The following is a 56047-nucleotide window of genomic DNA, read 5'->3' as shown; positions in this document are numbered from 1 at the left end:
CATTGGGCCTGGCCGATGTACGAGCCAGCCGGCGCGGCGGAATTGGCGCGGAGCTTCGTTTATTTCGCGTTGGTCGGCGTGGTCATCACGATCAACATCGTCGCGTTCCGCCGTGCCGCCGAAGGCCGGACCATATTCCCGGCGGGGCTCGCGCGCGCGATCCGCTGGTTGGCAGGCGCGAGCTTCACGCTCTACCTTGTCCACCAGCCATTCCTGATCATGCTCACGTCGGTGTTTCCCGGTCTGCGTACCCATCTGCTTGGTGGGCCGGTGGCGATCGGCGGGTCGGTCGTGCTGGCCCTCCTGATCGCCGAGGTTTCCGAGCGCCGCAAGCGCGTGTTCCAGCGGATCGTCGGCGGACTGATCGGCGCCGCAGCCCCAACCGGTCAGCCCAAATCGATCGGGCCGCGAAACTAATGTCGGTTAATACCGGAGTAACGATACAAAAGTAGGATTTCGTCAATCCATGCCACCTAGATCGGCCGATGGGTCGGGGGTTTGTCCGAACTAGGGAACGCATGGTGGCAACTGCTCATAATTTAGTTTCGCTTGCCGACACGATCGAGCGGCGAGCAGACACGCGCGTTTCGTTGGCGCGGACGGGTACGTTGCGGCTCGCCGATGCGCCCTCTTCCCGCGAAGTACGCATCGCCGACCTCAACCGTGACGGCTGCCGGGTCGAATCGATCCTGCCGCTGTCGATCGACCAAGCCGTTACGATCGGCATCCCCGGTATCGGCCAGAACGCGGCGAGGATCACCTGGGTTGGCCAGTGGGATTATGGGTGTCAGTTCGATACCCCCCTGCCCGCGGGCAGCGTCACCGCGGCAATGACCGACAACGTCCATGACCTCGGCTATGCCGCGTTACGCGCGCCGGCGACGTTCAAATGGGCACCGCGCGGCCGCCTGGTTCTCCTCGGCGCGATCAGCCTAGCAGGATGGACGGCAATCGCGGTTACGGCAGGCCGCCTGCTCGGCTGATCGCCGACGGCGGGTGATCGACAGGACGGCCAGACGCGCCGTTGCCAGCCCGCTCTATCACATCATCCGATACCGGATCGGCGTGCCCTTGTCAGCCAGCGAGACCACGACTGGTCGCGATCCGATCGGAATGTTCGTGTCGCGCGGTCCGTCGGGTGCGCAGACCGTGCGATAGGGCGTCGGTGCGCCACCAAGCACCAGTTGCGCCGTCCGCGAGGGCCGGTCGGTCCAGGCGATCAGCTTGCGCGACTGACCATCGTCCATCCGGACCACGGTAAGCCCGGGCCGCGGCTGGTCGACCCGCCAGCTCTTGGCGCGCGCGATCAGGTGCGTGACGTCGCGGACCATGCACGCGGCAGGCTTGGGCTTATAATCGTAGGTGAACAGCCCGAAATTATCCTCGATATCATCGGGACGCTGGCCCTGATCCTTCAGCTGATAGATCCAGACGCCGCGCATCCAGGGGGTCGCCGCGGACCAGAGCAGGAACTGTGCGATATTGTCGCCCGAATCGTTGCGCGCGATATCGCAGGACCCGCCGCGCGTCGTCGGCCAGCCAATCTCGGTGACGTAGATTGGCATCGCGCGCCCGCCCCGGGTCGGCATCGCACTATGCAACGCCTGCATTTTGTCGATTGCCTCGTCCGCCGTACGGTTTTCCGGGCGCTCGCAATGATTGTAGTAATGCACCGACAGGCCGTCTGCACCGCGCAGGCCGCCACCGCCAGCGACCGAGCGAACCCATTGCCAGCCAGTGTCGGTGCCCGCCGCTCCGGCGAGAATGGTCGCGCCGGGCTGAGCAGCGCGTATTGATGCCGTAGCTTGCGCCGCCAGTCGGGCATAGGCATCGCCACCGCGAGGATCGCCAGGTCCGGCGCGTCCGACAAGCTTGCCCATCGCCGGGGCGGCGTTGAGGTTCCACTCGTTCCAGATTTCGTAGATTGGACGCCGCGCGGCGGTCTGCTGCGCGGCATCGCGCGCGAAACCTGCAAACGCGGCGCGGCCCGCGTCGGTTACGGGAATGCCATCGCCGCCGATCGCGGGATTGGGATGATCGAGGATAAACAACGGGCGCGCGCGCGTTGCCGCGAGGAAGGCAGCCTGCCCCGGCCGCATCGTGCCGGGGGCATTCATCCCTGCCCCCTTGAAACCCGACCAAGTCAGGTCGTCACGGAACGAGGACGCGCCCATGGTCTCCATCGCCTGCGCGGTGCGCGCCGGATCATAGCCATAGTCGCCGCCGATTCCGAAATGCACGCCGACACCGACGATCAGCGGCACCGGTCGAGCGCTCAATGGCCCGTCGGGCAGCAACTTCAGCTGATCGGGCGTCGACGTCATCGGCGCCATCGAGGCGAGTGCAATAGCGCCCCCGACCAACCCGGAAACCGCGATCACGGTTCGGCCAAGAATTTTCCAAGGTGCGCGCGGCGACGTGAGGGATCGGTTGGACGGCATAGACTTCTCCTCGACCCCCGAATTTTGCGTTTAGCTTCGCCGGAATACCGGCTCAATAGGCGTTGCTGTGGACGAGCACGTTCATCGTCCGGAACAGGATCGTCACGTCGCGCATAAGGCTCCAGTCGTGGAGATATTCGAGATCGGCTTGGAGCCGGTTCTTGAGATCGACGTCGCGGTGCGTCGCGCCGCGGAAACCGCGGACCTGCGCCAGTCCGGTAATGCCGGGCTTCAACGCGTGACGATGCCAGTATTCGCGGTCGATTTCCCAGAACAGCTGGTTGCCCGCTAGCGATCCCAGCGCATGCGGACGTGGGCCGACCAGGCTCATGTCACCCATCAATACGTTGATGAACTGAGGTATTTCATCGAGACTGGTCTTGCGGATGAACGCACCGACGCGGGTGATCCGCTTGTCGTCGCGCTGGGTCGAGGTGGACCCGCGCGAATCTGAATTCTCGACCCGCATCGACCGGAACTTCAGGATGTGGAAGATGCGGTTGCCGCGCCCGATCCGCTCCTGCCGAAACAGCACCGGTCCCGGCGAGTCGAGCTTTACCGCGAGCGCGATCAGGATGAGCGCCGGCGAGATCGCGATCAGCACGACCAGCGTCACGATAATATCGAGCGCGCGCTTCTTGGCCATGTCGGTGTAGCTCAGCGGCCCGCGCGCCACGAGCAGCGTCTGCCGCCCCTTGAAGTTCTGCAACCCGAGCACGCCGAGCTTGCCGAAGCCGGGCGACAGGATTTCGCCGTCGACATTGGCGCCACGCAACAGCAGCGACCAGTCGAGCTGGCGATCCGCCGGGCACTGCACGACGACGCGCTCGTATTTGCTGACCATCTGGCCGAAGCGGTTGAGCATGTGCGGGTTGCCCATGTCAGGCTCGATCCCGGCCTCCGCCGCGAAGATCGTGTCGCAGACCTGACGCTCGTTCCACTCGGCGCGCGGGACATCGTCGACGATCAGCAATTCGGCCACCAACTTGGGCGCAGCCGTGCGACGCACGACGATCACGATCGCCATCCTGAACCCCGCCATCAGGATCATCGTGCCACCGAAACCGATCGCGAACGCGACCCGCGAAATCTCGTTGCCCGCCTGAACGAAGAAGATCAGCGTCAGCAGCGCGAAACCGGTAATCGCCAACGGCACGATCGCACGCAGGATCGACTCCGACCCGCTGGTGATCGCGGGCCGCGAATACGCCTTATTGTTGAAGGCGATCAGCAGGTAGATCGGCAGGACCGGATAGGCGAGATCGATCCCGCTCAGCGACAGCCAATTGTCACCGCGGACGAAACTGCCGATCGCGAAACCGATCGAAATCGCCAGCAGATCCGTAAAGATCAGCAGGCAATACAGCCGCAACCGCAAATTGCGTCGGTGGAGTGCACCGGCCAACGAAATCTCGCCGACATGCCCCATGGCTACTTCCATCGCGTGACTAAATCCCTAGAAATCGGCCACTGGTCTACCGACCGGTTTTCGCTGCGACGCAACAATGATAGCGGTTGGACCATTGTGGATCAATCGCTCGTTATAGCCGGGGAAGACCGCATAAAAGCTGAACGAAGTCCCCCAATCGGCGTATGTGACGCACCATGACGTCGCACGGCCAACCGGCAACCACATGGCGTCGCGCCGTGCCTATCCACGGACGGAATTGGGAAAGATAGCTAATGATCGGGGTTAACGGGCGTTTTCTGGGTCGTACGGTTACGGGTGTCGAGCGGTTTGCCAGAATGCTGCTGAGCGAGGTGCACGACCGCATCGTACGAGGGGAAGAGCCTCCACGCTGGACAATATTGCTGCCGCCGGGCGTTGCCATGCCGGACGAATGGCCCCATTTTTCAGCCCGGACGATTGGTAAGGGCGGCGGCCATGGCTGGGAGCAGTTCCACCTGCCCCGCGCGGTGCACGGATCGACGTTGTTGAACCTCTGCAACTCCGGGCCGGTGCTGCCGCGGCGATCGCTGACGGTCATCCATGATGCGCTCGTCTACGACCTTCCCGGCAACTTTTCATGGCCGTATCGGACCATGCACCGCACCCTAGGACGCCTCATCGCGCGTCGCGTGCGGATCGCGACCGTGTCGGGTTTTTCGCGCGATCGTCTCGCCGCAGTGCTGGCTCTCGACCCCGCGACGATCCCGGTCATCCCCAATGCCGCGGATCATGTCGATGCGATCGTGCCGGACACGGCGATCGTCGACCAACTCGGGTTGACGCCAGGCCGCTTCCTGCTGTTCGTGGGATCGTTCGCGCCGAACAAGAATTTGCCTCGCGCACTCGAGGCGTTTGCGCGCGTCGCGCAACCCAATGATCGGCTGGTGCTGGTTGGCGCCGCGGTCAAATCCTTCGCGCAGAACGGCATGGACACCGTTCCGCCGGGCGTGATCCTGCCCGGCCGGATCAGCGACGCCGCGCTGATGGGGCTGTACCGCGGCGCGCGCGCGCTCGTTTTCCCAAGCCTGTACGAAGGGTTCGGGATTCCGCCGCTAGAGATGATGCGCTTCGGCCGACCGGTGCTGGCGGGCGACATCCCGCCGGTGCGCGAAGTGTGCGGCGACGCGGCGCTGTACGTCGACCCGATGTCGGTCGACGCGATCGCCGCGGGGATGGAGCGGATGCTGCGTGACGACACGCTGGTCGAAACGCTCGCAGCGCGCACCGTCGCGCGCGCGCACGCCTACACCTGGGCGGCGAGTGCGGACGATCTGATTGCCGCGCTCGCGACGGTCTGAAGCCGCACCGACCAGCGCGGCCCGGCACGTCTGATCAGTTGCCCGTGTCGGCGTCGCCGCCCGAATAGAGCGCGATATACCGCCCAGCGACCGCGGCCTCGGAGAATTGCTCGAGCAAGTCGGGGTCGGCGGATCGCCGTGCGCGCCATGCGACCGGATCGACCAGCGCGCGACGTATCTGCGTGGCCAGCGCCTCCGGATCATCCTTGGCATACATCTCGGCGAGCGGCGCCATCGGGCCGATCTCGGGCGTGCCACCGGCGTCCGAATATAGCGTCGGTGTACCCCGCGCGAGGCTCTCGATCATCGTGCGGGGCAGCGGTTCGGGCCAGGTCGAACCGATGATCAGCACGTCGATGCTGTCGTAGAAGGCATCCGCCTTGACGAACCCCATCCAGTCGATCCGTGGATCGGGATGGCGCGCCTTGAGCCCTTCGATATAGTCGGTCTGGCCGCCGCCCGCGATCCGCAGTCGCCAGTCGCCTTCGACGCCGGTGATCGCGGCGAGCACGATCTCGATGCCCTTTTCGGGTTCGACTCGGCCGATCACGCCGAACACCAGGCCGGGCGAATCCTCGCGTCCCGGCCGTTCCGCACTCGACACCACCGACGTGACGTCGGCGATGTTGAAGATCACCTGGCTCGGCGTATCGCGGAAGAAGCCGTGGCGCTCATGCGTGTCGATCACGTAGCGGCTGTTGGAGGCGACCGCGTCGACCAGCGGCGTGTTGCGCTTCTTGCGGTCGGTCAGCAGACGGCAATCGCCACAGCGCTCGACGCAATCCTTGCGATCGCGATACAGCGCCGCGCGCGCGCACATCAGGCTGTAATCGCGCAGCGTGTGCACGATCCGGATGTCGTTCGCGCGTGCCCAGTGCCAGATTTCGGTCGAGAAGCCCTGCAGGTTGTTGGTATGGAGGACATCAGGCCTGATCCGCTTGGCAAGCGCGATCAGGTCGCGCGTCGCCTTGCGGTTGCGCCGGTCGCGCAGATGCCACAGCAGCCGCGCGGGCTTTGACGGGCGATGATCGGGGTGGAACGGCCAATAGATATTGCGCAGCGGCAGACGGTGGACCGTCACCAGCCCGTCCTGCTCCTCGATCGTCGCGTCGCTGTCATGCAGCGACGCGACGTGAACGTCGTGGCCTCGGGCCGCCACCGCCCGGCCGAGCAGCGCGACCGAACGCTCCGCTCCGCCCACGGAGGACGGGGGATACAACGTATTTACGATCAGAATGCGCATGCTACCCTTCGGATCGTTCCATGCGGCCCGCCGCCGTGCATATAGCGCGGCGATTCCGCTGTTTGACATTCCAGGCGGACTATCATCGTCCTGGACGATCATGGCCGCCATGGATCGCAGTTCGCACGTGCGGTATCGCGTCCTCACCGCTTCCTGCAACACCGAAGTGGCACAGGCTGCCAGCTACCGAGACCGCTCCTGCCCGATTCTTACAAAAAACGCTACACGTTCATCGGCATGGTCTTGCAGGGTTGGTTAATTGCCGCAATGCATCAAAATATCTCCACCGCCTGGAAGTGCTGGTGAGCAACAAGGGTATCGTCCGTTCATGACCACCGAGGGCAAAGGCGCGGCAGTCGGTTTTCGTGCCGCGGTCCGGCGAGATCTGGCGCTGTTCGCGCATCATGAATCGACCCCCCTCACCCTAGCGTTCGCGATGCGGATGGTGCTGTTGACGCAAGGATTCCAGTTCGTGCTGGCCCGACGGATCCAGGACGCACTCGCACGTATTCCGATCGTCGGCCGCCCGCTGCGGCGCATCTGGTGGTGGTGGACCTGCCGTACATTCGGGTCGGAGATCGCGATCGGCTGTTCCGTCGCAGCCGGGCTCTATATCCCCCATCCGTACGGCATCGTCGTCGGTGTTTGCACGATCGACGAGAATGTCGTTATTTTGCAGAACGTAACGATCGGCTCCAGACATTCGCATAGTCCTGGCCATGCGCGGATAGGTCGGGATGCCTATCTGTCGGCAGGGGCCGCGATCATCGGAGCGGTTACAATCGGAGAGGGAGCCATGATCGGCGCCAATGCAGTCGTGTTGCGCGACGTGCCCGTCGGCGCGGTCGCGGTGGGCGTGCCGGCCCGGATCGTCGGCGCGTCATGACCTGTGGCGCGGTAACGTCGCAGCCCCGCAAAGGGAGGACGCGATGCGCATTCTGAGCATCTCCGCCTTCTATCCGCCGTACGTGATCGGCGGTGCCGAACTCTGCGCGCACAGCCTGACCTATTGGTTCGCGGCCAATGGTCACGAAGCCGCGGTGCTGACCGCGGCGCCGATGGTCGAGCATGAAAGCTGGGCCACGCCGCAGGATGGCTACACGCTGTACCGCGTCAACACGCCGCATATCTATCCGGTGTTCAAGGCCAGTCAGGCCCCCGGCTGGAAGAAGCCGATCTGGCACGCCCAGGATCACTATGATCCGCGCAACGAGGCGATGTTCGAGAAGGTCATCGACGACTTCAAGCCGGACTTCATCCACATCCACTGGATTTCGGGACTCGGCTATAATGGCCTGAAGGTGATCGGCCGCCACGATATCCCGACCGCGATCACGCTGCACGATCTCGCTTATGCCTGCCTGCGGACGACGATGTTCCGCGACAGCGACGAATGCGTCGGGCAATGCACCAATTGTCGCCTGAGTTCGAAGGTGAAGATGGGCTTTCTGCGCGAGATCCCACGGCTGGGCTTCATCTCGCCGTCGCAGTCCAACCTCGACACGATCTCGTCGCTGCTGCCGATCGAGGACTATCCGCGCTTTCACATCCTCAACCCGAATCGCTACCCGGCACCGCGCGTCGAACATGCGCCGGTCGACACGGTGCGACTGTTGTTCGTTGGCCGGCTCGAGCAGACCAAGGGCATCAACTTCCTTCTCGAACTGCTAGACCAGCTTTCGGCCACCTACGACTTCCATCTCACCGTGCTCGGCAAGGGGCCGGAGGATCACGCGTTGCGCGCGACCTATGGCGAACGGCCGTGGCTGACGATGCAGGGCCATGTCCCACAACAGATCGTCGCCGACATCATGGCGGAGAGCGACCTTCTGGTCGTGCCGTCGCTCTGGGCCGAGAATTCACCCGGCGTCGTGTTCCAGGCCCTCGTTCAGGCGCTGCCGGTCATGGGTAGCGACAAGGGCGGCCTTCCCGAACTGATCGAACCCGGCGTCAACGGAATGCTCGTGCCGCCCGGCGATGCAGAGCAATGGCGCGCGGCGATCGTCGATGTGCTCGAACGCCCCGAACAATTGCTCGTGCTACGCGAACAGGCGGCGAACCAGACCGAGCGTTACGATTACGACGCACTGGCCAAGCAGATGCTCGGCGCCTTCGAACAGATCGCAGCGAGCAAGCGCTAACATCGCTTGCGTCGGACGAGCCCCCTCATAGCAGGCGGGCGTTGACTCCCAGCCGGCTGACGTTGGGGACGTCGATGATCACCGGCATCTCGCCAACCGTGACGCTGCGATCGGCAGAGGCTGCGCCCGACGCCTGGCACAGCGTCCGGCTGGTATAGGCGGCGGTGCCGCCGACGGTGACCCGCCCCTGGCGACCCGACACCGCGCTCCACGCGACGATCGCCAGCCCGCGCGGCGTCGCGACCCGGATAACCGTGAGCCCGCCATCGACGGTCTGTACCGCCATCGCCTTGGCCTCGGCGATCAGCGCGCTGGCGTCGGCGAACGCGCATTGCGCGGCTTTGGCGGCGTAATTGGCGTCGTAGAGCCCGAAATTATACTGGATGTTGGCGGGATCGGCGCCCGAATCCTTGGTTTCGTAATACCAGCTGCCCGCCACCCACGGCAGCGCGGCGGTATGCAGCAGGAATTGCGGTACGTTGGTCGCGATCTTGGCGCTGCTCACCGAACAGGACGCCGTGCCCGAGGGCCAGCCCCACTCGGTCACGTAGACCGGTAGGTCGCGCCCGCTATTCGCGCTGGCGACCTTGTCATGGAGCGCTCCGAGGCGTCCGATCGCCTCGGTCGCGGTGCGGTTGGCGGTGTTGGCGCAGTGATTGTAGATATGCGCCGACACGCCGTCGGCCTGCGCCGCGCCGCCGCGCGCCAGTACGTCGAGCGTCCACTGCCAGCCCGGATCGTCGCCGGCCGCGCCGACCAGGACCTTCGCACCAGGCGCCACCTGCTTGATCGCATTGGTCGCCCGCGCGGCGAGCGGCGCGTAATATAGCGAGGCGCGATAGTCCAAGGCATCGCCGGGGCCGACCAGAACCGGCTTGTCGCGCACCGCGTTGCGGTTCCACTCGTTCCAGATCTCATACAGCGCATCGCGACCGGCGGTCGCCGCCACCGCATGCTGCGCGTAGGTGGCGAACGCGGCCTGCCCGACATCCCCCGCCGGTGGCGATGCACCGAGGATCCAGGGATTGCCGTTGTTGACGATATAAAGCGGGCGGGCGCTGGTCTTGCCGAGGAACGTCACCAATGGCGTCGGCAGATGGGCGCCATCGACGTCCCAGTCGGGCGCCAGCGCGTTCCAGAAGAGATCCTCGCGGAACGCGCGAATGCCGGTCTCGGTAAAGCGTTGCGCGACGCTGTCGGGATCGTAACCGGCCGATGCCGCATAGGAGAAATGGGTAGCCGCGCCGACGATATAGGCCGTGGTGCGGACGGGAAGATCGGCGCTAGCAAAGACGATCGCGGTTGCCCCGGACTCGACCGGCAGCGCGCTGGCGTCGGCCGCGCCTGGAGACGGAGTCGCCGTCGGCGCGGGGGTCGGTGTAGGGGTCGGGGCAGCGATGGGGACCGTCACGACAGCTTCGGTAGACGCATCGGAGCCGCCACCACACGATGCCAATAATACTCCCAACAGCGGCACAAAACGGCGAGCCATATCTTTCCCTCACTGATGGCTACGCGCTAATTCCCAAGATTTTAGATGCGGTTAATGGCCCGGACATAATCGAACCTTTATGCGGCGGTGCAGCGTGATCCGAGGCGATGGTCACGACGGCATAAATCCGTGCGTCTTGACGCCGCGAATGCGAGAAGGCACGCAGACTCCATGTTCGGTCGCTTACCTGCTCATCGGTTCATGCTGCATTGCGGCAAGGAAAACGCCGGACTCGCGCGCAATGCCAAGCTGTTCGGTGTCGTCGCGCAAACGCTGGGGGCGACGATACTCGCCGTGCCAAATGCAGCCGTCGCACAGACCGAACGCTTGGGCATGCCGTTGATCCCGATCCCGTTGTTGAGCAAGTCGGGCGTCAGCCAGCCTGGGTTGAGCGTGACGCCGGCAGCCGATGTTGCGTATGACGACAACATCTTTCGTACCAGCGACGATCGTGCGGCACCGGTCGACGACATTATCGTCACGCCCGCGCTCCGGGCCTCGTATCAGCGTCAACTTGGACAGAACGACCTGCGAGTCGATGGCGACATCGGGTATAGTTTCTATACCCAGAACACCGATCGCAGCCGGGTGCGCGCCGATATCAAGGGCAGCGGGACGATCCGGATCGCTGGCATCTGCCAGATCCAGCCCGATCTCCGTTTTACCCGCCAACAGGCGGATTATGGCGACATCAACGGCCCGATCGACAATTTCCAGACCTTCTCGACGCTGGCGGTGAAGGCCAGCTGCCCGCGCGCGGTCGGATTCTTTCCGCTCGCCGAGCTGTCGCGTCGGACGACCCGCAACGACACGCTGTTCGACTTTGCCGACCAGACGCTCGTATCGGCGGCGGGCGGCATCGGCTATGCGCGCCCCAGCCTGGGCCAGGCAGCGCTCTTCTATCGCTATTCGCGCGCCGACCGCCCGACCATCGGCGTCGTCAACCGGATCGACGAGGCCGGCGTGACCTTCAACCGCGCGGTCGTCAGCCGGGTCGAGCTGTCGGTCGATCTGCATTACCTGCAGGCGCGCAGCAAGGGTGCCAACGTCCGCCCCTATCACGGTGCGGGCTGGGACCTCGACCTGGTGTTCCGTCCGATCCCGCGGATCATGTTCAAGGGCGAGGCGGGACGACGGATCGTCAACGATTCACTCGTGCCGGCGGGGTTCACCGTACAGACCGATTATGCGCTCGGCACCGAATGGCGGTTTGCGGAGCGGACGCTGCTGCGCGGTGGCGCGGTTCTCGGGCGGCGCCAGTTTCGTGGCGATCCTCTCGTCATTGCAGCCCCTTTTGCGAGCGACCGCTTTACGAGCCTGACGTTGGGCCTGACCCGCGCGATTGGCGAGCGGCTCAATCTGACCCTGGACGCGCAGCGCACGTCGCGCCGGACCAATACCGGGCTCAACAACTATGATGCCAACCGCGCTGCGGCGGGCGTATCGTACAGGTTCTGATATAATGACGAGGCACATCATGACAGGTAGCTGGCACTCCGTACGCCTGGCTGGCGCGTTTGCGCTGTCGGCGGTTCTGCTCGCCCAGACTGTACACGCTCAGACTCCCGTCCCTGCACAGGGGCAGACGGCGCCGAATTCGACCTCGCCAGGTGCGACCGGCGCGGCGGCGGGATCCTACGTTCTGGGCGCGAACGACGAGATAGCCGTGACCGTCTTCGGGCAGGAAGCGATGTCGTCGAAGACCCGGATCCGCGCCGACGGCACGATCACCGCGCCGTATCTCGGCGTCGTCCAGGCGGCAGGCAAGACGACCGCACAGCTCGGCACCGAACTCTCGCAGGCTTATGTCCGCGGCGGCTATCTGAGCAAGCCGTCGATCAACGTCGAAATCACGGCGTACAGCAGCAAGACGGCGACCGTGCTGGGTGCAGTCCCCAATTCGGGGCTGTACCCGATCGATCGCCCCTACACCGTCTCGGCGATGGTCGCGCGCGCCGGCGGACCGCGGATCGATGGCGCCAATACGGTGATCCTGACCCCGGCGGGTGGCCAGCCGCAGCGCATCTCGCTCGCCGATCTCAGCGGCGGCGCGTCGCGGATGGTCCAGCCCGGCGACACGCTGTTCGTGCCGACCGCCGAGACGATCTACGTCTATGGCGAAGTGAACAAGGGCGGTGCGTTCCCGGTCCAGCCGGGCATGACCTTCCGCCAGGCACTGGCACTCGCAGGCGGCCCGACGCTCGCCGGTTCGGTCAAGCGGATCGAAGTACGGCGCGGCGGGCAGAAGCTCGACAAGCCCGACCTCGACATGCCGGTCCAGCCCGAGGATGTGCTGGTCATCAAGGAAAAGTGGTTCTGATCGCGATGCCCCCTTTTGCCATGACCTCGATCGTTCCGGCGCCGTTCAATCCGACGGCGCGGGGAGGCAACCGATGAGTTTCTTCACACGCCTCGGCAACTGGCTGTCGGGTGTGCTCGATCCCGAGCCGCCCCTGTCCAGCCTGCCAGACCTGCGAGCAGCCCCTGGTCGCGCGTCGGCCGCACCTACACATCCGGGGCCGATGGTAGCAGCGATCCCGGCACGCCCTACCCTCGCGCCCGCAGCCTCGCCATCGCGGGCGCTGAGTTCTGGGCGGACGCGGATCCACAGCGCGTTCGATGCCGGCATGCCGGTCGAGAACCGCGCCGGTCTGGCCGGCCGCGCGCGCGAACTGGACCGGCTCGTCGAGGCGGTGCTCGAACATGGCAAGCACGGTATCGTGTTCGGCGCACGTGGCTCGGGCAAGACGTCGCTGGCACGCGTGTTCGGCGACCTGGCGGATGAGGCCGGTGCGACCGTGCTCTACAATCTGGCCGGCGGCGATATCGACTTTTCCGAGCTTTGCCGTCCCTATCTCGTCGAACTTCTGTCGATCCCCGGCGAAGGCATACGGCGGATCGACGTCCAGCCTTTGCTGACCGCGGCGTTCGATGCGCGCCAGATGGCGACTATCCTCGCGGAGACGGTGCGTCGCCCGACGATCTTCGTGCTCGACGAGTTCGATCGGATCGAGACGCACGCGACCAAGACCGAGATGGCGGCGCTCATGAAGCTGTTGTCGGACATGCGCTCGCCGGTCAGGATCGTCGCGGTCGGCATCGCCGCCAATCTCGAGGACCTGATCGAGGGGCATCCCTCGCTGCGTCGGCATATCGTGTCGGTGCCGATCGGCGGGATCGAGACCGACCAGTTGAAGGCGCTGCTGGTCCGCTGCTGTGACACAGCAGGGCTGACGATCGACGACGATGCGGCGATGAAGATCGCCCGTTCGGCGGTCGGGTCGCCGTATCACCTGCGTCTGTTCGGCGCGAATTGCGCGATCGCGGCAAGCCGTGCGGGTCGCGACCACATCGACGATACGCTCGTCCAGCAGGGTCTGCTCGATGCGTATGGCGAATGGGGTGCGCTCAGTCCGCGCGCCGCGGCGCTGGTGGTCGATCTCCAGCGCCTGCCCAAGCCGACGACGATGGCGATCGCGGTGATCTGCCTTGCCGCGGCGATGCGGACGCGGATCGAGCGGGGCGAGGTGACGTTGGTGCTCAACGAGGATGGTCATGACGACGCGACCATCGCCGCGGCGTTCGCGGCACTGAGCCCGATCCTCCATGCCAGCGCGATCGAGGGCAGCTATTATTTCGACGATACGCTGGCGCCGCAATTCTATCTGCTGGTCTATAATCGCAGGATCGATCCTGCCCGGATCCAGCCGACCGGGTTCGACGACCTGCGTAATGTCTTGGAACGAGGAGTGCGTGACCAGTGATCAGTTTCGCTGACTTGATTAGCGCGATCCGGCATCGGATCCGCCTTGTCCTGCTGGTCGGCGGGGTGGTATTTCTCGCCATCGCCGCACTCGGCTTCACTCGCCCGCGCGCCTATACCGCGACGTCGTCGATCCTGGTCGATCTGACCGAGCGCGATCCGGTCAGCGCGAACAGCGCTAACGGCTCGGACAACAGCTCGGTGCTCGAGTCGGTGATCGGCACGCAGCAGGATATCATCCGCAGCGACGCCGTGCTGAGCGACGTCGTGCAGCGCAGCCCGCAGTTCCAGAGTGCGGCGCTGGGCGACACACCGACTGCGCGCAACCAGAACGGCCTCACGATGCTGCGCCGCGACTTGGCGATCAGTAGCGAGAAGGGCAGCAATGTCATCCGGCTCAGCCTGACCGGCAAGTCGCCCGACGAGGTGGCGAAAACGCTCAACCTGATCGTCGACACGTTCCTCACCAAGCAGGTGACGCTGCGCAGCGGTAACGCGCGCGGCAACGCCAAATGGTACGACGCCCGCACCCGCGACGTCCGCGATCGGCTTGAGGCCGCGCAGTCGCGCTTGTCCGACTTCCAGCGCCAGCACGGCATCGTCGGCATGAACCGGATGGACGTCGAGGCCGACCGCGTCCGCAACCTGTCGACCGAACTGGTAGCCGCACAGGCCGCCGCCGCGGTTGCGCAGTCGAAGTCGGGCTCGACCGCCCAGCCCGAGGTGGCGCAGTCGACGATCGTCCAGGACCTTCAACGCGAAAGCGGCTTGCAGGCCGGCAAGGTCGCCGAGCTGTCGAAGACGCTCGGGCCGAACCATCCCGACATGCTCGCCGCCAACGCACAGCTTGCGGCGCTGCGTGGCCAGCTTTCATCCGCGCGCTCGGTCCAGGCACAGGCTTTGACCGCCGCCAGTTCGGCCGCGGGCCGCCGCGAGTCGAGCATTCGTGCCGACCTCGCCGCGCAGCAGACGCGGATGCTCGCGCTGTCCGGCGTGCAGGATCAGCTGAACGTGTTGCAGCGGGATGTCGACGCCGCGCGGGCAACGTACGACACGGTACGCCAGCGCTATAACGAGGCGACTCTTCAGTCCGAGGTGTCGCAGGCCAACGCGAGCCGGCTCGATCGTGCGGTACCGCCGACCTTGCCGTCCAAGCCGAACCTGATCCTGTGGATCATCGCGGCGATCGTGATGGGTGCCGGCGCCGGGCTGGCAGCCGCGATTGGCCAGGAAATGCTGGCGCCACGACTGCGGACGCCATCGGGCACCGCCCGCGCGCTCGATCTCGACGTGATCGCCGACATGACCGATATCAAGAGCGGCACCACGGGCTGGCGAGCCCCCCGCAAGGAGGCAATGGCGTGAGGCTTCGTTCGACCACAGGTCCGGCAACGTCCGGTTTCGACCGCGATACGCACATCGACTCGGCGCATGTCGTCGCACCCGGCAGCGTCGACCCGCTGGTCGTGGCGGCCTATGAGACCGACACGCCCTATGTCGTCGCAGCACGCGCGATCCGCAGCTCGATCGTCCAGAGCTACGCCGACAGCGATCGCCGATCACACGCCTGCGCGCTGGTCGGGATCGATTGTGACGAAGCGCTGGCGGTGCTCGCCGCCAATCTTGGTGTGGTGATGGCGCAAGCTGGATCGCAGACCGTTGTCGTCGACGCGAACCGCGCGCATCCACGCATCGCCAGCCTGTTCCAGCTTGCCGATCATGCCGAGCATCAGGTGACCGCGATCCCGGGGTTACTGGTTTCGGGCACCGGCGCCGATATCCATGGCGGTAATGAACCGATCGAGCGCCGCTCGTTGATCGAGCAGCACGACGCGATCGCGACTTCGGCCAGCCAGATGATTGCGGCCACGGTCGTCAGCGCAACCAATGGCGCTACCAGCATCGCCGATGCGCTGAGGGGCTTCGACTCCGCAGTGATCGTCATCCGCAAGCATTTTACCAAGCGGAACGTGGTGCGCGGATTGATCGAAGTGCTGGACAAGCACGGCATCCCGATCACCGGCACCGTCCTGGTCTGATCGCATGGCGGTAGCGAGGCAAACGCGCGCCGAGGGTAGCCCACCCCGCGTACTGCACGTGTGCGACAGCATCATCGGCGGCACGGGAAGTTTTCTCGCCGAGTTGCTGACGCCGCAGGCCGAGCGCTACGGGCCGAACGCGCTGACGCTGTTGATGCCCGAACAGCACCGCGATCATATCGAGCCGCGGCTGCTCGACAGCGGTATCCGGTTCGAATATTTCGATCGACCGAACCGACTGCTCGGCATGGCGAAGCTGTTCTCCAGCTATCGCCGCGTACGCCGCCAGATACAGCCGGAAATCGTCCACGCGCATTCGTTCGGCGCTGGCGTGATCACGCGCATCCTGCGATTCGGTAAGCGTCCGCGGCTGATCTTCTGCCCGCACGGCTGGGCGTTCAGCATGCAGGTGTCGCCGTTTGCCAAGCGGGTTATCATCGCGGTGGAACGCTATCTCGCGCGGAAGGCCGACCGGATCATTTTGATCTCGCCGCATGAAGGCGACGTTGCACGTGGTGTGGGTTTGCCCGACGAAAAGCTCGTGGTGATCAACAATGCGATCAGCAAAGCGCCCCCCCCGGTACCTCCGGCCCGTTGGGACGACGATCGGATCAAGCTGCTGTTCGTGGGCAGGTTCGACCGACAAAAGGGTCTCGACCTGCTGCTCGAAGCGATTGCGGAGCTCGGCGATCGTTATGCCTTGCGCGTCGTTGGTCAACCCGTCGTGGCGCCGCAGATTGGCCAGATCACGCCCGAATTCGTCGAGTATGTCGGCTGGCGTGATCGCAATGGCGTGGTGTCCGAGATGATGGCGGCAGATGCCATCATCGTTCCGTCGCGCTGGGAAGGCTTCGGCCTTGTCGCGATCGAGGCGATGCGTGTGCGCCGAGCCGTGATCGCGTCCGATGCCGGGGGCTTGAACGATACGCTGGATGCCGGACGCTTCGGCCTGACGTTTCCTTCGAACAACGTGGGCGCCCTGCGCCACCTCCTCGAAACGCTCGATCCTGCAGACTTGCCGGAATGGGGGGAGCGGGGTCATGCACGATTTATCGACAAATACACGAGCGAGACGATGGTCGAGGCGGTCGACGCCACCTATCGCGATCTGCTGGGTACGCGCTGACGGAGCCCGGGCCTAGCGGGCTAGAAAAATCGGCGAAATTCGGCTAGAGGCCGCGCATGCAGACCGCCGCGAACCTCATGCCCATCCCCGGGCACATCGACCCCGTGCCCGTTCCCCGCAGCTTCGTGCCGCGCAGCGATGGGCGGATCGACCTGCTCGGGCTATCGCTCGCCGATTTGCGGATGGCGCTGGAAACGTCGCAGCTCGAGGAGAAGCAGGCCAAGCTGCGTGCCAAGCAGCTGTGGCACTGGATCTACAATCGGGGCGCGACCGAGTTCTCGGCGATGACCGATATCTCGAAGACGATGCACCCCTGGCTCGAGCAGCGCTTCGTGATCAGCCGGCCCAACGTGGTCGAGGCGCAGGTGTCGACCGACGGCACGCGGAAGTGGCTGCTGCGCTCCGACGACGCGCAGGATTACGAGATGGTGTTCATCCCCGACGCCGATCGCGGTACGTTGTGCGTGTCGAGCCAAGTCGGCTGCACGCTCAACTGCACCTTCTGCCACACCGGCACGATGCGGCTGGTGCGCAATTTGACGCCCGCCGAGATCGTCGGCCAAGTGATGCTCGCGCGTGACTCGTTGGGCGAATGGCCGAGCCAGCCCGAGGGCCGCATGCTCACCAACATCGTGATGATGGGGATGGGCGAGCCGCTGTATAATTTCGAGAACGTCCGCGATGCGTTGAAGCTGGTGATGGACGGCGCTGGCCTCGCGCTCAGCCGCCGCCGGATCACATTGTCGACGTCGGGCGTGGTGCCGATGATGGCACGCGCGGGGGCCGAGATCGGCGTGAACCTCGCGGTGTCGTTGCACGCGGTTACCAAGGAAGTGCGCGACGAGATCGTCCCGCTCAACCGGAAGTACGGCATCGAAGAGCTGCTCCAGGCATGCGCGGACTATCCGGGCACGAACAACGCGCGGCGCATCACGTTCGAATATGTGATGCTGAAGGACAAGAACGACTCCGACGATGACGCGCGCGAACTCGTGCGGTTGCTGCGGAAGTATGAGCTGCCCGCGAAGGTGAATCTCATTCCGTTCAACCCTTGGCCGGGTGCGGAATACGAGTGTTCGACGCCCGAGCGGATCAAGTCGTTCTCCAGCATCGTGTTCGGCGCGGGGATCTCGGCGCCGGTGCGGACGCCGCGCGGGCGCGATATCGATGCGGCGTGCGGCCAGTTGAAGACCGCGTCGGAGAAGAAGAGTCGCGCGCAGATCGATCGCGAGGCCGCTGCCGAGGCTGATTCCGCCTTTGTCTGATCTCGGTTCGCTGGGATTGGCGGCGGGGGCGGGAATGCTGGGCGGCGCGATGAACGCGCTGGCGGGCGGCGGCAGCTTCGCGACGATGCCGTCGCTGATCGCGCTCGGCCTGCCCTCGCCGATCGCCAACGCGACCAGCAACGTCGCGGTGCAGCCCGCGGCGATGGCGAGCGCATGGGCGTATCGCGCCGATCTGGGGCCTGTCGGCGGCGTCGGTATCCGGACGCTGGCGGGGATCACGTTCGTTGGTGGTCTCGTCGGAAGCCTGCTGTTGTTCTTTACCCCGGCGACCGCATTCGACGTGATTGTACCGTGGCTATTGCTGATGGCGACGCTCGCGATCGCGTTCGGCAAGCCCGCCTCGACCTGGCTGCATGCGCGCCTTGCGATCGGATCGCGCTCGCTGATCGCCGCGCAGACTTTGCTGGGGATCTACGGCGGCTATTTCGGGGGCGGCGTCGGGATGATGCTGACCGCTGCTTGGGGACTGTTGGCCGGCGCCTCGCCTGCCAAGCTCGCCGCGCCCCGCACGCTGATGCTGGCGACGGCCAATGCCGCGGCGACGATCGTGTTCGCAACGACGGGTATGGTGGCATGGACGCTCTGCCTGCCGATGATGGCGGGCGGCGTGGTCGGCGGCTATTTCGGCGCAAGGTTCGGGCGCAAGCTACCCGACGGCGTGATCCGCGCCTGGACGCTGCTGGTGACCGCGACAACGACCATCGTCTTCTTCTACCGCGCTTATTCCTGAACGCCTTCGCGCGAAGCGGGGCGGATCGCGGGTAATCCCGTTCGTCTGGGGCGCTTTGGTGGTCCCGGTGCGACTGACGTCGGGTACCTGTCATTCAACGAAAAGGCCGGTACCGCGCGAAGCAGTACCGGCCTTTGATCACCTAACTCCGGAATGGACCCGGGACATGGCGGATCAGCTTGCCTGAACCTCGTCGGGCACCGCGCGCACACGGCGGCGGCGGGGCTTTTCCTCAACCGTAGCGTCGGCGACAGGCGTTGCTTCGACTGCCGGCGTCGGCACGAGTGCAACGGTAGCCGAGATGCCCAGCGACGGCGGCAGGCGATCCGCGTCGAACGCGGTTGGTGCATGCTCGTCCTGTCCGCCCTGATCTTGCGCAACGGGTGCGTCGAGGCTGCGATCGCGGCGCGGGCGACCGCGACGGCGGGGCTGCTCCTCGGTCGCGGCGACGGGCATCGTCGTCTCGACGGCTTCGGTCGGCTGAACCGCCTGCTCGGTGGATTCGGTTACCGAACGGACCGCGTCGGCTTCCGAATCCTGGTTGGCATTGGCGACCGGTGCGCTCACGCGGGGCGTGCGGCGGACCGTCTCGCGCTGCGGCGTGTCGCGGTAGTCGCTGCGGGGCTCGCGGACCTGCTCGTCGCGCCCGTTCTCGCGGGGCTGCGTCTCGCGCTGCTGGGTCTCACGCGCCTGCGCTTCGCGCGCCTGGCCCTGCTCTTCGCCGCTGCGATCGTCGCGCGGCTGGGCATCACGCGGGGTGTTGCGCTGGTTGCGCGGGTTGTCGCCACGGACGCGGTCCTCGCGCTGGCCTTCGTTACGCGGCTGCGCGTCGTTACGCTGGCCTTCATTGCGCTGGCCTTCGTAGCGGTTGTTCTCGTATCGCGGACGCTCTTCGCGCTGCGGACGATCGTCACGCTGAGGGCGGTCCTCGCGGTTCTGGCCCTCACGATTCTGACGAGGCGCGTTCTGGTACTGGCCACTCTGCTGGCCACCATTCTGCTCGCCTCGAGCCTGCTCGGGTGTACCCTGCTGCTCGCCGGAGCGGATCGGTTCGCCCTCGTCGCCGTAATCGTCGTCGCCGTCGAGATCGAACGGCTGCTGGCGACGCGGCTGCTGCTGCGCCTGCGGCTGGCTCTCTTCGAAGCGCGCGCGCGTCTCGCTCAGGACGCGGAAATAATGGTCCGCGAACTGGAGGTAATATTCGATGTTGACGCGGTCGCCCTGCTGCTGCGCGTCGCGCGCGAGGTTCTTGTACTTCTCGTACAGCTGGCTCGCGTTGCCGCGCGCGCGGCTGTCGATGCGGTTGCCGGTATCGCGACCACCCTGGCCGCCGCCGCCGCCTTGGCGTTGACCGCCACCACTACCGCCGCCGCCATTATTATTGTTGCCACGACCGCGACGGCGGCCGGCTTGCCGGTTGTTGATCAAGCTTGTGTCCTCAGTCGTCGAACCAAAATCTGGTCGTGCTCCGAAATGCGGTGCAAACCCCCGTCGCGCACCGACGATCTAGACGAGATCGGTGCGTCGAACTTGCCAGGGCCGCCGGACTGCAGCGACCTCAAAGCGAAGGATGCGGGTCATCGCTCTAAACCGACCAATCGTCGAGAGTGCGTGCCCCTGCCCGCGTGATAGCGTCCGCAAGGGACCTACTACAAGCGAAATGTGAGGTTTAGCGCCATATTGTTCAAGTTGCGGGGGCGTGGGTTGCCACTAACGCGCGCGTGTTGCCGCCATAGTCGTGGTGGAGCGCGACGTGCAGACCCTGCGCTTCGAGCAGCGCGGTGACGGGGAGAGCCTGCGTCGAGCCGATCTCGATCACCGCCGCGCCACCGGGGGCGATCAGTGCGGGGAGCTGTTCAGCGAGGATGCGGTAGTCGTCGAGCCCGTCTGCGCCGGCGAAGAGCGCGGCGTGGGGTTCGTGGTTCTGGACTTCGGGCGGGAGCTGCTCGTCGGTGGCGATGTAGGGCGGGTTGGCGAGGATCAGGTCGAACTGGCCGACGATCGCGCTGGCCCAGCTTCCGCGGATGAAGTGCGCGCGGTCGGCCATGCCGAGGGTTGCGGCGTTGGCGCGGGCGTAGGCGAGCGCTTGGGAGGAATAGTCTACGCCTAGGCCTTGCGCGGGCCATTCGTCGAGCGCGGCGAGGAGCAATGTGCCGGGGCCGGTGCCGAGGTCGAGTATTGTTGCGGGGGCGCGACCGGCGAAATGCGCTTGGGCGGCGATCAGGAGGGTTTCGCTGTCGGCGCGGGGGACGAGTGCGCCGGGCCCTACGGCGAGGTCGATCGACCAGAAGCCGCGCGTGCCTGTGAGGTAGGCGACGGGTTCGTGGTTGAGACGGCGTTCGACGAGTGCGGGGAAGGTCTCGGGGACGACGTAGCGGTCCGGGTCGAGGAGGACCGCGTTACGTTCGACGCCGAGCGCGTGCGCCATCAGCAGTTCCGCGTCGAGGCGCGGTGTAGCGGAGAACGCGAACTGTGCGGCGGCAGTGGCGATCGCTGCACTTACCCCCCCGCCCGCTTGCGGGAGGGGGTTGGGGGGTGGGCACGCGCTCACCGCGGACGCACCGGCTGCGATAAGTCTGAAGACCCGAACGCAACGCGCGTCTGGAACTGGCCGCGAGCCCACCCCCCGGCCCCCTCCCGCTTGCGGGAGGGGGGGAAGTAGGAGGGCTCAGCCATCCAATTGCGCCAAACGGTCCGCTTCGTCCTGCGCCACCAGCGCGCCGATCAGTTCGTCCATCTCGCCCGCGACGATCTCCGGCAGGCGGTGGAGCGTCAGGTTAATGCGGTGATCGGTGACGCGGCCCTGCGGGAAATTGTACGTCCGGATCCGTTCCGACCGATCGCCCGAGCCGACCATCGACTTCCGTGCGCCTGCCCGCTCGGCATGCAGCCGGTCGCGTTCCGCCTCGTACAGCCGCGTCCTGAGCACGCGCAAAGCCTTGGCCTTGTTCTTGTGCTGCGACTTCTCGTCCTGCTGGATCACGGTCAGCCCGGTCGGGATGTGGACGATCCGCACCGCGGAGTCCGTCGTGTTGACCGACTGCCCGCCGGGGCCCGACGAGCGATAGACGTCGATACGCAGGTCCTTGTCGTCGATCTTGACGTCGACCTCCTCCGCCTCGGGCAACACCGCGACGGTCGCCGCCGAGGTGTGGATCCGGCCGCCCGCCTCGGTGGTCGGCACGCGCTGGACGCGGTGCACGCCGCTCTCGAACTTGAGTTTGGCGAACACGCCCTGCCCGGTGACGCTGGCGACGACTTCCTTGAAGCCGCCCGCGTCCGACGACGAACCGGAGATCATCTCGACCCGCCAGCCCTGCGATTCGGCATAGCGCTGGTACATCCGGAACAGGTCGCCCGCGAACAGCGCCGCCTCGTCGCCACCGGTGCCGGCGCGGACCTCGAGCATCGCCGAGCGCTCGTCGGCGGAATCGCGCGGCAACAACGCGAGCGCGAGCTTGCGGTCCGCGGTTTCCAGCAGCGTGCGGTTCTCGTGCAACTCGTCCGACGCCATCGCGCGCAGTTCGTCGTCGGCATCCTCCGCCATGAACGCGAGGCTCTCCGCCTCCTGACGCAACCGGCGCACTTCGGTGGCGGCTTGGGCCACGGGTTCGAGCTCGGCATATTCCTTCGATACCGCGACGAAGCGGTCCGACGGGAGATCGCCGGTCGACATCAGCGCTTGCAGCTCGTCACGCCGCGCCTCGATCGCGCGGATGCGGTCGGGGGAGATCTGGGTCATGCGGGCTTATTCGCCTGATCCCAAACAATCCTTTTCACTTTTTCGCGAATATCGTTCGTCATGTCGCCCCATTCCGAAAGCGCAAGTCCACCATTAAGAAACTTTAACGAAACGATATAATTGGGCTTCAATTTTATTGCTCGATCGAAACGCTTTCGCTCACTCCCGGTAACTATCGCCTCCGCGCAAAAGGCTTCCCGCCGCAACGCAGCTAGCGCGCCAACCGCTATAGTTCCGTAAGCTTCGGCTTCAGCTACAATTATTATATTCGGCCGATCTATCGGTGGCTCCTCAATTAACATAGCCAGCCGCTCGACACCGGCAGCCCAACCAACACCAGCCGTCTCCGGCCCGCCGAGCGAGCCGATCAGTCCGTCATACCGGCCGCCGGCCAGCACGGTGCCTTGCGCACCCAGCCGGTCGGTCACGAACTCGAACGCGGTGTGGCGGTAGTAATCGAGGCCGCGGACCAGGCGCGCGTTGCGCTCCCACGCGACACCCGCCGCATCGAGCCCGGCGGTCACCGCTTCGAAGAACGCGCGTGCCTCGGGGGTCAGATACGCGTCGATATCCGGCGCGCTGTCGGCGATCGGGCGATCGCGCGGGTCCTTCGAGTCGAGGATCCGCATCGGGTTCTTCTCGAGCCGCGTCAGGCTGTCCTCGGACAGTTCGCCGCGATGCGCTTCGAAATGCGCGACCAGCGCCTCGCGCCAGGCGTCGCGCGTCGCGGCGTCGCCCAGCGTGTTGAGCTGCAACGTCACGCCCTCGGAAATGCCGAGTTCGCGCAGCAACTGGTCCGCGAGCACAAGCAGCTCGACGTCCGCCGCCGGCTCGGCCGCACCGATCACCTCGGCGTCGATCTGGTGGAACTGGCGGAACCGGCCCTTTTGCGGGCGCTCGTAGCGGAACACCGGGCCGCTGGTGGTGAGCTTCAGCGGTGCGAACTGCTGCCAGCCTTCGGTCAGGTACGCGCGCGCTATGCCGGCAGTGAACTCCGGGCGGAGCGTCAGCGAGTCCCCGCCGCGATCCTCGAACGTGTACATTTCCTTCGACACGACATCGGTCGTCTCGCCGAGCGAGCGCGCGAACACCGCTGTGGATTCGAACACCGGAATATCGACGCGCTGGAAGCAATACAGCGCCCGCACGCGCTCGAACGTGGCGAGGACGTGTGCGAACCGGCGCTGCTCGTCGCCGAAAATGTCCTGGGTGCCACGGATGCGGCGTGGAGTTTCTGTCTTGGCCATGATGCGCGCGTATCTAGGCGACGTGCCCGCGAAGCGCTAGCGCTGTGGCATGAACGACAAACCCAGATATTGGGGCCTCGGCCAACGCGTCGCCCCGCCGCGCTTCATCCTGTTCGTGCTGGTCTTCGCGATCGGGCTGGCCGCACTGATCCCGCGGTTCGGGCTCGGGCGGGGGACGATGGCCGCGTTCGACGTCGCGGCGGTCGTGTTCCTGATCGCGGTCTCGACCTTGTTCCGCAACGCCACCGCGGCACGGATGCGCCGCGCGGCGGAAGAGAACGACGCCAACCGCGCCGTGCTGCTCGGGTTCAGCGGGACGATCATGCTGGTCATCCTGGTCGCGGTCGCCAAGGAATTGCAGGGCAAGAACGACGCGGTCGGGATCGCGCTGACGATCTCGACGCTGGCGCTCGCATGGCTGTTCTCGAACATGATCTACACGCTACACTATGCGCATCTCTATTATGTCGACGATCGGGATGGGAAGGACGCCAAAGGGCTCGACTTCCCAAGTTGTGACGAGCCCGATTACTGGGACTTCGCCTATTTCGCGTTCACGCTGGGGATGACGTTCCAGACCTCAGACGTGCAGATCACGTCACGGCGGGTGCGCAAAGCCGCGCTAGGCCAGTGCATGGCGGCGTTCGTGTTCAACATCGGCGTGCTAGCGTTCACGATCAACGTGCTCGGGAGTGGTTGAGGAGTCCCGGTAAAGGACTGGACGACTGCCCTTTATCGCGATTACACCTCAGGTCATCGTCTCTCAGCCGGAAGGCCCTTCCTTGATCCGCAAGCTTATCGTCGCATCCCTGCTCGCGTCCGCTATTCCTGCGGTAGCGCAGGTTCCAGCAGGCAACACCGCACCCCAGCCGGTGCCGTTCGTCGACACCATTCCCGACGCGGTCGACACGCCCTACCCCGGCACGCTGCTGCTCGACGTCGATGCGACCGATACCGAGCGTGGCATCTTTCGCGTGAAGCAGACGATCCCGGTCGCCAAGTCGGGCCCGATGGCGTTGCTGTATCCGAAGTGGCTGCCCGGCGCGCATTCCCCACGCGGCGAGATCGAGAAGCTCGCCGGTCTCGTGATCCGCGCGAACGGCAAGATCGTCCCCTGGACACGCGATCCGGTGGACGTCTTCGCGTTCCACATCGACGTGCCGACCGGCGCCAAGACGCTGGTCGCCGAGTTCCAGTTCATCTCCGCGACCAAGGGCGACCAGGGCCGCATCGTCATGACGCCGACGATGATCAGCCTCCAGCCGAACCTCGTCAGCCTCTACCCGGCGGGCTATTTCACGCGCCAGATCCCGATCAAGATGACCGTCACCTACCCAACCGGCTGGACCGCCGCGGGTGCGGTGCCGGCCAAGGTGTCGGGCTCGACCTACAGCTACGACACGACCAACTACGAGATCCTGGTCGATTCGCCGACGCTCGCGGGCAAGTACGGCAAGGTCTGGCCGCTCTCCCCCCGCGTCGACCTGAACGTGTTCGCCGACAGCCCCGACCAGCTGGCCGCCAAGCCCGAGCAGATCGACGCGCACAAGCGGCTCGTCGACCAGGCGGTAAAGACCTTCGGCGCGCAGCACTACGATCATTACGAGTTCCTGCTGTCGATCACCGACCAGCTCGGCGGCATCGGCCTGGAGCATCATCGCAGTTCCGAGAACGGCGTCCGTCCCGGCTATTTCACCGAGTGGGAAACCGGCGCCGCCGCGCGCAACCTCCTGCCGCACGAATACACACACAGCTGGGACGGCAAGTTCCGGCGCGGCGCCGACCTGTGGACGCCGGATTTCCGCACGCCGATGCGCGATTCGCTGCTATGGGTCTATGAGGGCCAGACGCAGTTCTGGGGCTATGTGCTCCAGGCGCGCTCGGGCCTCGTCAGCAAGCAGGACACGCTCGACGGCTATGCGTCGATCCTCGGCAATTACGATACCGCGCCGGGCCGTCAGTGGCGCAACCTGATCGATACGACCAACGATCCGGTGATCTCCGCACGCAAGCCCAAGGGCTGGACCAGCTGGCAGCGCTCGGAGGATTACTACAACGAGGGCCTGATGGTCTGGATGGAGGTCGACGCGATGCTCCGCCAGAAGTCCGGCGGGACCAAGTCGATCGACGATTTCGCCAAGGCGTTCTTCGGCGTCCGCGACGGAGATTACGGCGAGCTGACCTACACCTTCGCAGACGTCGCGCAGACGCTGAACGGGATCGTCCCCTATGACTGGGCGACCTTCCTCAACACGCGGCTGACCGAGACCGGCAAGCCCGCCCCGATCAACGGCTTCGCGATGAACGGCTACAAGCTGGTCTACGGCCCCGAGCAGAGCCCGTACCTGAAGCAGGCCGAGAAGACCCGCGGCACCGATGTCAGCTATTCGCTCGGGATGGTGATCAACAAGGAGGGCGTCGTCACCTCGTCGATCTGGGACAGCCCGGCGTTCAAGGCGGGCCTCGACGTCGGCACCGAGATCGAGGCGGTCAACGCCGAGGCCTATTCGTCCGATCGGATGAAGGCGGCGATCCTGGCGGCGCAGGGGACGAAGCTGCCGATTCGTTTGACGGTTAAAAACAATGACCGATTCCGGGATATCACGCTCGATTACCATGACGGGCCGCGCTATCCGCGCCTGCAGAAGGTGGGTACAGGTGACGGCGGGCTCGACAAGCTGCTGATGCCGCGTTGAGCCTTTGAAATCTATCGGTGCCGGCCGCTTCCCACACGAGGAGCGCCGGCACCGTCATATTCGAAAGGACCGCCATGCGTATCGATCTCATCCCGACCGGCAAGAACCCGCCCGAAGACCTGAACGTCATCATCGAAGTGCCGACCGGCGGCGAGCCCGTGAAGTACGAGTTCGACAAGGCCAGTGGCGCGCTGTTCGTCGATCGCATCCTGCACACGCCGATGCGCTATCCCGCGAACTATGGCTTCGTGCCGCATACGCTGAGCCCGGACGGCGATCCGCTGGATGCGCTGGTGATCGCGCGCTCGCCGTTCATCCCCGGCTGCGTCGTCCGTGCGCGGCCGATCGCGGTGCTGAACCTGGAGGACGAAGCCGGCGGCGACGAGAAGCTCGTCTGCGTGCCGGTCGACGCGGTGTTCCCGTACTATGCGAACATCGGCGAGCGCGGCGACATGCCCGAGATCGTATTCGAGCAGATCGAGCACTTCTTCACGCACTACAAGGACCTCGAGAAGACGAAGTGGGTCCGCGTAGGCAAGTGGGGCGATGCCGACGAAGCCAAGCGCGTCACGATCGAAGCGATCGAGCGCTACAACGCCGAGAAGGCCAAGGGCGAAGAGCCGATGGACGCGGACGACACCGCAGGTCGTTGATCTGACGTCAGTCAGTTTATTGCCCCGGATGCGTTCCAAATCCCCCCGGCGCAGGCCCAGGTCCAAATAGAAAGGTCGAGGTAACGGACGACTATCCGTCGTTACCTCTGGCCCCAATTGGGCCCCGGCCTGCGCCGGGGAGGCACTATTTGACGGGACCGGTTCGGTGCGGCGGCAGCTTTCTTACCGCCTCGCCAGCTTTACCAGCGCATCCCCGGACATCCGCTGGATCGTCCAGTCCTCCATCCCGACCGCGCCGACTTTCCGGTAGAACGCGATCGCGTCGGCGTTCCAGTCGAGCACCGACCATTCGAACCGGGCGCAGCCGCGATCGAGCGCCACGCCGGCTAGATGCGACAGCAACGCACCGCCGACCCCCTGCCCGCGCGCGTCCGGCGTCACGTACAAGTCCTCCAGGTACAACCCGCGCTTGCCCGTCCACGTCGAGAAATTGTGGAAGAACAGCGCGAACCCGAGCGGGACGTCTGCAGTCTCCGCGATCAAAGCCTCCGCGGCAGGCCGCTCCCCGAACAGTGCCTCCTCCAGCATCGGCTCGGTAGCCTCGACCGCATCCGGCTCGCGCTCGAACGCGGCAAGCTCGCGGACGAAGCGCAGGATCGTGCCGACATCGGCAGCGGTGGCGGAACGGATGACGGTCATGCACTAGCCTCGATCGATGTCTGCGCGATGTCACGCCGCCGCGCCGCATACAGGCATGCGACCACGATGATCGCCGCGCCAGCCAGCGTGAACGCCGATACCCGCTCGCCGAACACCAGGAAACCCAAGCAGGCTGCATAGACGAACGAAGTGTATTCGGTGGTCGCGAGAAACCCGGTATCGCCGTGCGCATACGCCCAGCCGAGCAGCCACAGCGACGCGGTCGCGAGCCCCGCGGCCAGCAGGAGCTTGGGCCATTGCACCGCCTCGGGCACCACCGCGAGCCAGGGCGCCGCGAGCGCCAGCGTCGCGGTGATGACGAGCGCCTGGAAGAACGCGATCTCGCCCGGCCGCGCCGCCTGGCTCTGCAGCCGTGCGATCACGAGGTTGACCGCATATAGCACCGCCGAGCCAAGGATCGCGAGCGTCCCATGGAACGTCTCGGGTCCGGGCACCTCGCGCCCCTGCCCGATCATCACCACCAGCACACCTCCGAGCGCGGCGATCGACGCGACGGACGTCTTCCACCCGACGCGTTCGCCCAGCGTCACCGCGGCGAGCAACAGCGCGAGGATCGGCGCGATGTAGGTCAGCGAAATCGCCTGCGCCATCGGTACGCGTGCGAGCCCCCAGAAGAACAGCACCGCCATCGCCGTCGTCACCAACCCGCGCGCCAGATGCAGCTTGAGCGCGCGCCCGCTCGGCCGCCCGCTGTTCCCGAACTTCCACGCGACCGCACCGAGCCCGACGCTAATCATCTGCCGCCACAGCAGCGCGTTATAGACGCCGATCGCCAGGACGAGCGACTTCATCACCGCATCCATCATGGAAAACAGTCCGATGCCGAGCGCGGCGATCGCGAAGGCTAAAGCGGGCGACACGATGCGAGAGGTCATCGGAACAGGCGGATATCAGGCGCGATCGGCTGCGGCACCGATTCTCGCCAGCCGCAGCAATTCGGGAAGCGCGGTCCGGACGGCCGCGATCAACGCTGCATTTTCCCTCGATCGTCTATCCGCGGGAACGACATAGTCGTGATGCTGGATGGAGGTCGCAGCGACAACGCCGTGATAGGTCGAACCGGATAGCTCGTCGTTATCGCCGGACGTGTTGGGCTTCGTCGCGACAGCCGTCGCGCACGTTGCGTTCTCGTCATTCATCGCCCGCACATACCAGGGCCCAGGCGTCGCGGCCCGATCCAACGCGGTCAGTGCATCGAGGTCGGCAGCCGTCGTCATGCGTATCCAATACGCCGCATCGAGCCGGCACACCATCTCCGCACGTTGCCCAAAGGGACCGACATTTCGACCCATCGATCCTCCCCCGCAAGGGGAAGGTGGCGCCAAAGGCGACGGAGGGGGAGGACAGGGAACCAGGGGTCATCGCCTGTTACCCTGGGCTTCCGGATTCGCGGGAGAACGAGAAGAAGCCCTGCGCCCTATCCCTCGTCCTGACGAAAGTCAGGACCCAGAGCCAAAAGCGCACCGTACGTGACCCTGGATCCTGACTTTCGTCAGGATGACGGGACGTGGTGGTAGCCCTTTATTCAGCCGCCACCGGCACCAGCGCCGCCATCGCCTCGTCCGCTGCGTCGATCTCAGCCGCCTTCGCCTCGACCAGCCGGACGATGTGGTCGACCATATCGGCGTCCTGGACGTGGTGGTCGGTGACGCCCGACAGATACACCATGTGCTTGCCGTTGCCGCCGCCAGTGATGCCGATATCGGTCTCGCGTGCCTCACCGGGACCGTTCACGACGCAGCCGAGCACCGACAACGACATCGGCGTACGGATATGCTGCAACCGTTCCTCCAGAGCCTGCACCGTGCGGATCACGTCGAAACCCTGGCGTGCGCACGACGGGCACGACACGACGCGGACGCCGCGGTTGCGGATGCCGAGCGCCTTGAGGATCTCGAAGCCGACGCGGACTTCCTCTTCCGGCTCGGCGGAAAGCGACACCCGAATCGTGTCGCCGATGCCGTACCAGAGCAGGCTGCCCATCCCGATCGCCGACTTGACCGTGCCGCCGACGAACCCGCCCGCCTCGGTGATGCCGAGATGCAGCGGGCAGTCGACCTGCTCGGCGAGCTGCTGATACGCCGCCACCGCGAGAAACAGGTCGGACGCCTTCACCGCGACCTTGAACTCGTGAAAGTCGTGGTCCTGCAGCAGCTTGATGTGATCCATCGCCGACTCGACCAGCGCATCGGGACAAGGCTCGCCGTATTTCTCGAGCAGATGCCGCTCGAGCGAACCGCCGTTGACACCGATCCGGATCGCGCAGCCGTTCGACTTGGCCGCGTCGACGACTTCCTTCACGCGCGCCGCCGAACCGATATTGCCCGGATTGATCCGCAGGCACGCCGCGCCCGCGTCCGCCGCTTCGAGCGCGCGCTTGTAGTGGAAATGGATGTCAGCGACGATCGGCACGCGGCTCGCGCGGACGATCTGCTTGAGCGCGGCGGTCGATTCGACGTCGGGGCAGCTGACGCGGATGATGTCGACGCCCGCGTCTTCGCAGCGCCGGATCTGGTCGACGGTCGCGCGCACGTCGTCGGTCGGCGTGTTGGTCATCGTCTGCACCGTGACGGGCGCATCGCCGCCGACGGGGACGTTGCCGACCATGATCTGGCGGCTCTTGCGGCGGGTGATATCGCGCCAGGGACGAAGGGACATGGGGATTCCTCGGGAGTTCGCGGCCTATATAGCGACTTGCGCGCTGGAACGGAACATCGCTGGCCGGAGTAGCGAACGTCGGCCATAGCGGCGCACGGCCTTTGGAGCGAACGCGATGACCCTGTCCCTGTACGATGCGACGATCCCCTCGAACCTCCAGATCCTCCGCGCGGTCGACGCGCTGCTCGACAAGGCGGAAGCATTCGCGGCCGAGAAGGGTATCGAACCCGCGACGTTGATTGATGCGAAGCTAGCCGACGACATGCTGCCGTTTGGCTACCAGGTGAAATCGTGCGCAGCGCATTCGGTCGGCGGGATCGAAGGCGTTCGCGCGGGCACCTTCGCGCCCGATCGCTCGGCCTGGCCGACGGATTTCGCGGGGCTCCATGCCGTGATGCGTGACGCAATCGCCAAGCTGGAAGCGATCGACCGGGAGACGTTCGACGCGCTCGCGGACAACGACACGACCTTCGAGTTCGGCACGTTCGTCATGCCGTTCACCGGCGCGAACTTCCTGCTCTCGTTCTCGCAGCCCAACTTCTATTTCCACGCGAGCACCGCCTACGCGATCCTGCGCGCGCAGGGCGTGCCGATCGGCAAGCGCGACTTCATGGGCACGCCGCGCATGAAGGCGTGAACCGGCGCGGGGAACGCCTTAGCTGCCCGACGCTTGCGGCACCGGCCCCCGCCCCGTAGGGCCGCGCGATGACGCGGCATTTCGGCATGGACTGGCTGCGGATCGGTGCGTTCGCGCTGCTGATCCTCTACCATATCGGCATGGTCTTCGTGCCGTGGAACTTCCATGTGAAGTCGTTCCATGTCGAGGACTGGGTGCGGCTGCCGATGCTGGCGAGCAATGCGTGGCGGCTGACGCTGCTGTTCGTCGTTTCGGGCTATGCCAGCCGCGCGCTGCTCGCCCGGTCGAGCGGCACAGGCGGATTCTTCGCCAATCGCTGCTACCGCCTGCTCGTGCCGCTGCTGTTCGGCATGGCGGTGATCGTGCCGCCGCAACCCTGGGTCGAGCTGGTCACCAAGCACGCTTATGCCGGCAGCTATCTGACCTTCTGGACGCATGATTATTTCCGGTTCGGCAAGCTCGCCGGGCTGTCGCTGCCGACCTGGAACCACCTGTGGTTCGTCGTCTACCTCTGGGTCTACACGAGCGTTTTAACGCTTGGCCTGGTCGTCGTCCGCGGCGATTGGCTGCAACGCGCGTTCGACTGGGTCTTCGGCAGCTGGGCGGTGCTCGTCCTGCCGGTCGCGTGGCTCGTGTTCGTCCACGCCTGGTGGTTCCAGATGGCCGCGGAATCGCAAGCCCTGTTCGGCGACTGGGTCGCGCACGTCACCTATTTCCCCGCGTTCCTGTTCGGCTTCGGCCTAGCCCGTTCCGAGCCCGCAATGGCGGCGATCGCGCGCTGGTGGAAGGTCGGCGCCGTCGCCGCGGTGCTCGGCTATGGCGCGATCATCGGCGTCGAGCTCGAATGGCCGGGCGACATCGTCGCGCCGCGCTGGATCTACCCCGGCTACGGCGTCGCCCACGCGCTCGAGCAATGGGGGGCGATCGTCGCGCTGATCGGAATCGCCGAGCGCCACTGGAACCGCGACCATCGCTGGCGCCGCACGCTGACCGAGGCGGTGTTCCCGTTCTACCTGATCCACCAGACGATCATCGTTCTCGTGATGTACGCGCTGCTCCCCGCCGGCCTGCCGGGCTGGGCGGAGTTCGCGTGCCTGCTCGGCGCGACGACGATCGGCTGCATCGCCTTCTACTGGATCGGCCGCAGCATCGCGCCGCTCCGCCCCCTCATCGGCCTCCGCGCCCTACCCTCGAAAGACTCAGCATGACCTGGACCCTCGTCATCCACGGCGGCGCCGGCAAACTCGACAGCGAAATGGTCTCGCCCGAGCAGGATGCGGGCGCGCGAGCCGGCCTGTCGCGTGCGCTCGACACGGGCTCGAAGGTGCTGGCAGACGGCGGCAGCGCGCTCGATGCGGTCGAGGCGGCGGTGCGCGTGCTGGAGGACGACCCGCACTTCAATTCGGGGCGCGGCGCGGTCTTCACGCATGACGGCACGCTGGAGCTCGATGCCGCGATCATGGACGGGCGCACGCGGGCGGCGGGGGCAGTCGCCGCAGCCACCGCCACGCGCAACCCCGTCGGTCTAGCCCGCGCGATCCTAGACGACGGCCGCCACGTCTTCCTCGCAGGCAAGGGGGCGGATGCGTTCTCGCTCGATCGCGACCTTCCCCAGGCGGATGCCGCGTGGTTCGCCACCGACGAACGCCGCCGTCAGTTCGCCGAGTTCCAAGCCGACGGCGGAGGGTTCGACGTCGACATGAAATACGGCACCGTCGGCGCAGTCGCCTGCGATACGCACGGCCATGTCGCCGCCGCCACCTCGACCGGCGGTGTCACCGGCAAGCGCTGGGGCCGGATCGGTGACACGCCGGTGATCGGCGCGGGGACCTTCGCCGACGATCGCGCCTGCGCCGTCTCGTGCACCGGCTCTGGCGAGTTCTTCCTTCGCGTCGGCGTCGGCCACGAGATCGCCGCGCGCGTCCGCCTGTCGGGCGAGTCGCTCCAGATCGCGGCCGATGCGGTGCTTGCCGAAGTGAAGGCGCTCGGCGGCACCGGCGGCGTCATCGTCGCGGGGCCGGACGGCGACATGGCATGGGGTTTCAACACCGTCGGCATGTACCGCGGACGCGCGTCGTCCGAGGGTAGCCGGACGGTCGCGATCTACGCTAACGAGCCGGCATGAAGCGCTTTCTCCTCGCCGCGATTGCCTCGCTCGGCCTCGCCTCCCCCGTTACCGCGTTCTGGGAGTATGGCCACCAGACCGTCGCGCAGATCGCCTATGCCAACGTCACGCCGAAGACCAAGGCTGCGATCCGCAAGCTGCTCGCGCAACAGGCATTGCTGGATACGCCGACCTGCCCCGCGGGCACGATCGAGGAGGCCAGCGTCTGGGCGGACTGCATCAAGCCGCTGAAGCTGAACGACGGCTCGACGCGCTTCGGCTTTGCCTACAGCTGGCATTACCAGAACGTCGATATCTGCGCGCCGTTCGACCTGACGCCGGCGTGCAAGGAAGGCGACTGCGTCTCGTACCAGATCGACCGCGACGTGAAGATGCTTCGCGACAAGTCGACGCTGCCCCGCGACCGCGTCGTCGCGCTGGCGTTCCTGATCCACTTCGTCGGCGATCTCCACCAGCCGCTGCATGCCGGCGACCGCCACGACAAGGGCGGCAACGACGTGAAGGCGGACTACGGGATCTACGGCCCCGCGCGGTTCAACCTGCATTCGATCTGGGACGGGCCGCTGGCCGAGCGCGCGATCTCGGCGCCGCCGTCGCTGGTAAGGCGGTATCCCGCGGCTGAACGCGCGAAGATCGGCGCGGGGACGGTCGTCGACTGGAGCCGGGAGAGCTGGGAGGCCTCGCATGAGGCGTATGCGGCGGCACTTGGCGGCGACGCGTGCGGTACCGTGCCTGCGCGCGTGAAGATGGACGACGCGACGATCGCCAAGATGGTGCCGGTGTCCCGCGAAGAGATTCGCCGTGGGGGTATTCGGTTGGCAAAGCTGCTCGACAAAGCGCTGGGGTAACCTGCTTTCCCTCGCCCCTCGGGGGAGAGGGAGGGGCCCGCGTACGCTTGTACGTGGGAGGGTGAGGGGCTTGAGGCTCGGACGGTCCGTCCCAACAGCCCCTCACCCTCCCGTCGCCAAGTGGCTCCTCCTTCCCTCTCCCCGGAGGGGAGAGGGACTGCCGCGACAAATCTTAGTTCAACACCACCGTGACCGCACGACGGTTCGCCGCCCAGCTCTGGTCGTCGGAACCCATCGCCACCGGGCGCTCCTTGCCGTAGCTGATCGTCGTCATCCGCGACGACGACACGCCCTTCGCGGCCAGATAGTTCTTGGTCGCGTTCGCACGACGATCGCCGAGCGCGAGGTTATACTCGCGCGTGCCACGCTCGTCGGCATGGCCTTCGATCGTGATGCGCTGGTTCGGGAACTTCGCCAGCCACTGCGCCTGGCTGTCGAGGATCGCGCGCGCGGTCGGATCGATGTCGTACATGTCGAGCCCGAAATTCACCGTGTTCGAGCTGACCGAGCGCTGGAAGTCGGCATCCGACCCCGGCACGATCGCACCACCGACATTGCCGCCGTTCTGGCCCGCATTCGGATCGACCGGCGCGTTGTTGTCGACCGGTGCAGGCGGCAACACTTCGGGACGCTTCTTGGCACAGCCGGCGACGGCGATCAGCGCGGTACACGCGAGCAAGATGTTGGAAAGCTTCGACATAGATAGTCTCCCGTAGAAAATCACGTTTCCCCGTTATGCCCCCATAGCAGGTTCAGGGCCGCAAGGGGCCCCATGCCGGATCGGAGCCGTCGAGCGGCGTCGGGATTTTCCGCTCGTTCACGCCGGTCAGGTCGACCGACCAGAGGTCCGCCTTGCCGCCGCTGCCGCGTCCCGAGCGATAGAAGTTGATCACCCGGCCGTTCGGCGACCAGCTCGGACCCTCGTCCTGCCAGTCGTTGGTCAGCAATTTCTCGCCGCCACCGCTCGGGCTCATGATGCCGATCCGGAAGCCGCCGCCGAGCTTGGTGAACGCGATCAGGTCGCCACGCGGGCTCCACACTGGCGTCGCATAGCGCCCGCCGCCGAAGCTAATTCGCTGCTGGTTCGAGCCGTCCGCGTTCATGACGTAGATCTGCTGGCCACCCGAGCGATCGCTCTCGAACACGATCCGCGAGCCGTCCGGCGAGTAGCTCCCGCCGGTATCGATCCCGGGAGAGTTGGTCAGGCGTTGTGGGGTCCCGCCCTGCGACGATACGCGGTAGACGTCGGTGTTGCCGCCCTGCGCCATCGAGAACAGGATGTTGCGCCCGTCCGGCGAGAAGCGCGGCGCAAACGTCAGGTTCGCGTTCGCGACCACCAGCCGCTGCTTGCCCGAACCGATGTCGTAGACATAGATCGCCGGGCGATTGTTGAGATAGCTCATATAGACGATCGACTGCTGGTTCGGCGCGAACCGCGGGGTCAGCACGATCGACTGGCCGTTGGTCAGGAAGCGGTGATTGGCGCCGTCCTGATCCATGATCGCGAGGCGCTTGATGCGGTGGCCCTTGGGTCCGGTCTCGGACACGTACACGACGCGGCTGTCGAAATACGCGCCTTCGCCGGTGAGGCGGGTGTAGACCATGTCGGCGCATTTATGCCCTGCGCGACGCCAGTCCGACGGCGGCACGACGAAGCCGGTCCGCGTCAGTTCGGCCTTCGACGACACGTCGTAGAGGTAGCAGCCGACCGTCAGGTTGCCGTCGCCGTTGGCGCGGATGAAGCCCTGCACGAGTGCCTGTGCGCCGGTGCTGCCCCAGTAGTCGAACCCGGGCGCGGTGACCTCGGGGAAGGTAATCGAGCGGAGCTGACCCGGCGACAGTGGCGTGAACAGGCCGGAGTTGCGGAGGTCGTTGGTGACGATGTCGGCGAGCTGGCGACCGAGCACGTCGGTCGATCCTGCGGGCGTCGACACCACCGCAGCGGTCGGCATCACGGGAATCGCGATCGGCATCGGCGCGGAGATACCGCCGGTGACGTCCACCACGAGGCCGCCGGACTGGTCGCCTGCCGGGGCCTGCGCTGCCGGATCGGCGGAAGCCTGTTGCGGTGCCGGCGCGGGCGCATCCTGCGCGATGGCCGTCCCGCTGAACGCGAACGCCATCACGGCAGCGGACGAGAAAATCGATCGAGTCATAACGGACATCCTCAGCCGGGAAGTTTGTAGCGCAGGCTGAAATTGCTCCAGCCGTTCTGCACGTCATACAGGTCGTCGGGCAAACCGCGTAGCGGCGAGCACCCGGTGAAGGTCGCGATCGCCAGATCGTCGACGCGGTCGACGTAGCGCCGGTTCTCGTCGTCGACGCCGGCATGATCGCTGATCGTGGGACGCCCCTTGAGCGTGCCGTCACGGTTGAGCCGCAGGTTGATCGTCACGCGAATCCGCTCGGCACCGGGGCCCGGCGTGACCTGGCGGTTGGCGCAGGGTTGCACCTGCCGCAGGATCGCCGAGCCGATGTTCGCCGCCGCCTGCGCGCCAAGCTTGGCGGCCTTGGGCGCTTCCGATTTGCTCGGTGACGGATCGGCCGACAGCCCCTTAAGGAAATTGTCGCCGAGCCGCGAGCCGCGTGGCCGCGAGATCTTGGCCTCCGCGGTCGAGCCGCTGCCCTTGGTCGTGGACGGCTTGGCGGGCTTGGCCGACGACGCGGAAGAGGTCTTGCCCGACGTGGACGACGTCTTCGCCGGCGCAGCGCTGGGCTTGGCCGTAGCCTTGCTCGGCGCAGCCTTTGCCGGAGCTGCCTTCGCCGGGGCGGACTTGGTAGGTGGCGCCTTTTCGGGCTTGGGCTGCGGCTTCACGACAGGCTTCGCGACGGGGGCCGGCTTGGCGGCAGGCTTTGGCGGTGCCGGCTTGGGTTTGGGCTGCGGCTTGGCCACGGGCTCGGGCGCCGGTTGCGGCTTGGGCGCAGGCTTCGGCGGCGCGGGCTTGGGCCGCGGCGCGGGTGGCACGGGATCAGGCTTCGGCTCAGGCTCGGCCTCTTGCGGAGCCGGCGGCGCGGCATCCTCGGGCGCGCCTTCATCCGGCGCGATCGATTGCGCGGGCGTCTCGGCCGATTGCGGCGCGCTCGCCTCCAGCGCGACGTCGGGCACCAGGCTCACGTCGATCGGCTGCTGCTGGATCTTGGGCGGTTCGGGCGCGCTGAGAAAGCCGAGCGACAGCAAGCCGAACAGCACGACATGCCCGACGACGGCAACGCCTAAGCCGATCTTCTCCGAACGATCCATCAGCCGAGCGCCATCAGTTCTGATTACCCTCGACGGTCACCAGCGCGACGCGGTTCAGCCCGGCGCGGTTGAGTTCGCCCATCACGCGCATCACGCGACCGTAATCGAGCTTCCGGTCTGCGCGCAGCAGCACCTGAGGTTCGTCCCCCACCGCACGGCTGGCGGCGATCGACGCGAGCCGGATCGGCAGCGCGTCGTCGGGCACCTGGTCCTTGTCGATGAACAGCGCGCCGGTCTCGTCCATCGATATCTCGACAGGCTTCTGCTCCTGGTCAAGCGCCTTCGCACGCGCGTCTGGCAAATTCACCGGCACGCCCGCGGTCATCAGCGGCGCGGTCACCATGAAGATGATCAGCAGCACCAGCATCACGTCGACCAGCGGCGTGACGTTGATATCCGCCATCGGCGCGCGACGTCCGCGGCCACGCGACGAAGGAAGATTCATCGCCACCTTAGCGCGACCCGTCCAGCTGGCGGCTCAAGGTCGTGTGGAAGCCGTCGGCGAACCGGTTGAGGCTCGCCTCGATCCGGTTGATGCCGTGCGAGAACCGGTTGTACGCGATCACCGCAGGGATCGCCGCGAACAGCCCGATCGCGGTTGCGAACAAGGCCTCCGCAATCCCCGGCGCAACCACCGCCAGCGACGTGTTCTGCGCCGCCGCGATGCTGGTGAAACTCCGCATGATGCCCCACACCGTGCCGAACAGCCCGACGAACGGCGCGACCGAGCCTACCGTCGCCAGCACGTTCAGCCGGTCCGACAGCTTGTCGATCTCGCCCGCAACCGCTGCGCCCATCGTCGTCGCCAGCCGCTCGCGCGTGCCGCTCTTGTCGATCGTGCCACCCGCGGTCGAGCGGCGCCACTCGGTCACGCCGGCGGCGAACACGCGTGCCGATGGCAGGTCGTTCTCGCCCTCCGCCTTGTAGAAGACGTCGATATCCTCGGCCTTCCAGAAATCGCGCTCGAACCGGGTCATGCCCTTGCGCGTCTTGCCGATCCGCCGCCAGAACGCGACGATCAGCGCCCAGGTCCAGATGCTGGCGAGCAACAGCCCGATCATCACGCCCTTCACCACCCAGTCGGCCTGGAGGAACAAGTGGATCGGCGACAGCGTCGCGCTATCCATAGTTAACACCGGATTCATGCTTCCCCCTGCCAGACAAGGCGTTCGTAGATATCGATCCAGGCGCGCGGCTGGCGGCGTGGGCGACCATTGGGAGCGACCAATGCCGCCACCACGTCCGCCTCGGCCAAGACAAGCCCGTCGCGCATGACCCTTTGATGAATGGTGACCCCGGCCGAGCGGACACGGCGTATCCGCGAGACGACCAGCAAAGCGTCGTCGAGCTTCGCCGGCGCGGCGTAGCGGATGGCGACGCTGGCAATCGCATAGGAGCCCTCGCCCGCCTCGAACGTCGCGCGCTGGTCGATCCCGCCGACCCGCAGCATGTCCGACCGCGCGCGCTCCATGTAGCGCAGGTAATTGGCGTGATAGACCGCGCCCGACAGATCGGTGTCCTCGAAATAGACGCGCACCGGAAACCGGTGCTCGCGCCCGTCGAAGCGGCCTTCCGCCGGACGATCTGAAACCTCAGCCATTGCCGCGGCTGTTAACCCAGTCTTTGCAGGTAAGCCAAGCTTTGCCTTCATGATGTCGGCGCTGGCCGGGGACAAGCGAGCGGCGTACGCTGGCAGGCTTCAACGCAGGAGACTCGCATGGCCGATCGTCCCACCAGCGGAATCACACCGTTCCTCGTCATTCGCAACAGGCAGGGTCGCGAGGCACTGACCTTCTACGAAACCGCGTTCGCCGCCACGCTGGTCGAGACGAACGTCGCCGACGACGGCGTCCGGTTGATGCAGGCGAGCCTGCGACTCAATGGCGGTTGGCTGATGCTGTGCGACGAGTTCCCCGAATGGCGCGGTCATGACGAACCCGAACCCGCCGGTATCACGCTTCATCTGCAGGTAGACGATACCGATGCCTGGGTGGACCGCGCGGTCGCAGCGGGGGCGATCGTGACGATGCCCGTCGCCGATCAGTTCTGGGGCGATCGATACGGCCAGGTGCGCGATCCGTTCGGCCATAGCTGGTCGGTTGGATCGCCCATCAAGGCCTGATTACTGGAAGACGCTCGGGTCTAGCTTCAAGCGGGGCTGCGCCGGCGGCACCGGCTGCGAGATCGGCTGGAGCCGCGCCTGCGTGATCGTCTGCACCGGCATGTTCGACGCATATTGGCGCGAGACGGCCAGCTGCGGCTGGACCGGACGCACCGTCCGACCGCGCCATGCGTCGACCGCACGGTAGAAATCGGTGAACGGGCGCTCGAGCACGGGAAGATTCTGTGCCGCGAACGCGGGCAATGCCTCGGCCGTCAGACCGGCGCCCTGCGCGAGTACGGTGCCCGCCGCGGCGCAGAAGTCGTCGCGCGCGGGGGACTGCGAGAAGAAGTTGTATAGCCGGGTCATCGAATCGTCGTAGCGATCCTGCCAGTCGCCGCCGCCTGACTTGTACTCGCTGGCGTAGGTCGCCTCGGCCTTGGCGAGCACCGGCTTCTGCGCCGACAGCAGCGCATTGTAGCCCGCGACGATCACGACTTCCTGCGGCCCGCGACACGCGAGCGCGGCGACGTTGAGCGCGGCGCGGAGGTGCCAGACCTTCGCGGCGGTGGTGAGATTGCGGTTCGGCGTCGGATACGTGCCATCGGCCAGTGCGATCGGGATGACGATGGTCGGCGACGCGCCCTTCGGCATCACCGGGGCGGGCACCGGCACCATGATGACGGGCGGCGCGACCTGCGCAACGGTCTGTGGCTTCGACGTGCACCCGGCCAGCAGGCCCAGCGCGGGAACGGACAGCAAAGCAAACCGACGACTCATCGCAACCACCTCATGATGTCCCCCGACGGGACATTCTTTGCCGGGATTAGGTTAACGAGACGTAAGCCGTACGCGCTTTGCGGCGAGTGGAGAGGGTGCGGGGTTGGCCGCACCTACCCCGGAAGTCGTCCACCCCGGCGAGGGCCGGGGCCCAATTGGGAAGGTCGAGGTAACAGGGCGCGGCGCCAATCAGCAACGTTCCCCCGGCCTCCGCCAGGGTAGTGCTGGAACCAAGCCAACAGACCCGGGATCACCGCAAAGAGAAGATGCCGCCCTATCGACCTCCCGCAAGGGGGAGGATCGAGAGTACCTTAGACCGCGCGCGCCTCTAGCGCGGCCGCAGCCTGCATCATCAACCCGCCGATGATCTCCGCGACCGGCTCCTCGCGCTTGACCATGCCGACCGACTGGCCCGCCATCACCGAGCCATGCTCGACATCGCCGTCGATCACTGCGCGACGCAGCGCGCCGGCCCAATAATGCTCGATCTGCAACTGTGCCTCCGCCATTTCCACGCGGCCGCCGTCCAGATGCCCGGCAACCTCACGCTGCTTCGCCGTGAACAACTCGCTCGACGCGTTCTTCAGCGCGCGAACCGGGATCACCGGCAAGCGCGCATCGATCTGCACGCTGGCGATCGCATCGCGCGCCGACGCCCGGATGAACGCCTTCTTGAAATTGGCGTGTGCGATCGATTCGGTCGCGCAGACGAACAGCGTGCCGAGCTGGACACCGGCGGCACCCATGTCGAGATAGCCCGCGATCGCCTCGCCGCGACCGATCCCGCCGGCGACGAACACAGGCACCTGTTCGGCGATTTCAGGTAGCATCTCCTGCGCGAGCACGCTGGTCGAGACCGGGCCGATATGGCCGCCGGCCTCCATGCCCTCAATCACGAGCGCATCGACACCGCTGCGGATCAACTTCTTCGCAAGCGCCAGCGCCGGCGAGAACGCAATCAGCTTGGCGCCGGTCTCCTTGATCGCCTCGATGCTGCCCTTGGGCGGCAGGCCACCAGCGAGCACGACGTGACCGACCTCGTGCTTGGCGCAGACCGCGATCAGCTCGAACAGGTCGGGATGCATCGTGATCAGGTTCACGCCGAACGGCTTGTCGGTCATCGCCCTGGTCGCGGCGATCTCGGTATCGAGCAGCGCGGGCGTCATCGCCCCGCACGCGATCACGCCGAACCCGCCCGCGTTGGAGATCGCCGACACGAGGTGACGCTCGCTCACCCAGGACATCGCGCCGCCGAGAATCGCGACCTCCGACCCGAGGAACGCGGCGCCGCGCGCCATCCGGCGTTGCAGCCGCTCAGTACCGATCGTCATGCATCCATCCCCGTCGTCCCGGCGCCTGCCGGGATCATGTCGTTATCTATCAAGTTCAAGCCGCATCCTCGGCGTCGAGCCCGTACGCCGTATGCAAAACACGCACCGCCAGCTCGGTATAATCCTCTTCGATCAGCACGCTGACCTTGATCTCCGACGTCGCGATCGCCTGGATGTTGATCCCGCGCTCACCGAGCGTGGTGAACATCGTCGAGGCGACGCCCGCATGGCTGCGCATGCCGACGCCGACGACGGACACCTTGGCGACGCGCGTGTCGTGGACGATCGTCGCATAGCCGATCGCGTCCTTCGCCTTGTCGAGCACGTCGAGCGAGCGCGCGAGATCCGCCGCGGGCACCGTAAAGGTCACGTCCGTAGAGCCAGTTGAATGCGCGACGTTCTGCACGATCATGTCGACGTTGATCCCCGCGTCCGCGAGCGGCGCAAAGATCGCCGCGACCGAGCCCGGCCGATCGCTGACCTGCGTCAACGTGATCTTCGCCTCGTTCTTGTCGTGCGCGATGCCGGTGATGAGCTGGCGTTCCATATCGTCGATTTCCTCTTCGCCCACGATCAACGTGCCGCGGTGACCATCATTGGTGTCGCCATCCTCAAACGAGGACAATACGCGCACACGCACATTCTCTTTCATCGCCAGGCCGACAGACCGCGTCTGCAACACCTTGGCACCGACGCTGGCGAGTTCCAGCATCTCTTCGTACGTGACCTTGCTCAGTTTCCGTGCGCGGGGCACGATCCTGGGATCGGTCGTGTAGACGCCGTCGACGTCGGTATAGATGTCGCAGCGATCCGCCTTCATCGCCGCCGCCATCGCGACCGCCGACGTATCCGAACCACCGCGGCCCAAGGTGGTAACGCGCTGGCCATCCGCGACGCCCTGGAAACCGGGGATCACCGCGACGACACCGTCCGCAAGGCTCGCGTCGAGCGCGGCCGTGTCGATCTCGCCGATGCGGGCCGAGCCATGGGCGTCCGACGTGTTGATCGGCAGCTGCCAGCCGAGCCAGCTCCGCGCCTTGCACCCGGCCGCCTGCAAAGCGATCGCGAGCAAGCCGCTCGTAATCTGCTCGCCGGCCGAGACGACGACGTCATATTCCTTTGCGTCGTACAACGACGACGCCTCGCGGCAGAAGCCGACCAGCCGATCGGTCTCGCCCGCCATCGCGGAGACGACGACGGCGACCTGGTTGCCGGCGTCGACTTCGCGCTTCACGCGGGCGGCGACGTTGCGGATACGCTCGATCCCAGCCATCGACGTCCCGCCGAATTTCATCACGATACGGGCCATTGGCAGCGCAAATCCCTTTGGGTCGAAGCGGCGGCCCTGATAGGTAGCGCGCATGATACTGGCAAGCGACACCGTAACGAACGCAACAATCGATCCGCGCGAGGCCGCGCATTTCGGCACGATGGCAAAGGACTGGTGGGATCCGAAGGGCTCGTCCGCCCCGCTCCACAAGCTTAACCCGCCACGGCTGCGCTATATCCGCGAGCAGGTGGACGCGCATTGGGGTGGCGATGGTGCGACCTTCACGCCGCTGGCGCGGAAGACCGCGCTCGACGTCGGTTGTGGCGCGGGGTTGCTGTGCGAGCCGTTAGCGCGGCTCGGTGCAGAGGTTACGGGGATCGATGCGGCACCCGAGAATATCGCGGTTGCGGAGATCCATGCAGCGCAGAGCGGCTTGGCGATCGACTACCGCGCGGGGGGCGTCGAGGGGCTGGTCGGGCAATTCGATCTGGTCACGAGCCTTGAGGTGATCGAGCATGTCAGCGACCCTGCCGGCTTCGTGCGCGGTCTCGCGCGGACGTTGGCGGAGGGCGGGTTGCTGATCCTGTCGACGCCCAATCGCACGCCGTTGTCGCGGCTGGCGATGATCACCGTGGCGGAGGGTGCCGGCGTCATTCCCAAGGGCACGCACGACTGGAACAAGTTCCTCACACCCGAGGACCTGACCGCGTTGCTGAACAACGCGGGGCTTCGCGTGACGGATACGCGGGGGCTGAGCTTCTCGCCGGCGACCGGCTTCACGCTGAGCGATTCGACCAACCTCGACTACTTCCTGACCGCGGTAAAAGCCTGACTCGTGCCCTACACGCCTCCACCCCGGCGAAGGCCGGGGCCCAATTGGGAAGGCCGTGGTAACGAAGCGCCACCCTCAGTCATAACCGTCCCCCAATTGGGCCCCGGCCTCCGCCGGGGTGGTCGCGAGCGGGGTGGAGCAGAGTAATGGAGAACACCCCTCCCCAACGATGTTCACCCGCGAAGGCGGGTGCCCAGTCTGGGCACCCGCCTTCGCGGGTGAACAATCTTTTGGTGCTCGCAGGGCTGGCGATATTCTTCATCGCGCTCGCGCTTCTCCGCCCGGTGGACCACGACGAAAGCCAGTACGTCGCCGCCGCCGCGCTCACCGCACACGGCCTCATCCCCTACCGAGACTTCGCCTACCTCCAGACCCCGCTCCAACCCTATCTCTTCGCCCCGATCGCAGCGCTAACCGGCACTTGGACTTGGCCCGCCCTCCGCATAACCAACGCCCTCCTCGGCACAGCCACCATCGCCGCAGTCCACCGCGCAGCCCGCATCGGCGGCGCCAGCACCCGCGCCGCCGCCATCGCCGCCGCGCTGTTCGCCACCTGCGACATCCTCCTCTTCAGCATCGGCACAGCCCGCAACGACGCACTCCCCGCCGCTTGCCTCGCGCTGGCCCTCCCTGCGATCGTCAGAACCGCGCGCGACCAGGCAGGCCGCCGCGACGCGATCGTGATCGGCGCGCTGCTCGCCGCCGCCGCGACCGCCAAAATCTCCTACGCGCTCCCCGCGCTGACCTACGGCATCTGGACGCTGTTCCGCGCCGACCGCCGCCCGTGGTGGACCCTGCTTGGCACGCTCCCGTTCGTGGCACTGACGACCGCGCTGTTCCTCCAGGCCCCCGAAAGCTTCCTGTTCGGCGTGATCGGCTTTCCCGGCCAGGCACCCACCGAATGGTACCAGACCCGCCCGTGGAAGCTGTCGAACGCGGCGAAGATCATCGACATCCTCAAGTTCCTCGCGCTCGGCCCGCCCCTGCTCGCGATCGTCGCCACTAGGGGCAAGCGCCACCGCTGGCACCTGATCCTCGACCTGCTGATCCTCGCCGGTCTAGTCGCCGCGCTCGCGCCGGTACCGACGTGGCGGCAGTATCTGCTGCCGATGCTGCCTGCGCTGTTCGTCCGACTGGCACTGGTCTGGCACGCGTACCCACCCGGCAAGGCGATGCGGATCGTCGCGGTCGTCTTCGCCTGCGCCGGACTCGCCCCCACCGTCGAGGCCGTCGCGAGCGGTGGCATCCCGATGCTTGACGCGATGCGCGATGCCGCCGCGGTTCGCGAGACACTGGACCGCGAACGTGTTGCCGGCCCGGTCGCCACACTCTCCCCGCAATTCCTCCCCGGCCCCGCGATCGACCCGCGCTTCGCCACCGGCCCCTTCTATTTCCGCAGCACCGCGTTGCTCGACGCATGTCAGGAGTACGCCCTCCACCTCGTATCGCAGGCCCGGACGCATCTCCTCGGCTATCCGTCCGCCATCCTCACCGGCGGTGAGGGCGTCTGGAGCAGCGGTGACGATCGGATCGATGCAGTCCTGGCCGCCTACGCCCGACATCACGGCTATCGCGCGGTCCCCGTCTCCGGCACGCGATTCACCCTGTACGTCGCACGCCGTGTTTCGCCGCGACCAGCCCCGCATAATAATCCATAAGCTCCACCGCATGCTCGCGGTCGCTGCGGACGTGCCGCGCCGCCACCGCAGCCGCCCGCCTGAGCAACGCCGGATCGCGCGCGAACAATCGTCCGATCGCCGCCGCCGCGCTCTCAGCATCGCGCGCCGCGTAAAGCTCGCTCGCATGGCGGTCCGCGACCTCCGCGCACCCGCCCGTATCCGGCACGATCAGCGGCAGGCCCGACGCCATCGCCTCCGACGCGACCAACCCGAACGGCTCCGCCTCCGACCCGTGAATCAGCGCATCGCAGCTCGCCATGATTCGCGCGAGCCGCTCGCGGTCATACACCGGCGCGAACATCCGGATGTGCGGCGAGCCGCCGATCCGCCGCTGGATCGCCTTGGTCTGCGCCCCCGCACCGATCAGGACCAGCCCGACCGGCAAAGTCGCCCCCGCCCGCGCCACGGCATCGACCACCAAAGGCCAGCGCTTCTCGCCGTGATGCCGCCCGAGCCCGAGCAGCAGCATGCCGTCCTCGGGCAACCCGCACTGCCGCAGCAACGCCGCACGCAACCGCGGATCGCGCAGGTCCGGCGAGAAATGTCCACGCTCGATCCCCAGCGGCATCGCCGCGTCGATCCGCAGACCCCGCGCGCGCAACCGCTTCTCAAGCGCCGGGCCGTTGGTGACGACGACATCGTATTTCTCGAGGAAGCGCCGCATGTACCGGCTGTACCAGGCGAACCCGCGCTCGATCTGGTCATGGCTCGCGACGCCCGCGAACCAGCGCTGGGCATAAGCCGCGATGTTGTCGTTGTGCATGAAGAACGACTTCACCGCCCGACCCTGCCAGTCGCCAACGAACCAAGCCGGCCGCCACGGCGAGCAGCATTCGACCACGTCCGGATCGAGATCGTCGAGCACCCGGTGGATCGCACGCTCTTCCCAGAACAGCCCATAGTTGCGATCGAACGGCATCCCCGGCGACTTGAGATAGAGGATCCGCCCGCCGCCCGGCCGCTCCTCGACGCGGTCCTCCCTGCCCGGCGCGACGACGATCAACTCATGGCCCATGTCCGCCATGATCCCCATCTTCCGGTCGACATAGGTCCGCACCCCGCCGCCGGTCGGCGAGTAGAACTCGTTGACGTCGACCACTCTCACGGCGTGACGGGCCCAAACCCGCCAAGCCCGCGCAGATACTGCACGGTGATCCGCACCGTCGTCACGCCCGCGCCGACCTCGACCAGCGCCTGCCCGACCTTGGGCCGCGACCGCCCGAGCTTCACGTTGCTCGCGAAACCCGCCCCATCCGACCAGACACTGAACTTGTTCTTCCCGTCGCGATTATGCGTCAGCAACAGCGCATAGCGGCCCGGCCGCGGCACCCGGATGCACAGGATCGGCGACCCGGTCAGCGGCGTTGGCACCACGACCCGCCGAAACGTCTTGCCCGCCGCGATCAGCACGCGGTCGTCCTTGAGAAAATCCACTTCCTCGCCCGGATAGAGTTCGAGCTTCAACTCGCCCGTGCGATCCTTCAGCCCGGTGAGCTCGACCGCGATCGCCGGCCCTTCTCGCGGCCGGCACGCCGCTGCATCGCTGCCCAGAACCTGTGCGCCCGCCGATCCCACCGACACGACCGAAGCAACCAGAGCCAAGCCATAGCGAATCATGCACGAATCCGATCGAGTGCCGCGTGGATGCCGAACAGCACGATCAGACCGACATGCACCAGCAAGGTCGCCGCCGCCGTAAACGCCATCAATTCCGACAGCGCCTGATCCTGCCCGATCAGCAGGATCGCGATATTGGCGAACAACAGGTCCTTGTTCGGCACCAGCGGCAGCCGCGACACGAGCAGGCGCCCGGCGGCGAGGAACAGCCACATCCCCATCGGCACGCCCGGCAGCGCGAAATGCCACGCGAACGCGATCAGCACCGATCCGCACAGCAGCCGGATGCAGTGGATCCCGAACACCCACCACAGCTTCGCCCTCGGCAAAGAAAACACGCGGCGCGAGAAGATCAGGAACGGCAGCGAAATCGCCAACGTCACGCCCGCCGATGCCAGCACCGTCCGGAACTGGTCGTGTGTAAGGAGATGCCGCCCGAGCAGCAACGCGATCGCCACCAGCAGCAGCGTGACCGCATTGCCCGCGATCGCCGACAGGATCGACACGTCCTTCACCGCGCCGAACGGCGACGCCACCATCCGCGCCTTCGCCCGCGCCCAGGCATAGAAATACGCATCGCCGGAGTATCCGAACACGACCTCGTTCGCGATCCGCTTCTTGATCAGCGCGACGAGGCCGCCGAGCGGGATGCCCCATAGCCGGCGGAAGATGACGTAATCCCCGGTCGGCGGCGACATGTAGAGCAGGCCGAAGCACAGATAGAAGCGCGGATCGCTCGGCACCGACCGCGTGAGTCCGGCCAGCCCATGCCCGAGCAGTTCGCGCCCCAGCCCGGCGATCATCGCCAGTGTCAATACCGCGCCGATGATTGCGGGCCAGCGACTGCCGATCGTCTTCAGCGGCTCGAGACCTGCACGGGCGATATCGGCATAGCCCTCAGTATCGGCAGTGTTCGCACGCGTGTTCAATCGCCGGTCCTCAAGCCATTCCGTCGCCCCTCGATCGGCCCAATAGCCGCCTGTCGGCACGCGTGCACGCAAAGTCGGTTTCATTCGGTCGCGATCTCCGCTCTACCAATCGCGCATTATGATGACCGCTATATTTCAGTGACGTCCCCGCCGCCGCTCGCCCGGCACATCCTGACCTACGCCGAGGACCTGCGTGGCGGCGGGGTCGAGCGTGCGCAGTTGCGGCTCGCGCGCGGCTGGCTGGCGGCGGGGCGACGCGTGACGCTGGCGATCGAGGATATTGCCGGGCCGCTAGCGGCGGAACTGCCCGACGGGCTTGAGATCGTTTCACCCTCGCGGTTGCTTGCGTTCCCGAAGGTCGTGCAGCGGCTCGCCCCCGACGTGATCTTCTGCCCCGGCAATTTCTATACCGGCATCGCGGCTTGGACCCGTCTTCGGCTTGGCAAGGCCTGCCCCCCCATCATCGCGAAGATGTCCAACGCCCCCGCGCGCGCCGATCACGGCCGGCTGATGCACGTCGCGCATCAGCTCTGGCTCGCGCGCCATGGCAGCTTCCTCGATCACCTCGTCGCAATGACTCCGGCGACCGCGAACGAGGCGGCGCGGGCAACGCACATGGTTGGTCGCACGAGCATCATCCCAAATCCGCCGGCGGTGCCGATCCCCGGGGACACGCTAGACTTGCCCGCGCGCTACATTCTCGGCGTCGGCCGACTCGAACCGCAGAAGCGTTGGGACCGTCTGATCGCCGCGCTCCCGCGTCTCACGGATCAGACCATTCCACTGGTGATCCTTGGTGAAGGCGACGAGCGCGGCGCGATCGAAACGCAAATCTGCGCGCTAGGCTTAGCGGACCGTGTTCGCCTGCTCGGCCACAGCACCGATCCGCTACCGGTCATGGCCGGCGCGCAGGTGGTCGTGCTGACCTCCGACTATGAAGGCGTACCCGGCGTGTTGCGCGAGGCGCTGTCGGTCGGCACGCCTGTGATCTCCACCGACTCGAGCGCGGCGGTAGCGGAGATCATCGACCGCGCGGATCGCGGTACGATCGTCGCGCGGGACGATGCGATGGGGCTGATCGCGGCGTTGAATTCATGGCTAGTGCCGACTGCGCAACGGCCGGAGGCGGTCCCGCAACCCGGCGCAGATTCGGCCGACCGCTACCTCGCGCTCTTCGATCGGCTGGCAAGGCGGTAGCGCCCTAACCTTTCTTGCCCCCGCCCCATTGTCGGTCTCCGCCCCCATCTTCCGTCATCCAAGCGGACGCGGGGACCCATACTGGCAAACTTCGGAGGATATGGGTCCCCGCGTCCGCGGGGATGACGGAGGGTGAGCTTGAACCTGAATCAGATGCGATGGGGGCGCTAAATGAGATCAGGCCTTAGCCTCGTCGGCCTCAGCCTTTTCCTCTTCCCGTTCCGACCGCCGCTCCAGCGCAGTCTTGATCATCGCGGTCATCGGATCCGCCAGCGCCAGCCCCAAAATCCCGAACAGCGCGCTCGCAACGATCTGCGCGCCCAGCGTCAGCGCCGGCGGCAGGTCTACTGTGCGCTTGGCCACCATCGGCACGATCACATACCCGTCGATCGTCTGCACCACGAGGTACGTCCCGATCGCCCAATACCCCGTATCGACGCCCGCGCTGAACCCGACCGCGACCATCAGCACGCCGGTCACGATCGCGCCGACGTTCGGAATGAACGCCAGGATGCCTGCGATGATGCCGAGCAGCATCGCCATCGGCACGCCGCCGATCGCCAGCGCGATGCCGCTCGCGACACCCTCGACCGCCATGCCGAGCAACCGCCCGGCCAGCAGCTTGCGCAACGTCTCGCCCATCTTGACCAGCGTCCTGGCGAACTCGGGCCGCAGATCGACCGGCACTATCCACTGGAGCCCGCGCGAATACGTCCCCGGATCCATCGCGATGAACAGCCCGAGAATCAGGATCATGAACATGCTGGTCAGCGCCCCGATCGCGGTGCCGACCCACGACGTCACGCGCCCGACCGAGCCGAGCGCCTGCTTGACGATCCCGTTGACGTCCGACGCGCCCGGCATCAGCCCCTGCGACGTCAGATAGCCCGTGAACCGATTGGCCTGCGATTCCAGCGTCGACCGCAACTGTGTCACCTGCTCGGTGACCTGAACGCCGGTCAAGATGAACGTGCCCACCAGGAACGCGAACGTCAGCAGCACGACGATCAGCAACCGCCAGCCACGCCCGATCGGCAGCACCCGCCCGAGCAGCCGCACGCCACCATCGAGCAAGGCTGCAAATACGACGCCGGCAAAGATGATCAGCAACGGCTGGACCAGCACGATCAACAGCGCGATCACGCAGGCGAGCCCGAGCCAGATCATCGCGCGCTTCAATTCCTTGCGCAGGAACGGATCGCGCATCTCGACCGGGCTGAGTTCGTCGACGGTCTCGGTATCGACCATGTCAGTTCACCTTGGCGGGGTGGAGCGAAGTACCGGCACGATCCGACCGCAGCGAACTCCACCAGCTCAGTGGATTGAACGTCGCATCGCCGTCCAGACTGAAGGTGATGAACTCCGCACGACCGCCAAGATTTTCATACGGCACTGGTCCGCCAAGACCGAGCTGGCTCAGCGCGAACCGGCTGTCGGCCGAGCGATCGCGGTTGTCGCCCATCAGGAAAACGTGGTTCGCGGGGATCGTAACTTCCGCGAAATTGTCGCCCTGGCTGTCCGATTCGAGATCGATCGTCTCGTAGCGGCGACCGTTGGGCAGCGTCTCGGTATAGGTCGGCAGGCGGCACATCTCGCGCCCGTCGGGCAGCGTCTCGCGGGCACCAGGGTAGTCGATCTCGCTGCACGGGCTGTTGGTGTCGACCGGGATCAGCGTGTCGTGCAAGGGGCCACGCTTCACCGCGACGCCGTTCAGGAACACGATCCCGCCGCGCACGGCCAGCTTGTCGCCCGGCAATCCAATGACGCGCTTGATATAGTCGTTATGCGTGCCCGGCGGCGTCACGATCACCACGTCGCCACGCGTCGGCAGCGATCCGAACAGACGGCCATGGATAAACGGCAGCGACACGCTCCAGCTGTCCTCCTGCTGACGCAGCACGACGCCTTTGAAGATCGCGACCGGGTTCGGGATCGTCGGCGACACGAACGACCAGCCGTATGCGAACTTGGTCACCACCAGCCGGTCGCCGATGCGGAGGCCCGGCAGCATCGACTCGCTGGGGATATAGAAGGGCTTGGCGATGAAGCTGTGGAAGCCGAGAACCACCAGGATCAGCCAGAAGATGCCCTTCACCTCGCCCCACCAGTCGGTGCCGCGGCGGCGGGTCGTTTCGGGGGTAGTGGTGGCCGAAAGCGCGGGATCGACCGCAGTGGTCTGCGCGAGGGGCTTTTCCTGGAACTCGTTGCCGTCCAACGCCGCGTCCTTCATCGATTCGTATCCGCAGATATCAGAGGTATAGCTTCGATGATTACGAAGGCCTGCGCCCACGGATGATCATCGGTCATCGTCAAATGCACGCGCGCGGCGTGGCCTTCCGGGGTCAACGCGTCAAGCCTCGCTTTGGCGCCCCCGGTCAGTGCCAGCGTTGGCGCGCCGCTGGGCGCGTTAACCACGCCGATATCACGCATGAACACGCCCGCGCGAAACCCGGTCCCCACAGCCTTGGAAAACGCCTCCTTGGCAGCAAACCGCTTCGCCAGCGTCCCGGCCTTGGTGAACGGCCGCCGCGCCGCCTTAGCCCGCTCGACATCGGTAAATACCCGCTGCTCGAACCGCTCCCCGAACCGCTCGACCGACGCGGCGATCCGCTCGATATTACACAGGTCGGACCCGAGCCCGATAATCATCGCGACGCCTGGAGTCGGAAGACAAAATCAGATTTGCACGCAGAGGCGCCGAGGCGCGGAGAGTATGAGGGCCGCAAGAGCGGCAAGATCGAGTTAGCAAGCGAGAGAATCCAGCCACGGGATAGCCCCCTCTTCTGCTCCGCGCCTCTGCGCCTCTGCGCGAACAAAACTCCCTTACTACCGCGCCGCATCCATAGCCTCACGCATCAGCCGAACCGCTTCGCCAAGCCCGACGAACAGCGCCTCGCCAACGAGAAAATGCCCGATGTTCAGTTCCCGAACCTGCCGGATAGCCGCGATCGGCGCGACATTGTCATAGGTCAGCCCATGCCCCGCATGCACCTCGATGCCGTTCTTCGCCGCCAGCGCCGCCGCATCGGTCAGCCGTCGCAGTTCCGTCGTCCGCGCCTCACCCGACAGTTCAGCGTACAGCCCGGTATGCAGCTCGACCACCGGCACCTTGAGCCGCACCGCTGCCTCGATCTGGCGCGCGTCGGGCTCGACGAACAGCGACACGCGGATACCCGCCCCCGCCAGTGCTTCGACCAGCCGCGCCATCCGATCGTAATGCCCGGCGACGTCGAGCCCGCCCTCAGTGGTCAGTTCCTCGCGCTTTTCCGGCACGATGCACGCCGCGTGCGGCTTGTGGCGCAGCGCGATGCCGAGCATCTCGTCGGTCGCCGCCATCTCCAGGTTGAGCGGGATCGTCAGCTCCGCCGACAACCGCGCGATGTCGTCGTCGGTGATGTGCCGGCGATCCTCGCGCAGATGCGCGGTGATCCCGTCCGCCCCCGCCGCCGCTGCGACCAAAGCCGCGCGCACCGGATCGGGATACCCCGCCCCGCGCGCATTCCGCACCGTCGCGACGTGATCGATGTTCACCCCAAGGCGCAGGTGCTCGCTGCCAAGGGAGCTCATGCCGCTGCCCGACTTCCAGGCTTGATCGCCGGGATCGTCGCCAGTTCGCGCGGCAACGCATCCGCCGGATAGGTCGGCACGTCGAGCCGGATCAGCGGGAAGAACGGCACGCCCAGATCCGCCGTCCCGTTCGAGCGATCGACCAGAGCCGCCGCCGCGACCGTCACGCCGCCCGCGCGCCCGATCGCCGCGATCGCCTCGCGCGACGACAGCCCAGTGGTGACGACGTCCTCCATCATCAGCACGCGCTGGCCGGGCGCGAGTCGGAACCCACGACGCAGTTCGAACACACCGTCAGGCCGCTCGAGGAATACCGCCTCGACCCCAAGCGCACGGCCCATCTCGTGGCCGGCAATCACGCCGCCCATCGCCGGCGACACCACGATATCGATCTGCGCACGCAACTCCGACGGCAGTGACGCCACCAGCGCCTCCGACAACCGTGCACCCCGCGCCGGATCCATCAGCACCCGCGCGCATTGCAGGTAGCGCGAACTACGCAGGCCCGAGGACAGGATGAAATGCCCTTCGAGCAGCGCTTCGGCAGCGCGGAATTCGGCGAGCACGTCGTCTTCGGTCATCGCGGGTCATCGCTCCAAATGGTCTGTCCGCACTGATACGAGCGCACGAAACCACGTGCAACGAGAACCGGCGGTTCACTCTCATCGGGCTTTCCATGGCGCCCCGCCCCTCCTCCGTCATCCTGACGAAAGTCAGGACCCAGGATCACGAACGCCGTCCCCAGTGGCGCTGGGTCCCGACTTTCGTCAGGATGACGGGGGGGTTAGTACGGGCACCGGAAGGATCCATGCCAGACAAGACTTGAGGCAAGCCCCCCCGCTGGGTATAGCTCTTCCCAAATCATAAGCAGACATCCGCGCGTCCGTGATATCGGGTTCGCTATAAACCGGGGTCAAGAATAACGATGCGCAAGATGGGGATGAGAGGATTTGCGATGGCAGCGGGGCTCGCACTGGCGAGTCTCGGTGGTGTCGCCGGGCATGCGGCCCAGCCAACAGCGACGGCAGCGCCAACACCACAGGCCGCTGCGGCGCCGGGTGGCGTGTCGAACACCGCGCCGACCACGGCAGCCGCGACGCCGACCGCCAACCCGTCCAGCCCCGAGCTCGCGATGGACGGTGCGCCCGCGATGACGGTCAAGCCGATGATCGGCCAGCCCACGGACGGCCTGTTCGGCCTCCAGCCTCAGGTCACCAAGAACGGCCAGTTCGCGCACTGGATGCACAATTCGATCCTGGTGCCGACGATCACGATCATCTCGCTGTTCGTCCTCGCGCTGCTGTTCTGGGTCTCGTTCCGCTATCGCAAGGCGCGCAATCCGGTCGCGTCGAAGACCAGCCACAACACTTTCATCGAGATCATCTGGACGCTCGCGCCGGTCGTGATCCTCGTCCTGATCGCGGTCCCCTCAATCGGTCTGCTGCAAGCCCAGTTCAAGCCGGCGCCCTCCGGTGCCGTGACGCTGAAGGCGATCGGCAACCAATGGTACTGGACCTACCAGTATCCGGACAATGGCGGGTTCGAGATCACGGCCAACATGCTGAAGGAAAAGGCTGACGTTGCCGCCGGCGAACGCCCGCGGACCGATGCCGACGGCCCCAAGCTGCTCGCCACCGACAACCGCATCGTCCTCCCGGTTGGCGTGCCGATCCGTCTGATCACGACGTCGAACGACGTGATCCACAGCTGGGCCGTCCCGGCGTTCTGGATCAAGCTGGATGCGATCCCCGGTCGCCTGAACGAGACCAGCTTCACGATCGAGAAGCCCGGCCTGTATTTCGGCCAGTGCTCGGAGCTCTGCGGCGCGCGCCACGGCTATATGCCGATCGCGGTCGAGGCGGTTCCGCCCGCCGAATACGCGGCATGGGTCCGCGCCAAGGGTGGCACGATGCCGACCCCCGGCAAGGCATCCGACAAGGTCATTCCGCAGCCCGGCGCCGACGGCTCCGCGGCGAAGGTCGAGGAGGCCGCGGAAATCGCCAACGCCACCGGCCCTGTGGAAAACGTAACCACCGCCGCCCCCGCCACGACGCAGGGCGCGACCTCAAACCCGGCCGGCGCCGGCAACGCGGGACAGTAAGATGACCGACACCGCTCTCACCCCGTCGGCCTTCGTGTCCCACGAAGCGCACGACCATCACCACGATACCGATCATAAGCCGGGCTTCTTCGCGCGTTGGTTCATGTCGACCAACCACAAGGACATCGGCACGCTGTACCTGATCTTCGCGATCGTCGCGGGGATCATCGGCGGCTCGGTCTCGGGTCTCATGCGCGCCGAGCTCGCGCATCCCGGCATCCAGTATCTGCAGGGCTGGGCGTCGATGCTCCACGGCGGTCCCGCCAGCCTCGACGAATCGCTCCATCTCTGGAACGTGTTGATCACCGCCCACGGCCTGATCATGGTGTTCTTCATGGTCATGCCGGCGATGGTCGGTGGCTTCGGCAACTGGTTCGTGCCAATCATGATCGGTGCGCCGGACATGGCGTTCCCGCGCATGAACAACGTGTCGTTCTGGCTGCTGATCCCCGCCTTCACGCTGCTGCTGGCCTCGCCGTTCTTCGGTGGCGCGGGTAACGGCTGGACGCTCTACGCCCCGCTCTCGACGTACGGCGAGCCCGGGCCGTCGACCGACATGGCGATCCTCGCGCTGCATCTCGCAGGCGCATCCTCGATCCTCGGCGCGATCAACTTCATCACGACGATCTTCAACATGCGCGCGCCGGGCATGACGCTGCACAAGATGCCGCTGTTCGTGTGGTCGATGCTCGTCACCGCGTTCCTGCTGCTGCTGGCGTTGCCGGTGCTCGCCGCGGCGATCACGATGCTGCTGACCGATCGCAACTTCGGCACGACGTTTTTCGATCCGGCCGGCGGCGGCGATCCCGTCCTGTACCAGCATCTGTTCTGGTTCTTCGGCCATCCCGAAGTCTACATCATGATCCTGCCGGGCTTCGGCATCGTCAGCCAGATCATCTCGACGTTCAGCCGCAAGCCCGTCTTCGGCTATCTCGGCATGGCCTATGCAATGGTCGCGATCGGCGTGGTCGGGTTCGTCGTGTGGGCGCACCACATGTTCACCACCGGCCTCAGCGTAAACACCAAGATGTACTTCACCGCCGCGACGATGGTCATCGCGGTGCCGACCGGCATCAAGATCTTCTCGTGGATCGCGACGATGTGGG

Annotated in this window: 55 protein-coding genes (2 of these 55 only partly in view); 26 read left to right on the top strand and 29 right to left on the bottom strand. The window is 66.1% G+C overall.

Annotated elements, in window-relative coordinates:
* Both O6W96_RS12145 and O6W96_RS12140 read left to right on the top strand, forming a co-directional pair.
* On the top strand, positions 1-417 hold the end of the coding sequence (locus O6W96_RS12145; protein WP_353469786.1) for an acyltransferase family protein. 744 nt of this gene lie to the left of the window's left edge; 417 of the gene's 1161 nt are visible here — the last part of the coding sequence; its start codon lies beyond the left edge, outside the window; its stop codon occupies positions 415-417.
* Between the two features lie 101 nt (positions 418-518).
* Positions 519-983, top strand: coding sequence for a PilZ domain-containing protein (locus O6W96_RS12140; RefSeq protein ID WP_353469785.1), 465 nt, complete (start codon positions 519-521; stop codon positions 981-983).
* 57 nt (positions 984-1040) lie between these two features.
* Here the strand turns inward: O6W96_RS12140 and O6W96_RS12135 are convergent, their stop codons facing one another.
* Entirely contained in the window at positions 1041-2441 is a 1401-nt protein-coding gene (locus tag O6W96_RS12135; protein WP_353469784.1) for a glycosyl hydrolase family 17 protein, read from the bottom strand.
* Between the two features lie 52 nt (positions 2442-2493).
* Positions 2494-3882 carry an exopolysaccharide biosynthesis polyprenyl glycosylphosphotransferase gene (locus O6W96_RS12130; protein ID WP_353469783.1) on the bottom strand — a complete coding sequence of 463 codons (1389 nt, stop codon included), beginning with the start codon at positions 3880-3882 and terminating at the stop codon, positions 2494-2496.
* Between the two features lie 242 nt (positions 3883-4124).
* Here O6W96_RS12130 and O6W96_RS12125 point away from each other — a divergent pair, with 242 nt between their 5' ends.
* Entirely contained in the window at positions 4125-5189 is a 1065-nt protein-coding gene (locus O6W96_RS12125) for a glycosyltransferase family 4 protein (protein ID WP_353469782.1), read from the top strand.
* 34 nt (positions 5190-5223) lie between these two features.
* Here O6W96_RS12125 and O6W96_RS12120 read toward each other — a convergent pair whose 3' ends face one another.
* Positions 5224-6432, bottom strand: coding sequence for a glycosyltransferase family 4 protein (locus tag O6W96_RS12120; protein WP_353469781.1), 1209 nt, complete (start codon positions 6430-6432; stop codon positions 5224-5226).
* Positions 6433-6760: 328 nt separating this feature from the next.
* On the opposite strand from O6W96_RS12120, the gene O6W96_RS12115 reads away from it, so the two are divergent.
* Both O6W96_RS12115 and O6W96_RS12110 read left to right on the top strand, forming a co-directional pair.
* Positions 6761-7318, top strand: coding sequence for a hypothetical protein (locus tag O6W96_RS12115; RefSeq protein WP_353469780.1), 558 nt, complete (start codon positions 6761-6763; stop codon positions 7316-7318).
* Positions 7319-7361: 43 nt separating this feature from the next.
* Entirely contained in the window at positions 7362-8573 is a 1212-nt protein-coding gene (locus O6W96_RS12110; RefSeq protein WP_353469779.1) for a glycosyltransferase family 4 protein, read from the top strand.
* 25 nt (positions 8574-8598) lie between these two features.
* Here O6W96_RS12110 and O6W96_RS12105 read toward each other — a convergent pair whose 3' ends face one another.
* Entirely contained in the window at positions 8599-9984 is a 1386-nt protein-coding gene (locus tag O6W96_RS12105; protein ID WP_353469777.1) for a hypothetical protein, read from the bottom strand.
* 252 nt (positions 9985-10236) lie between these two features.
* Here O6W96_RS12105 and O6W96_RS12100 point away from each other — a divergent pair, with 252 nt between their 5' ends.
* From O6W96_RS12100 to O6W96_RS12065, 8 genes are all read left to right on the top strand, one after another.
* The gene (locus O6W96_RS12100; RefSeq protein WP_353469776.1) at positions 10237-11523 is read left to right on the top strand and encodes a hypothetical protein; all 1287 of its coding nucleotides are present in this window, start codon (positions 10237-10239) and stop codon (positions 11521-11523) included.
* A 19-nt stretch (positions 11524-11542) separates the two neighbouring features.
* A complete protein-coding gene (locus O6W96_RS12095) occupies positions 11543-12385 on the top strand; it encodes a polysaccharide biosynthesis/export family protein (RefSeq protein WP_353469775.1) in 843 nt (280 codons plus the stop codon).
* Positions 12386-12458: 73 nt separating this feature from the next.
* The gene (locus O6W96_RS12090) at positions 12459-13829 is read left to right on the top strand and encodes an ATP-binding protein (RefSeq protein WP_353469774.1); all 1371 of its coding nucleotides are present in this window, start codon (positions 12459-12461) and stop codon (positions 13827-13829) included.
* Positions 13826-15193, top strand: a complete 1368-nt coding sequence (locus O6W96_RS12085; RefSeq protein WP_353469773.1) for a GNVR domain-containing protein — start codon at positions 13826-13828, stop codon at positions 15191-15193. Before O6W96_RS12090 ends, O6W96_RS12085 begins: the two co-directional genes overlap by 4 nt.
* Positions 15190-15867: a hypothetical protein gene (locus O6W96_RS12080; protein ID WP_353469772.1), complete on the top strand. Its 678-nt coding sequence runs from the start codon at positions 15190-15192 to the stop codon at positions 15865-15867. The genes O6W96_RS12085 and O6W96_RS12080 overlap by 4 nt, the downstream gene beginning before the upstream one ends.
* A 4-nt stretch (positions 15868-15871) precedes the next feature.
* Positions 15872-16993 (top strand): glycosyltransferase, encoded by a 1122-nt coding sequence (locus O6W96_RS12075; protein ID WP_353469771.1) that lies wholly within the window; start codon positions 15872-15874, stop codon positions 16991-16993.
* 56 nt (positions 16994-17049) lie between these two features.
* Positions 17050-18258, top strand: coding sequence for a 23S rRNA (adenine(2503)-C(2))-methyltransferase RlmN (rlmN, locus tag O6W96_RS12070; RefSeq protein WP_353469770.1), 1209 nt, complete (start codon positions 17050-17052; stop codon positions 18256-18258).
* Positions 18251-19009, top strand: a complete 759-nt coding sequence (locus O6W96_RS12065; protein ID WP_353469769.1) for a sulfite exporter TauE/SafE family protein — start codon at positions 18251-18253, stop codon at positions 19007-19009. The genes rlmN and O6W96_RS12065 overlap by 8 nt, the downstream gene beginning before the upstream one ends.
* Before the next feature lie 174 nt (positions 19010-19183).
* On the opposite strand, the gene O6W96_RS12060 is transcribed toward O6W96_RS12065, so the two are convergent.
* The 4 genes from O6W96_RS12060 to hisS form a co-directional block, all read right to left on the bottom strand.
* Entirely contained in the window at positions 19184-20437 is a 1254-nt protein-coding gene (locus tag O6W96_RS12060) for a DUF4167 domain-containing protein (RefSeq protein WP_353469768.1), read from the bottom strand.
* A 256-nt stretch (positions 20438-20693) separates the two neighbouring features.
* The gene (gene prmC / locus O6W96_RS12055) at positions 20694-21560 is read right to left on the bottom strand and encodes a peptide chain release factor N(5)-glutamine methyltransferase (protein WP_353469767.1); all 867 of its coding nucleotides are present in this window, start codon (positions 21558-21560) and stop codon (positions 20694-20696) included.
* Positions 21561-21677: 117 nt separating this feature from the next.
* A complete protein-coding gene (gene prfA, locus O6W96_RS12050; protein ID WP_056053173.1) occupies positions 21678-22751 on the bottom strand; it encodes a peptide chain release factor 1 in 1074 nt (357 codons plus the stop codon).
* Entirely contained in the window at positions 22748-23998 is a 1251-nt protein-coding gene (hisS, locus tag O6W96_RS12045; RefSeq protein ID WP_353469766.1) for a histidine--tRNA ligase, read from the bottom strand. Before hisS ends, prfA begins: the two co-directional genes overlap by 4 nt.
* A gap of 49 nt (positions 23999-24047) precedes the next feature.
* On the opposite strand from hisS, the gene O6W96_RS12040 reads away from it, so the two are divergent.
* The 3 genes from O6W96_RS12040 (at position 24048) to ppa (ending at position 27347) form a co-directional block, all read left to right on the top strand.
* Positions 24048-24698, top strand: coding sequence for a DUF1345 domain-containing protein (locus O6W96_RS12040; protein ID WP_353469765.1), 651 nt, complete (start codon positions 24048-24050; stop codon positions 24696-24698).
* A gap of 82 nt (positions 24699-24780) precedes the next feature.
* Positions 24781-26694 (top strand): M61 family metallopeptidase, encoded by a 1914-nt coding sequence (locus O6W96_RS12035; protein WP_353469764.1) that lies wholly within the window; start codon positions 24781-24783, stop codon positions 26692-26694.
* A gap of 74 nt (positions 26695-26768) precedes the next feature.
* Positions 26769-27347 carry an inorganic diphosphatase gene (gene ppa / locus O6W96_RS12030; RefSeq protein WP_353469763.1) on the top strand — a complete coding sequence of 193 codons (579 nt, stop codon included), beginning with the start codon at positions 26769-26771 and terminating at the stop codon, positions 27345-27347.
* Between the two features lie 183 nt (positions 27348-27530).
* On the opposite strand, the gene O6W96_RS12025 is transcribed toward ppa, so the two are convergent.
* From O6W96_RS12025 to ispG, 4 genes are all read right to left on the bottom strand, one after another.
* The gene (locus tag O6W96_RS12025) at positions 27531-28007 is read right to left on the bottom strand and encodes a GNAT family N-acetyltransferase (protein WP_353469762.1); all 477 of its coding nucleotides are present in this window, start codon (positions 28005-28007) and stop codon (positions 27531-27533) included.
* Positions 28004-28903, bottom strand: coding sequence for a DMT family transporter (locus O6W96_RS12020; RefSeq protein WP_353469761.1), 900 nt, complete (start codon positions 28901-28903; stop codon positions 28004-28006). The genes O6W96_RS12025 and O6W96_RS12020 overlap by 4 nt, the downstream gene beginning before the upstream one ends.
* 15 nt (positions 28904-28918) lie before the next feature.
* Entirely contained in the window at positions 28919-29245 is a 327-nt protein-coding gene (locus tag O6W96_RS12015; RefSeq protein WP_353469760.1) for a hypothetical protein, read from the bottom strand.
* A gap of 304 nt (positions 29246-29549) precedes the next feature.
* Positions 29550-30686, bottom strand: coding sequence for a flavodoxin-dependent (E)-4-hydroxy-3-methylbut-2-enyl-diphosphate synthase (gene ispG, locus O6W96_RS12010; protein ID WP_353469759.1), 1137 nt, complete (start codon positions 30684-30686; stop codon positions 29550-29552).
* 115 nt (positions 30687-30801) lie between these two features.
* Here ispG and O6W96_RS12005 point away from each other — a divergent pair, with 115 nt between their 5' ends.
* The 4 genes from O6W96_RS12005 (at position 30802) to O6W96_RS11990 (ending at position 34296) form a co-directional block, all read left to right on the top strand.
* Positions 30802-31323 (top strand): DUF1993 domain-containing protein, encoded by a 522-nt coding sequence (locus tag O6W96_RS12005; RefSeq protein ID WP_353469758.1) that lies wholly within the window; start codon positions 30802-30804, stop codon positions 31321-31323.
* A 68-nt stretch (positions 31324-31391) separates the two neighbouring features.
* A complete protein-coding gene (locus tag O6W96_RS12000; RefSeq protein WP_353469757.1) occupies positions 31392-32531 on the top strand; it encodes an acyltransferase family protein in 1140 nt (379 codons plus the stop codon).
* On the top strand, positions 32528-33448 hold the full coding sequence (locus tag O6W96_RS11995; RefSeq protein WP_353469756.1) for an isoaspartyl peptidase/L-asparaginase family protein: 921 nt from the start codon (positions 32528-32530) through the stop codon (positions 33446-33448). Before O6W96_RS12000 ends, O6W96_RS11995 begins: the two co-directional genes overlap by 4 nt.
* A complete protein-coding gene (locus tag O6W96_RS11990) occupies positions 33445-34296 on the top strand; it encodes a S1/P1 nuclease (RefSeq protein WP_353469755.1) in 852 nt (283 codons plus the stop codon). Before O6W96_RS11995 ends, O6W96_RS11990 begins: the two co-directional genes overlap by 4 nt.
* A 172-nt stretch (positions 34297-34468) precedes the next feature.
* Here the strand turns inward: O6W96_RS11990 and pal are convergent, their stop codons facing one another.
* The 6 genes from pal to O6W96_RS11960 are packed head-to-tail and all read right to left on the bottom strand — an operon-like array spanning position 34469 to position 39137.
* Positions 34469-34996: a peptidoglycan-associated lipoprotein Pal gene (gene pal / locus O6W96_RS11985; RefSeq protein ID WP_107964487.1), complete on the bottom strand. Its 528-nt coding sequence runs from the start codon at positions 34994-34996 to the stop codon at positions 34469-34471.
* A gap of 52 nt (positions 34997-35048) precedes the next feature.
* The gene (tolB, locus tag O6W96_RS11980; RefSeq protein ID WP_353469754.1) at positions 35049-36452 is read right to left on the bottom strand and encodes a Tol-Pal system beta propeller repeat protein TolB; all 1404 of its coding nucleotides are present in this window, start codon (positions 36450-36452) and stop codon (positions 35049-35051) included.
* Between the two features lie 11 nt (positions 36453-36463).
* Positions 36464-37537 carry a cell envelope biogenesis protein TolA gene (locus O6W96_RS11975; protein ID WP_353469753.1) on the bottom strand — a complete coding sequence of 358 codons (1074 nt, stop codon included), beginning with the start codon at positions 37535-37537 and terminating at the stop codon, positions 36464-36466.
* A gap of 13 nt (positions 37538-37550) precedes the next feature.
* Positions 37551-37988, bottom strand: coding sequence for a protein TolR (tolR, locus tag O6W96_RS11970; RefSeq protein ID WP_353469752.1), 438 nt, complete (start codon positions 37986-37988; stop codon positions 37551-37553).
* Between the two features lies 1 nt (position 37989).
* Positions 37990-38682, bottom strand: a complete 693-nt coding sequence (gene tolQ, locus O6W96_RS11965; protein WP_056053223.1) for a protein TolQ — start codon at positions 38680-38682, stop codon at positions 37990-37992.
* Positions 38679-39137, bottom strand: coding sequence for a YbgC/FadM family acyl-CoA thioesterase (locus O6W96_RS11960; RefSeq protein ID WP_107964484.1), 459 nt, complete (start codon positions 39135-39137; stop codon positions 38679-38681). Before O6W96_RS11960 ends, tolQ begins: the two co-directional genes overlap by 4 nt.
* 117 nt (positions 39138-39254) lie before the next feature.
* Here O6W96_RS11960 and O6W96_RS11955 point away from each other — a divergent pair, with 117 nt between their 5' ends.
* Positions 39255-39659 carry a VOC family protein gene (locus O6W96_RS11955; RefSeq protein ID WP_353469751.1) on the top strand — a complete coding sequence of 135 codons (405 nt, stop codon included), beginning with the start codon at positions 39255-39257 and terminating at the stop codon, positions 39657-39659.
* Here the strand turns inward: O6W96_RS11955 and O6W96_RS11950 are convergent, their stop codons facing one another.
* From O6W96_RS11950 to O6W96_RS11940, 3 genes are all read right to left on the bottom strand, one after another.
* A complete protein-coding gene (locus tag O6W96_RS11950) occupies positions 39660-40418 on the bottom strand; it encodes a hypothetical protein (protein WP_353469750.1) in 759 nt (252 codons plus the stop codon).
* A gap of 311 nt (positions 40419-40729) precedes the next feature.
* The gene (locus O6W96_RS11945; RefSeq protein WP_353469749.1) at positions 40730-41749 is read right to left on the bottom strand and encodes an NAD(P)H-dependent flavin oxidoreductase; all 1020 of its coding nucleotides are present in this window, start codon (positions 41747-41749) and stop codon (positions 40730-40732) included.
* 55 nt (positions 41750-41804) lie between these two features.
* Complete coding sequence (locus O6W96_RS11940) at positions 41805-43058, bottom strand: aspartate kinase (protein ID WP_056054666.1); 1254 nt, start codon at positions 43056-43058, stop codon at positions 41805-41807.
* A gap of 52 nt (positions 43059-43110) precedes the next feature.
* Here O6W96_RS11940 and ubiG point away from each other — a divergent pair, with 52 nt between their 5' ends.
* Together ubiG and O6W96_RS11930 are read left to right on the top strand one after the other, a co-directional pair.
* Positions 43111-43851 (top strand): bifunctional 2-polyprenyl-6-hydroxyphenol methylase/3-demethylubiquinol 3-O-methyltransferase UbiG, encoded by a 741-nt coding sequence (ubiG, locus tag O6W96_RS11935; protein WP_353469748.1) that lies wholly within the window; start codon positions 43111-43113, stop codon positions 43849-43851.
* Between the two features lie 218 nt (positions 43852-44069).
* Complete coding sequence (locus O6W96_RS11930) at positions 44070-45509, top strand: DUF2029 domain-containing protein (RefSeq protein WP_353469747.1); 1440 nt, start codon at positions 44070-44072, stop codon at positions 45507-45509.
* Here O6W96_RS11930 and O6W96_RS11925 read toward each other — a convergent pair.
* From O6W96_RS11925 to O6W96_RS11915, 3 genes are read right to left on the bottom strand one after another with little or no spacing between them, the layout of a single operon-like run.
* Positions 45451-46635 carry a glycosyltransferase gene (locus O6W96_RS11925; protein WP_353469746.1) on the bottom strand — a complete coding sequence of 395 codons (1185 nt, stop codon included), beginning with the start codon at positions 46633-46635 and terminating at the stop codon, positions 45451-45453. The genes O6W96_RS11930 and O6W96_RS11925 overlap by 59 nt on opposite strands.
* Positions 46632-47147, bottom strand: a complete 516-nt coding sequence (locus O6W96_RS11920; RefSeq protein WP_353469745.1) for a DUF2141 domain-containing protein — start codon at positions 47145-47147, stop codon at positions 46632-46634. The genes O6W96_RS11925 and O6W96_RS11920 overlap by 4 nt, the downstream gene beginning before the upstream one ends.
* Positions 47144-48160 carry a hypothetical protein gene (locus tag O6W96_RS11915; RefSeq protein WP_353469744.1) on the bottom strand — a complete coding sequence of 339 codons (1017 nt, stop codon included), beginning with the start codon at positions 48158-48160 and terminating at the stop codon, positions 47144-47146. Before O6W96_RS11915 ends, O6W96_RS11920 begins: the two co-directional genes overlap by 4 nt.
* A gap of 54 nt (positions 48161-48214) precedes the next feature.
* Between O6W96_RS11915 and O6W96_RS11910 the strand changes: the two genes are divergently transcribed.
* The gene (locus O6W96_RS11910) at positions 48215-49273 is read left to right on the top strand and encodes a glycosyltransferase (protein ID WP_353469743.1); all 1059 of its coding nucleotides are present in this window, start codon (positions 48215-48217) and stop codon (positions 49271-49273) included.
* Between the two features lie 177 nt (positions 49274-49450).
* On the opposite strand, the gene O6W96_RS11905 is transcribed toward O6W96_RS11910, so the two are convergent.
* The 5 genes from O6W96_RS11905 to pyrE all read right to left on the bottom strand — a co-directional run bounded on the left by O6W96_RS11905 (position 49451) and on the right by pyrE (position 53421).
* Complete coding sequence (locus O6W96_RS11905) at positions 49451-50521, bottom strand: AI-2E family transporter (protein WP_353469742.1); 1071 nt, start codon at positions 50519-50521, stop codon at positions 49451-49453.
* A gap of 1 nt (position 50522) precedes the next feature.
* Positions 50523-51503 carry a signal peptidase I gene (gene lepB / locus O6W96_RS11900; protein WP_353469741.1) on the bottom strand — a complete coding sequence of 327 codons (981 nt, stop codon included), beginning with the start codon at positions 51501-51503 and terminating at the stop codon, positions 50523-50525.
* Positions 51500-51922 (bottom strand): holo-ACP synthase, encoded by a 423-nt coding sequence (acpS, locus tag O6W96_RS11895; RefSeq protein ID WP_353469740.1) that lies wholly within the window; start codon positions 51920-51922, stop codon positions 51500-51502. Before acpS ends, lepB begins: the two co-directional genes overlap by 4 nt.
* A gap of 177 nt (positions 51923-52099) precedes the next feature.
* Positions 52100-52840, bottom strand: a complete 741-nt coding sequence (locus O6W96_RS11890; RefSeq protein ID WP_353469739.1) for a pyridoxine 5'-phosphate synthase — start codon at positions 52838-52840, stop codon at positions 52100-52102.
* Positions 52837-53421, bottom strand: coding sequence for an orotate phosphoribosyltransferase (gene pyrE / locus O6W96_RS11885; RefSeq protein WP_353469738.1), 585 nt, complete (start codon positions 53419-53421; stop codon positions 52837-52839). The genes O6W96_RS11890 and pyrE overlap by 4 nt, the downstream gene beginning before the upstream one ends.
* A gap of 374 nt (positions 53422-53795) precedes the next feature.
* Between pyrE and coxB the strand changes: the two genes are divergently transcribed.
* Together coxB and ctaD are read left to right on the top strand one after the other, a co-directional pair.
* Positions 53796-54941, top strand: a complete 1146-nt coding sequence (gene coxB / locus O6W96_RS11880; protein WP_353469737.1) for a cytochrome c oxidase subunit II — start codon at positions 53796-53798, stop codon at positions 54939-54941.
* A 1-nt stretch (position 54942) separates the two neighbouring features.
* Positions 54943-56047 carry the 5' portion of a cytochrome c oxidase subunit I gene (gene ctaD / locus O6W96_RS11875; protein ID WP_353469736.1) on the top strand. 560 nt of this gene lie beyond the right edge of the window, so the window shows 1105 of its 1665 coding nt (coding positions 1-1105); its start codon is at positions 54943-54945; the stop codon falls past the right edge of the window.

The sequence above is a fragment of the Sphingomonas faeni genome (genome assembly GCF_040407495.1).
Classification (GTDB): domain Bacteria; phylum Pseudomonadota; class Alphaproteobacteria; order Sphingomonadales; family Sphingomonadaceae; genus Sphingomonas; species Sphingomonas faeni_D.
Note: the sequence above shows the minus strand (reverse complement) of the source record. Positions and strands in the feature narration are given on the sequence as shown.

What these genes read in the sequence shown, in the direction of transcription:
- ispG (WP_353469759.1), bottom strand. Translation starts at nt 30,686, where the DNA reads ATGTCCCTTCGTCCCTGGCGCGATATCACCCGCCGCAAGAGCCGCCAG.
- O6W96_RS12115 (WP_353469780.1), top strand. Translation starts at nt 6,761, where the DNA reads ATGACCACCGAGGGCAAAGGCGCGGCAGTCGGTTTTCGTGCCGCGGTC.
- O6W96_RS11960 (WP_107964484.1), bottom strand. Translation starts at nt 39,137, where the DNA reads ATGGCTGAGGTTTCAGATCGTCCGGCGGAAGGCCGCTTCGACGGGCGC.
- rlmN (WP_353469770.1), top strand. Translation starts at nt 17,050, where the DNA reads ATGCAGACCGCCGCGAACCTCATGCCCATCCCCGGGCACATCGACCCC.
- O6W96_RS12110 (WP_353469779.1), top strand. Translation starts at nt 7,362, where the DNA reads ATGCGCATTCTGAGCATCTCCGCCTTCTATCCGCCGTACGTGATCGGC.
- O6W96_RS11975 (WP_353469753.1), bottom strand. Translation starts at nt 37,537, where the DNA reads ATGGATCGTTCGGAGAAGATCGGCTTAGGCGTTGCCGTCGTCGGGCAT.
- pal (WP_107964487.1), bottom strand. Translation starts at nt 34,996, where the DNA reads ATGTCGAAGCTTTCCAACATCTTGCTCGCGTGTACCGCGCTGATCGCC.
- O6W96_RS11915 (WP_353469744.1), bottom strand. Translation starts at nt 48,160, where the DNA reads ATGAAACCGACTTTGCGTGCACGCGTGCCGACAGGCGGCTATTGGGCC.
- O6W96_RS11995 (WP_353469756.1), top strand. Translation starts at nt 32,528, where the DNA reads ATGACCTGGACCCTCGTCATCCACGGCGGCGCCGGCAAACTCGACAGC.
- O6W96_RS11920 (WP_353469745.1), bottom strand. Translation starts at nt 47,147, where the DNA reads ATGATTCGCTATGGCTTGGCTCTGGTTGCTTCGGTCGTGTCGGTGGGA.
- O6W96_RS12095 (WP_353469775.1), top strand. Translation starts at nt 11,543, where the DNA reads ATGACAGGTAGCTGGCACTCCGTACGCCTGGCTGGCGCGTTTGCGCTG.
- O6W96_RS11950 (WP_353469750.1), bottom strand. Translation starts at nt 40,418, where the DNA reads ATGAGTCGTCGGTTTGCTTTGCTGTCCGTTCCCGCGCTGGGCCTGCTG.
- ppa (WP_353469763.1), top strand. Translation starts at nt 26,769, where the DNA reads ATGCGTATCGATCTCATCCCGACCGGCAAGAACCCGCCCGAAGACCTG.
- O6W96_RS12025 (WP_353469762.1), bottom strand. Translation starts at nt 28,007, where the DNA reads ATGACCGTCATCCGTTCCGCCACCGCTGCCGATGTCGGCACGATCCTG.
- hisS (WP_353469766.1), bottom strand. Translation starts at nt 23,998, where the DNA reads ATGGCCAAGACAGAAACTCCACGCCGCATCCGTGGCACCCAGGACATT.
- O6W96_RS12020 (WP_353469761.1), bottom strand. Translation starts at nt 28,903, where the DNA reads ATGACCTCTCGCATCGTGTCGCCCGCTTTAGCCTTCGCGATCGCCGCG.
- O6W96_RS12120 (WP_353469781.1), bottom strand. Translation starts at nt 6,432, where the DNA reads ATGCGCATTCTGATCGTAAATACGTTGTATCCCCCGTCCTCCGTGGGC.
- O6W96_RS11990 (WP_353469755.1), top strand. Translation starts at nt 33,445, where the DNA reads ATGAAGCGCTTTCTCCTCGCCGCGATTGCCTCGCTCGGCCTCGCCTCC.
- acpS (WP_353469740.1), bottom strand. Translation starts at nt 51,922, where the DNA reads ATGATTATCGGGCTCGGGTCCGACCTGTGTAATATCGAGCGGATCGCC.
- coxB (WP_353469737.1), top strand. Translation starts at nt 53,796, where the DNA reads ATGGCAGCGGGGCTCGCACTGGCGAGTCTCGGTGGTGTCGCCGGGCAT.
- O6W96_RS11955 (WP_353469751.1), top strand. Translation starts at nt 39,255, where the DNA reads ATGGCCGATCGTCCCACCAGCGGAATCACACCGTTCCTCGTCATTCGC.
- O6W96_RS11945 (WP_353469749.1), bottom strand. Translation starts at nt 41,749, where the DNA reads ATGACGATCGGTACTGAGCGGCTGCAACGCCGGATGGCGCGCGGCGCC.
- O6W96_RS11890 (WP_353469739.1), bottom strand. Translation starts at nt 52,840, where the DNA reads ATGAGCTCCCTTGGCAGCGAGCACCTGCGCCTTGGGGTGAACATCGAT.
- lepB (WP_353469741.1), bottom strand. Translation starts at nt 51,503, where the DNA reads ATGAAGGACGCGGCGTTGGACGGCAACGAGTTCCAGGAAAAGCCCCTC.
- pyrE (WP_353469738.1), bottom strand. Translation starts at nt 53,421, where the DNA reads ATGACCGAAGACGACGTGCTCGCCGAATTCCGCGCTGCCGAAGCGCTG.
- O6W96_RS12125 (WP_353469782.1), top strand. Translation starts at nt 4,125, where the DNA reads ATGATCGGGGTTAACGGGCGTTTTCTGGGTCGTACGGTTACGGGTGTC.
- O6W96_RS12130 (WP_353469783.1), bottom strand. Translation starts at nt 3,882, where the DNA reads ATGGAAGTAGCCATGGGGCATGTCGGCGAGATTTCGTTGGCCGGTGCA.
- O6W96_RS12090 (WP_353469774.1), top strand. Translation starts at nt 12,459, where the DNA reads ATGAGTTTCTTCACACGCCTCGGCAACTGGCTGTCGGGTGTGCTCGAT.
- O6W96_RS12005 (WP_353469758.1), top strand. Translation starts at nt 30,802, where the DNA reads ATGACCCTGTCCCTGTACGATGCGACGATCCCCTCGAACCTCCAGATC.
- O6W96_RS12135 (WP_353469784.1), bottom strand. Translation starts at nt 2,441, where the DNA reads ATGCCGTCCAACCGATCCCTCACGTCGCCGCGCGCACCTTGGAAAATT.
- O6W96_RS11940 (WP_056054666.1), bottom strand. Translation starts at nt 43,058, where the DNA reads ATGGCCCGTATCGTGATGAAATTCGGCGGGACGTCGATGGCTGGGATC.
- O6W96_RS12015 (WP_353469760.1), bottom strand. Translation starts at nt 29,245, where the DNA reads ATGACGACGGCTGCCGACCTCGATGCACTGACCGCGTTGGATCGGGCC.
- O6W96_RS12040 (WP_353469765.1), top strand. Translation starts at nt 24,048, where the DNA reads ATGAACGACAAACCCAGATATTGGGGCCTCGGCCAACGCGTCGCCCCG.
- O6W96_RS12100 (WP_353469776.1), top strand. Translation starts at nt 10,237, where the DNA reads ATGTTCGGTCGCTTACCTGCTCATCGGTTCATGCTGCATTGCGGCAAG.
- ubiG (WP_353469748.1), top strand. Translation starts at nt 43,111, where the DNA reads ATGATACTGGCAAGCGACACCGTAACGAACGCAACAATCGATCCGCGC.
- tolQ (WP_056053223.1), bottom strand. Translation starts at nt 38,682, where the DNA reads ATGAATCCGGTGTTAACTATGGATAGCGCGACGCTGTCGCCGATCCAC.
- O6W96_RS12000 (WP_353469757.1), top strand. Translation starts at nt 31,392, where the DNA reads ATGACGCGGCATTTCGGCATGGACTGGCTGCGGATCGGTGCGTTCGCG.
- O6W96_RS12140 (WP_353469785.1), top strand. Translation starts at nt 519, where the DNA reads ATGGTGGCAACTGCTCATAATTTAGTTTCGCTTGCCGACACGATCGAG.
- tolB (WP_353469754.1), bottom strand. Translation starts at nt 36,452, where the DNA reads ATGACTCGATCGATTTTCTCGTCCGCTGCCGTGATGGCGTTCGCGTTC.
- O6W96_RS12075 (WP_353469771.1), top strand. Translation starts at nt 15,872, where the DNA reads ATGGCGGTAGCGAGGCAAACGCGCGCCGAGGGTAGCCCACCCCGCGTA.
- O6W96_RS11905 (WP_353469742.1), bottom strand. Translation starts at nt 50,521, where the DNA reads ATGGTCGATACCGAGACCGTCGACGAACTCAGCCCGGTCGAGATGCGC.
- prfA (WP_056053173.1), bottom strand. Translation starts at nt 22,751, where the DNA reads ATGACCCAGATCTCCCCCGACCGCATCCGCGCGATCGAGGCGCGGCGT.